The sequence below is a fragment of the Pseudomonas paralactis genome (assembly GCF_001439735.1).
GTDB classification, from domain to species: Bacteria; Pseudomonadota; Gammaproteobacteria; order Pseudomonadales; family Pseudomonadaceae; genus Aquipseudomonas; species Aquipseudomonas paralactis.
In genome coordinates this window covers 1-57,352 of sequence record NZ_JYLN01000011.1, presented here as the reverse complement: position 1 = coordinate 57,352, position 57,352 = coordinate 1, and the positions used below count along the sequence as shown (strand labels likewise).

The window sequence follows — 57,352 nt, the reverse complement described above, 5'->3', positions numbered from 1 at the left end:
GTATTCCGCCATCGGGGGCGCTGGACCAATACGCGCTGAGTGCGGCCAACCATTTGGTCGGCAACCCCGTGGATGCGGCTGGCCTGGAATGCACGCTGATCGGGCCTGAGTTGGAGTTTCAGCAAGACGCGCTGGTCGCGTTGAGCGGTGCCTTGATGTCACCGCGCCTGGACGGTGAAGTGGTGCATCAGGACACCGCCTTTAGCGTGCGTGCCGGGCAGGTGCTGCGCTTCGAGTTTCCTGTGGCTGGCGCGCGCACTTACCTCGCCGTCGCCGGGGGCATTGATGTGCCGTTGGTGCTCGGCAGCCGCTCCACCTACACCCTTGGCGCGCTTGGTGGGTTTGATGGGCGGCGTTTGCAGGAGGGCGATCTGTTGCCCGTCGGCGCCGCCAGTGGTGCGGGGCGCGCGGGCAACAGCTTGCCGATGGCGTTGCGTCGTTCGGTGGGCGGCGATGTCACGTTGCGGGTCGTACCGGGGCTGTATTACGAACGCTTGACTGACGGGGCGAAAAGCAGCTTTTTTGCCGAACCATGGACGGTGGGCTCCGAGGCCGATCGCATCGGCTATCGCTTCAAGGGCGGCAGCGCGTTGAGCTTCCAGCCACGTGAACAGCCGTTTGGCGCGGGCTCCGATCCCTCCAACATCGTCGACAGTTGCTACCCGATTGGCTCGATTCAAGTACCGGCGGGGCTGGAACCGATTGTGCTGCATCGCGATGCGGTGTCGGGCGGTGGCTACGCGATGATCGGCACGGTGATCAGCGCCGACCTGGACTTGATCGGGCAGATGCAGCCCAACCAGCGGGCGGGGTTTGTGGCGGTGACACTGGAGCAAGCGCTGGAGGCACGGCGGGTCTACAAGAAACGCCTGAAGGCCATGGTTGGGCTCTTCACACCCTGAAGAAACACAAAACCAAGGGTGGCACGCCCTAATACCTGTAGGAGCGAGCTTGCTCGCGAAAAACTCACAGGCGCCGCGTTCATTCAGAAAGCACGCGTTATCGTTGGCGTTTTTCGCGAGCAAGCTCGCTCCTACAGAGGGCAAGCCACCCACATTTTGATCTGCTGTATGTCAAAACAATTGGGTGAACAGCCAGTAGAGGCTACCCGACAGGATAATCGCCGCCGGCAAGGTCAGCACCCACGCCATCAACAAATTACGGATGGTCTTCATCTGCAACCCCCCGCCATTGGCAACCATGGTCCCGGCCACGCCCGAGGACAATACATGGGTAGTCGACACCGGCAGCCCGAACATATCCGCCGCGCCAATGGTCAGCATCGCCACCGTTTCGGCCGAAGCGCCTTGAGCGTAAGTCAGGTGAGTCTTGCCGATTTTTTCGCCCACCGTCACCACGATGCGCTTCCAGCCGACCATGGTGCCCAGGCCAAGGGCAATGGCCACGGCGATCTTCACCCACAGCGGGATAAAGCGTGTGGCGTTGTCGATCTGTTGCTTGAACAGTTGCAGCTTGCCCTGGGTGTCGGCGTCGAAGTGGCCGACCTTGCCTTTGTCCATCAGGCGAATGGTTTCGCTGGTCAGGTACATGTCGTTACGCACGTTGCCGACGGCTTCGGCCGGTACGGCGGCGAGGGAACCATAGCTTTTCACTTCTTCGCCGATATGCCCGGTGATGGCGGCGAGGGCGGGCACCAGTTCCGGCGTGGCTTCCTTGGTACGAACGTAGGTCGACAAGATGCCCCGAGAATCGCCCGGTGCCGGCTGCGGTGCTGCTTTAACCAATGCAGCCTGGGTCACTTCAGCGACAGCGGCAAATTGCAGCGACTGATCGGCGGGCATGGTGCGGTTCAGCGCGTAGGCCATCGGCAAGGTGCCCACCAGGATCAGCATGATCAGGCCCATGCCCTTTTGCCCATCGTTGGAACCGTGGGCGAACGACACACCGGTGCACGTGACAATCAGCATCCCGCGAATCCACCAGGGCGGCGGCGTGTCGCCTTTGGGTGCCTTGTACAGCGCACGGTTTTTGACAAAGGCGCGCAGGGCCAGCAACAGCATGGCGGCAAACGCAAAGCCGATCAGCGGTGACAACAGCAACGCATAACCGATCTTGATCGCCTGGCTCCAATCCACACCGCTGGTGCCGTCACGTCCGTGCATCAGGGCGTTGGCGACACCGACGCCGATGATCGAGCCGATCAGGGTATGGGACGACGAGGCCGGTAACCCCAGCCACCAGGTGCCCAGGTTCCACAGGATTGCGGCGATCAGCAGGGCGAAAATCATGGCGAACCCGGCCGATGAACCCACCTGCAAAATCAGCTCCACCGGCAGTAAGGCGATGATGCCGAATGCCACCGCGCCGCTGGACAGCAGCACGCCGAGGAAGTTGAAAAAGCCCGACCACACCACCGCGAAATGCGGCGGCAACGAGTTGGTGTAAATCACCGTCGCGACGGCGTTGGCGGTGTCATGAAAACCGTTGACGAACTCGAACCCCAGGGCGATCAACAGCGCCACGCCCAGCAGCAGGAACGGCGTCCAGGTGGTCAGTTGGGCGCCCATCTCGTGCATGTCGTGCATCAGGCTGTAGGCGGTGAACAACAGGCCCATGGCGAGCACGGCGAAAAAAATGATCACCGTCAACAGGCCGGGTTTCGTGTCCAGGCGGGGTGTGGTGGCGGAGGGTGACGCGTGGGGGGAGGCGGTCAAGGAAGGGGTGGCCATGCCGGAGCATCCAGAGTGAGGAGGATGGCCTTGATGATCATTGCAGAATGTTACAAAGGTGCTGCGGCAGATCAGTGTTTGGCGCAATCGAGTACACCGCTTGTCTGCAATTGAGCACGGTCAATTCCTCATGCCTGTAGGAGCGAGCTTGCTCGCGAAAAACTCATAGGCGCCGCGTTCATTCAGGAGGCACGCGTTATCGTTGACGTTTTTCGCGAGCAAGCTCGCTCCTACAGGTATGAGGCAAGCCCTCCCACATGTGTTAATAGTCTTTGCGTTTTCTGAAGGCCCAGCGCCCGGCAATCAGGGTAAAGGTCGCGACCAGCGCCACCAGTATCCAGAAGCCTTCCGGGTCCTGGGACAGCGGCACACCGCCCACATTCATGCCAAAAAAACCGGCAATGATATTGATCGGCAGCGCCAGCACCGTCACCACCGTGAGGGTGAACAGCGTGCGGTTGCTTTGCTCATTGAGGTTGGCGGCGATCTCTTCCTGGAGCAGCTTGATACGCTCGCCCAGGGCCGTCAGGTCGTTGATGATCAGCGCAAACTCCTCGGTAGACTTGCGCAACTCCTTCACGTCTTCCTTTTGCAGCCATTGCGGCGGGCGATTAAGCAGGCGCAACAGCGAGCCCGGTTCCAGCGCCAGCAGGCGTTGCAGGCGCACCAGTACGCGGCGCGCGGCGCCCAGTTCGGCGCGGTTGGTGGACAGGCGTGAGGACAACAACTGATCTTCGATATGGTCCACGCTGATACTGGTCTTGCGCACGATCTGGGTCAGCACTTCGCCTTGATCGCGCAGCAAATGCACCAGCAATTCCAGGGGCGAGCGAAAGTGTTCCCCGGCTTTCACCGACGAGCGCAATTTGTCTACCGAATGCAACGGTTGCAGGCGCGCACTGACCAGCAAACGGCTGCGGGCACATACCCACAAGGTGGAAATGTCTGACGACACCATGCTGCTGAAGTTGAACACCACATCGTTGACCACCGCCAGCAGGGCAGAGTCCACATGTTCGATGCGTGTGGAGCGCGAGCCCTCATGCAGCGCTTCGAAAAACTCCTGCGGCAGCGACAAATGCGCCTGCATCCAGCGCTCGCACGCGGCGTGGGCGAGGTTCAGGTGTAGCCACAGAAATTCTTCCGGGTCTTGTGGTTGCTGCAAGGCGGCGAGGGCGGTGGCTGAGTCAATCTGCTGACCTTTTTCGCCGGGGCGAAAACGGAAACCGTAAAGCAGGCCAAACAGGTCGGGGTCCTGATGGGCGTGGTCGATGCTGTGGTTCATGGCGGCTCGCAGGGAAAGGGCCTGTAGGAGGTTTCACAGGCACCCAGGCGCGAATCATTGCAAGGCGCGATGACGGTTATGTGACGGTTTGGTAGCGCGCATAAAAAAACGCGCCACCCGAAGGTGGCGCGTTTTTTGGAAGATTCTAATCAAGTGTCGAGCTTGTCTTCCAGCACAGCGCCGGTCTTGGCGTCGAGCTTCACTTCAAATTGCTTGTTGGCAGTGTCGGTCAGTTCAACTTCGTAGACCAGGACGCCGCTGTTGTTGTGGTCCAACTCGGTGTCATTGATAGTGGCGCCCGGGTGCTTGGCCAAGGCAGCCGCGTTGAGTTTGTCGAAAGACATCACGGCGCCGGACTTGAGCAGGCCTTCGATATGATCCGGACGAACATCAGCCTGGGCCAGGCCAGCGGTCAGGGTCAGGGCAGTGGCGGCGAACAAGGCGGTCAGAGTTTTCATGGTGGGTGTCCTTCTTGGGTTGAGCTGTTTAAGTGGCCTCAGGTTATCCCGTGCAACTTAACTCACCCTTAATTATTTCAAGCAGTTGCGCAGTTTGTTCAATCCACGATGGATGCAGGATTTCATGCTGGGGCTCACCAAAAAAGGGAGCACTGGGATGAAACGGTTAGTCAGTTGGATGTATGCGCCTGCCTTCCTGCTGGGGTTTGTGGGGTGGGGGCTGTGCCAGCCCCGCTGGTTGTTGCTGATATTTGCAACAGCGGTTGCAGTGTCGTTTTTGGCGGAGCAATGGCTGCCCTACGAGCGGCAGTGGAATCGCAGCCTGGGCGATCGCCGGCGCGATACGTTGCATGCGTTGGTCAATGAAAGCCTGAACGTCCTGGGCTTGCTGGTTTTGCCCGGGCTCACCGCGTTGCTGGCGTTAGAGGGCATATGGCCGCGAGGCTGGCCGCTGTGGCAGCAACTGTTGATGGCGATCTTCGTGGCCGATGCCGGTATTACCTTGATGCATTACGCCAGCCATCGCATCGCATTGCTGTGGCGTTTACACGCGGTGCATCACAGCGTGCAGCGGCTGTATGGTTTTAATGGCTTGATGAAGCATCCCTTGCACCAAATGCTGGAAGCGACGGCGGGCCTGCTGCCGTTAGTCTTGATGGGAATTTCGCTTGAGGTCGCGCAGTTGCTGGCGCTGGCCATCGCCATTCAATTGCTGCTGCAACACTCCAATGTGGATATGCGTCTGGGACCGCTGCGCTGGATATTCGCCTGGGCGCCGGTGCATCGATTTCATCATATGAAGTACGGCCGCGCCGGGGATGTGAACTTCGGCTTGTTCTTCAACCTGTGGGACTGGTTGCTGGGCACCGCGTTTTATCGCGATGGTTACCGCATGGGCTCGCAGGACCTGGGCATTGGTAGTCGCCCGGATTTCCCCGTGGCGTATGCAGCGCAGTTACGTGACCCGTTTATGTCGGTCCGTTCGACCAAGGAGCCGCCGCTGCCAGACGACCTACGTTAGGAACTGCACTTGCAGCTGGCGCAAGGAGGCGCCAGCCGTCACCCCGAACAACTGCTTCATGGTCCGCGAAAAATGCGCCGAATCGGCAAAGCCCGCACCATGGGCTGCTTCGGTCAGCGTGCTGCCGGCAAGGGCCAAGCGCAGCGCAATGCGCAACCTTCGCCATAACACCAGGCGGCGTACGGGCACACCCAACTGATCGTTGAACAGGCGCTCCAGTTGGCTCAAGGACACGTGTGCCGCCGCGGCCACCGCGTGGGCCGACACCTTGCCGCTCAGCTGCTCGTCGAGGGTGGCAAGCGCACGTTCAATACGTGGGTCTTCAAGGCGGCATCGGGGCAGTGCGTGCAGGGCCGTTGGAGATATATCACCGTCTGCCAGCAGTTGCTGCAACGCTTGGAGATCAAAGGCCATCGGCTCGGCATACAGCACCCATACCTCGCCTTCGGCCTCCAGGATGGCATGGCGGTGACGCGAGGGAATAAACAGGCGATGGGCAGTGGTGATACCACCTTCAAGGCTGACCGTGATCGGCGCGCCAGGGCAGAACATCAGTTGATGAGCATAATGCGCATGGGGCGCGGTGCACCCCACCTTGCCGAGGATCAGCCCGTGATCAGGCCCCAGCCACAGGTGGCCTGACCATTCGGGCTTCACTCAGTACTTATGGTCGTTGAGCAGGTCCTGCACGCTGGACGACGGCCAGCGCTTGTAGAACTTCAGCAGCTCGGCGGCGCGGTTGGTGAAGATGCCATCAACCCCGGCCTTCATGACTTTCTCGAAATCCATCGGCTCATCCACGGTGTACACATGCACCAGCAGGCCCTTGTCGTGGGTCAGCTTGTTCATTTCAGGCTTCACCAGGTCGGTGTAGCTCTGGTCGCCGTGGTCGGTCAGCTCCGCCGATGGGCCAGTGCCGATGGCGCCGAGGCTCTTGGCCTGGTCGACCCATTTTTCGAATTCGGCGGCGTCCTTTGGCTCTTGCTTGGCGTAGTAGGCGGCCTTGGTGGTTTCGCCGGACTCGGCGAAGGTCACCCTGGATTTGGGCTCGATGCTGCCTTCGCCCACCCACAACAGCAGGATCTTCGGGGTGTTGGGCATTTCTTTTTGCAGCTCTTGCAGGCTGGCCACTTCAAAGGTTTGCAGCACCACGCGGCCACGGCCTTGGCCGACGCCGGTGTTGCTCTTGCCCAGCTTGGAGCCGGCGGAGCTCAGCCAGCCTTTGTCCAACAGCTTGTTTTTCAGGTCGGCTTCGATACCCGGGAACTGCTTGGGCTCCTTGGTCTCGATGTACAGGCCGGGTTTGTGTGACGGGTTGCCTTCGGCGATCTTGATGATGTCGTCCAGGCTCAGGATCTTCAGGCCAACAAAGCCCGGACGTGCGCGATCCGGGTAGGCGGCGTTGAACCAGCTGCCGGCGTCGAGGGTTTGCAGTTCTTTCCAGGTGAACTCGTTGGCCGGCGCGTCTTTGCGCTCCGGGAACTTGGTGGCCACGTCGGTGGTGCGCTGCAGGTTATTGTCGTGCAGGGCGAACAGCACGCCGTCCTTGCTGCGTTGCAGGTCCAGTTCCAGGTAGTCGGCGCCCAGGTCGCGTGCCACCTTGTAGGCGGCAGCGGTGGATTCAGGTGCGTCATAGGAAGCGCCACGGTGAGCGATCACGGCAGGGTAGGGTATGCCTTCGTTTGTCGCCAATTCAGCCGGGCTGACCGGGTCGGCAGCCTGTGCCTGGCCCAGGCCGAGCATCAACGCCAGCAGCAAGGCGCTCTTGGTAAACGTGACAGGCATATGCGAAGTCCTTTCGTGGAGGTAGCTTTGAGAAGGTGTCCTTTTTAACAATTGATTGCCAAAGGCGCTATCACCAAACCGACATTAACGTGTGCAGGGGCCGATTTTGTCGGTTTTTTTGTGCTGCGTTGCAGTATTCTTGCGCATAGCTGCCCCGTCAGAGGGCAGTATCTTCTGCCACGCGTGTAAACCATCTTTCCAGCCCGAGCAGGGCTTTTCAGTGAGGTTTACCATGCGCATCACTTCAGAACTTATCTGCCAGGCCGCCGACCAACTCCAGGGTTTTGTCGGCCTCAATCGCAAAACCGGTCAGTACATCGTGCGTTTCAGCGAAGACTCATTCGGCATGGACGTGGCCGATGACGGCATCATTCCCACCGCAGAATTTGTCTGGCTACCCGCCGCCGACCACACCATGACCCTGTGCCGCGAACGCATCCAGTTGTTGCTGGACCAGAATATCGATGACCGCATCAACATCACCGAGCCATTGCGGGTGTACATGCGCCGGGTGGAGATCCCGCAGATCAGTGCGTTGCGCAGTTTGGTGAACTGACTGACCCTCGTGCCGGGGCGATCCCTGTAGGAGCGAGCAAGCTTGCTCCTACCGGTTGAAAACCTCTCAATGTGAGAAGGTGTACGCCCGCTCTACCTTGCATACCCGCGTGTGAAACGCGGTGTACCAGGTGGAGCGTCCTTGCTCACGCACCTGCCGGTGTTCGGCCTGCTGTTTCCAGGCCAGGATCGCCGCCTCGCTGGCCCAGTAGGACACCGTGATGCCCAATCCATCCTCCCGCGCCGACTCCACGCCGAGAAACCCGGGTTGTTGCGCCGCCAGGGCCAGCATTCGCGAAGCAGCCTCGCCATAACCCTGATCGCCGCTGGTACGCAGCGAGCTGAAGATCACCGCGTAATAAGGTGGGGCGGGCGTCTTGGCGATCATGCCGACAGCTCTTGGCAAGCCTTGAGCAGGGCCAGCGCCAAGGGCGGCGTGATGCCCTTGAGTGCGGCGCGTTCGGGCTGGAACAGCGTGGCGACGAAGAACGGGTGATCGCGTAACTCCAACGCGCGCAACTCGCCCGCAGCATCGTGACCGCTGGGAATCAGGTTGCCCGCCAGTAGTGCAGCGGCAAACGCAGGGTTGATGCCGTAGCGGCAGTGGTAGCCTTCGTGGATGTCCAGGTGGCCGTAGGCTTGGGCAATGCGCGTGTGCGCCGCCAGGCGCAGGGTGTCGCTCACTTCCACCAGCGAGCAGCTCAGTGGGGTGATGACGGCGCGTTCGGCGTGGGGGGCCAGTTCGCCATGCTCGGCATCGATCCAGCCCAGTACGTTGCGCGCATATTCGAGCACGGCATGTTGAAAACCACCGCAGGTACCAAGGAAAGGCCGGCCTTGTTCGCGTGCAAAACGGATTGCCCGCAACGCGCCGTCAGTGTCGCGATAGGGGCTGGCAGGTACACACCAGAAACCGTCAAAGCCTTGCAGTGCAGTAGTGGAGGTCAGTGTTTGGGTGTCCAGCCATTGCGCGTGAACCCTTACGCCCAGGGTGTCGGCGGCCTGTTGCAACGCCACTGGAATAGCCTGGTGGGCGATCACGTCAGGGTTGTAGTCGCCGATCAGGGCGAGGTGCAGAGCGGTGGGTGTCATCGGGTGCATCCCTTGGCTTGTGGTGGGCTCGTACGCACTATAGATTGGCGTTCGCGCAATCAATATTGGCGTTTACCCACATGCTTAATGCAGCCACGCACTATCAACTCGACTACTCCGATCTGTCATTGATCCTTGCCCTGGTGCGCGGCGGTACGTTGGCGCGGGCCGCAGCGTTACTGCGGTTGGACGTGTCCACGGTATTCCGTGCGGTAAGGCGCCTGGAGGCGGCCCTGGGCCAGACCTTGTTTGAAAAAAGCCGCGCCGGTTATTTGCCTACCAGCCTGTCGACCCATCTGGCCCAGCAGGCCGAGCGCGCAGAGCAGGCCCTTGAGGCGGCGCGCATAGGTGTGGAGCAGGGCGGTGAAGTGATCAGCGGCACCGTGCGCCTGACCTGCACCGACTCGGTGTTGCAAGGTTTGCTGTTGCCGGCCCTGGCGCAATTCATGCCAGCCTACCCGGCGCTGACCCTTGAACTGAGCACGTCCAACGACTTTGCCAACCTCAGCCGTCGAGATGCAGATATCGCCCTGCGCCTGACCAGGACGCCGCCGGAGCATCTGGTTGGGCGTTGTCTGGGGGCGGTGACGTATCAGGTGTGCGCCAGTGCCGAATATGCGCGCCAGCACGCAGGCCAGGCGTTGGCTGACCTGGCCTGGATCGCGCCGGACGACTTTTTGCCTGATCACCCCACCTTAGTCTGGCGCCGTGAACAGTTGCCGGGCGTGCGGCCCAGTTATCGTTGCAACAGCATGCAGTCGGTGACTGAACTGGTGCGCGTCGGGCTGGGCGTGGCGGCGTTGCCGGATTTTCTGATACGGGATGGCCTGCAACCGCTGGGCCCTGCATTGGCAGGGCACGACACGGCGCTGTGGTTGTTGACGCGGCCTGATTGCCGGGCGTTGCGCTCGGTGGTGACATTGTTTGATGAGCTGGGACAGCATGTGCGCGGGCTGCGAAGTTAGCTTCGATACAGCCCGGCGCATGGGCCAAGTCCCCCAGCCAGAGAGCCTGAAGAACCGGTCAGCGATTGCCCCGATCATTGGCAAACGCGCTTACCGCCTGGACGGCTTCGCCGGTGCCTTCGCGAATTTGCAGAATCACCGTGCCCGCCTGGTTGGCCAGTTCTACGCCCTGGGCGGCACGGTCGCGGGTGGCGTCCATGCTGTCGATGGCTTGGCGGGTTTCGTCCTGGATCATGGCGATCATGCCGGAAATTTCGGCAGTGGAGCCGCTGGTGCGCGCCGCCAGCTGCCGCACTTCATCGGCAACCACGGCAAAGCCACGGCCTTGCTCGCCGGCGCGGGCGGCTTCGATAGCGGCGTTGAGGGCCAGCAGGTTGGTCTGGTCGGCGATGCCGCGAATGGTGTTGACGATGGCGGTGATTTGTTGCGAGCGCTCGCCGAGTTTGGCGATCAGTTGCGAAGAAGCGTCGATATCAGAGGCAATTTCGCGCATACCGCTGGCGGTTTTCTGAATCACTTCGGCGCCTTTTTCCGCCATCTCCTGAGTGCTCAATGACAGGTGATAAGCCTGTGCTGCGCTCTGAGCCTCGGCGGCATGTTGTTGTACACGAGCGGTGACGTCGGAGGCGAACTTCACCACTTTGCACAGGCGCCCACTGGCGTCGTACACCGGGTTGTAGTTGGCTTCCAGCCATACGACCTGGCCGTTTTTGTCTACCCGTTCGAACTGGCCATTGAACAGCTCGCCCTGGTTCAAGCGTTTCCAGAACTCGCTGTAAGCGGCACTGTTGGCAAGCTCGGGTGTGCAAAACAGGCGGTGATGCTTGCCCTGGATTTGCGCCAGGCTGTACCCCATGCGCTGCAGGAAATTGGCGTTGGCGGTAATGATGGTGCCATCAAGGTTGAACTCGATCATCGCCATGGCGCGGTCGATGGCTGCCAGCTTGGCGTTGGCTTCACTCTCGGCTTGCAGGCGCGGGGTGACATCCATGGCGTACTTCACCACTTTGATCACGCTCCCGGCTTCATCGCGTACCGGGTTGTAGCTGGCTTCCAGCCACACCGAATCACCGCTGGCTCCCACACGCTCAAAGGTGCCCGACTGGAATTGGCCGTTGCGCAGCTGCGTCCACAGTTGGTTGTATTCGGCGCTGCGGGCGAAGGCGGGGGTGCAGAACATCCGGTGGGATTGGCCCAGGATCTGTTCGGCACGGTAACCCATGGTTTTGAAGAAGTTGTCATTGGCCCGCAGCACGGTGCCTTGCAGGTCGAATTCGATGACGGCCATGGAGCGCTCGATGGCATCGAGCAGGCTGGCCTGTTGGGCAATGCGGTGTTGCAGGGTGCTGATGGTTTTCTTGTGGGCGGTAAATAGCATGTTAGAGGGCTCGGGCATGCAAGCATATGCGGTATCCATGTATTTGCGCCTGACCCCGTAGGGCGCCTGGCCTTACGGTTGACTTGCTCATTGCCAGCTTCCGGGTGCTGACAGAGGGGGGGTGGAACAAGGGGTTCAGAGTGATCGACCGGCCCAGAAGTTCGCCGTATGGGCAGGGGCATTTTTGGATAGCCGACCAATGGCGGCATTATGCTATTGCGGCAGGCTGGCCGAGGAAGATTCGGACGAGGTGTTATCAGACAACTGCGGCCGAACAGGCGATCTCCCGTCGCTGGTCCTGACGCAGTTGCGGCCGGTGTTTTTGGCAGCGTACAGCGCGTTGTCCGCAGCGTTGAGCCACATAAGCGCATCCTTGAAGGTCGGCTGAAAATCCGCCAGGCCGATGCTCAGGCTCACGCGCAATTCAGGAGTTTGCGCATTACGGTAGTTACTGAATGTTTCGCGCACCTGTTCCATCACTTGCGCGGCCTCTTGCAAGGTCATCTTCGGAAGGATCACACAGAACTCGTCACCTCCGTAGCGGCCGGCGAGGTCTTCTTCGCGCAGGTGCCGACGCAAGTCCAGGCTCAACTGGCGCAGTACCGCATCGCCGACGGTATGGCCGTGCTTATCATTGATGCGTTTGAAGTGGTCGACATCGATCAAGGCAATGGTCGCCTGGCCTTGTAGCTGCTGGCACTTGTGGAACTTGAGGTTGAGCAGGTCTTTCCACGAGCCATGATTGAGCAGGCCGGTCAGGCTATCGATGCGGCTCAGGGCGCTGAGGGCGCGTTTATGTTGCGACAGTTTGATTGCCAACTGATAGCAGACCATGCCGATGGCCATCGGGTAGAGCGTCAGCATCGGCAGGCAGGTGTAGACCTCGACAAGGCTGACGCTGGAATCGAACGTGATCCCGAACAGGCCCCAGGCGATTGCGATGCCGACGGCTTGTGCGAGCAGCCCGTGCAGGAACAAGCGTGTGCCGCCGGCAGCGACGTTATTCATGGCCATCATCGACAAAATGGTCACGGCCGTCAGCGGCGAGAACTGGGTGGCTGCCGCCCAGAAACCGCCCGACAATGAGTCATACAGCAGGTTGCGCCGTTCGGCCTGATAGGGAAACGGCGAATGGGTCGATATCAGATAAGCCACGTGCGGCCAGGCAAGGCCATTGAACAGCAACAATGCCCATACCCAACCGGGCATCGACAAGGGATACAACGCGCCGATTACGCTGATGCTACCGATACCCAGGCCGATGATCCTTGGCTTGTAGATACGTCTGGCAAATGAAAGCCCTTTGCCTCGTCTGTTTTCCATAGTGTCCTGGGTGAGCTGTTTTTTACGGGTGCGACAGCAAGCGTCACCGGTCAAAAGCCGATGATCGGATAAAAGCGGCCGATATTGTCGATTATTCCCGCAGGAATAATCAGTGTCCTTTCAGGCCATTTGCGCAAACAGCGGGTGAATGCGCCAAAAGCGACCTTTAATGTCGCCCCGCCAAGAGGTCCTGAGGCAGGGGCGGGGTGCGCACTTCGTAGCCGGCGAGAAACAGGTCGATGGCAGATTCGATGACATCGGCCTGGGCGGCTGCATCGAGAGTGGGCTGGCCCAGCGTGATTTGCGGCCAGAAAGCAAAGGCCTTGAGCAAGCTCTGGATCTGGTGAGCCGCGAAAGCCGGGTCGGTACAGTTCAGGCGGCCGTCTTCCTGGGCGGCGCGTACCCATTGGGTAAACCCTTCTTCCCGTGCGCTGAGGCGATTGACCATGTCTTGCGCACGTTCAGGCGAGTGGATGGTGGCGGCAATGGCCACACGCGCCAGGTCGAGGAAGTTGGCGTCCGACATCATCTTCATCTTCGCCTCCAGCAACGTGCGCAGTTGATCGCGCAGGGGGCGGTCGCTGGCGTAGTTCACGTCCAGTTGGGCAACGCTGCTGGCCCACAGCTGGCTCAGTATCTCGGCGAACAGCTCTTCCTTGCTGGGGAAGTGGTTGTACACCGTACGCTTGGAAACGCCGGCGGTGGCGGCAACTTTGTCCATGCTGGTGACCTCGAAACCGTTCTCGCGAAATTCGGCAATCGCCGCCGCCACAATGGCGTCGCGTTTACGTTCGGTGAGGCGCTTGGGGGCAGTCATGGATAGCGTTCGACTCAATCAGGAAATTACACTCGGCAGTTTACTTGCTCGGGCTTTTGTTGCAATCTAGAAACTACACTGTGCAGTGTAATTATTCCGTGTACTGTAGGAGTCACTCGGTAATGGCCACGATTTCAACCCGTGTCGACCCTGCGCCTGCAGCGCTCCAGCCTGCCGGGCAGGACCAGGGGCACTTCACCAATGACGCCCCGGTGCAACACGGCGGGCTTGGCAAAACCTTGCGCATTTTCTGGAACATGCTGTTCAACAAACCACGCACTACGCGGCCTGCGGGGCAGATCCCGGTGCAGCCGCTGACCCGTGAGCAGTTGTTGGCGGCACCCGATCACACGGTATACCGCCTTGGGCACTCGACGGTGCTGCTGAAGATGCGCGGTAAATTCTGGGTCACCGACCCGGTGTTCGCCGAGCGCGCCTCGCCGTTCAGTTGGGCAGGCCCCAAGCGTTTCCACGCCCCACCTATCAGCCTTGAAGCGCTGCCACCGCTGGAAGCGGTGATTCTTTCCCACAACCACTACGACCATCTCGACCGCCAGGCTGTAGTGCAACTGGCTGACAAGACGCGCTTCTTTTTGGCGCCATTGGGTGTGGGCGACACGCTGATCAAATGGGGCGTCGACGCCAGTAAAGTCCGTCAGCTGGATTGGTGGCAGGGCACAGAGGTCGATGGCATCCGTTTTATCGCTACCCCGGCACAGCACTTTTCCGGGCGCGGCCTGTTTGATAGCAACCAGACCCTGTGGTGTTCCTGGGTGATGATCGACGATGCGCGACGCATCTTTTTCAGTGGCGACACTGGGTATTTCGATGGTTTCAAGCGCATTGGCGAGCAGTACGGTCCGTTTGATCTGACCCTGATGGAAACCGGTGCATACAACGTCGATTGGCCCCATGTGCACATGCAGCCTGAGCAAACGTTGCAGGCGCATATTGATCTCAAAGGGCGCTGGTTGTTGCCGATTCACAATGGCACCTTCGATCTGGCGTTCCATGCCTGGCACGAACCCTTCGACCGCATCATGGCCCTGGCCTGGGAACGCAATGTATCGATCACCACCCCGGCGATGGGGCAGGCGTTTCGCTTAAACCAGCCTGAACGCGGTCATGCATGGTGGTTGGAGGTGGAAAGCCTGGGCACCCAAGAGCGCCTCATCGATTGAAACTCATTTTTACGAGAAATGAGTTTTCAAGCTGTTTCAAGGCTGCGACAGGCATCAGCCATGGGTGCGATGATCCCCGCAAATTTATATTTCGGGGGTGGTTTCGATGGAAAATAAATGCAGCAAGTATTGGCGAGTCGGTATGGCTTGCCCACCCAAGCAGCCAGCGCCCGAGCTTGAGGAACGCTTTGCCAGTGTCCCCCCGTCTACTGATTGCGCAGGCTCACGCGGCATCGCGTTTGATGCCGGTGCGATCCCGGCCAGTCGCATCCCCATCCCCGGCTATAACGCGCCGGCTCTGCCCCTGAAACCTGCACGCGATCCCTCGTTGTCATTGATTGCCTTGAGCGGCCTGGAGCCTTCAGGCCCGGTGATGGTTCAGGTGCCGCTGGTACAGAACAACAGCGCTTTCAGCGCAGCCCCGACGTTGAGCGGCAGGCGGGTGGGGTTCGCCCAGCGGTGGGGGCATGATCAAGCACCGATCGAACACGGGGCGGCATTTTTGCACGCGTTGGATGTACTGCGCCGGGCCGGAACCAACGTGGTGGCGGTGCCTGCGCGCCGCGCCGATGACCCGCACCCTGGCGGCAATGAAATTGATGAGCTTGTGCACGCGTATCAACTGGACGCTCTGGTAGCCGATAGCCAGAACGCCGCCTTCCATGACGCATGCTGGAGTGGTTACCCAAGGCTTAACGAACCGCTTGAGGACGGTGCGCTGTTGTGGTTCTACGGTGCGCGGTGGTCGAAGGATTCGCTTGCGGCACTGGTACTGGGGTACCGCAATTTTCAACGTCTGGTTTGAGTACAGACGGTGCTGAACAATCCCACGGGATGAACCAGCGGTGTCGCGCTTCTTGGCGGGAGCAGAGTTTTTAGACTGGCGCCTGGATCAACGAGGATCCTTCGTCATTTCTTACTCTCTCAGGAGATGTTTCATGTTTGGTATCGGCGCTGGTGTGAGTTTCTTTGTTAACTACTCACATAAAAATTTGCCTGTTCAATCGTCGCCAGCGATTTCAACACCGGTTCCCGCCGGCACGGAATATGCCAGTGTGCGCGAACTGGCTGAGCAGATGTCACGACCGGGGGGCTTCACCTCCGAAGGGCTGGTCACGTATTTGCAAGAGCGCATTCGCACGCTGGATCCGCAACTAAGGTCTGTTATTGAGCTCAACCCGCAAGCGCTCGAAACCGCCCGCGCGCTGGACCAGGAACGAGCCAATGGTCAGGTGCGCGGGCCGCTGCACGGCATCCCTATCTTGCTTAAAGACACTATTGAAACGCAGGGTATGCAAACCAGTGCAGGTGCGTTTGCGCTGGTAGGGGCGCCAGCAGGCAAGAACGCTCCGTTGGTGGACTACCTGATCAGCCAGGGCGCGATAGTCCTCGCTAAAACCAACATGACGGAGCTGGCGGGTTTTCGCGGCACCCCCGATGGTTGGAGCAGCCGCGGCGGGCAAACCCGCAACCCTCATCATCCGGACGCGGACGTTGGCGGCTCCAGTTCCGGTTCGGCCGCCGCCGTCGCCGCAGGGTTGGCACCCTTGGCGGTGGGGGCCGAAACCAACGGTTCGATCATCGTACCCGCAGCACTCAATGGCGTGGTGGGGCTCAAGCCTAGCGTCGGTTTGCTGGATCGCGATGGCATTATCCCGGCTAGTCAGCACCAGGACACACCGGGCCCGATGGCTCGGTCGGTGTTCGACGTGGCGCTGATGCTCAACGCCATGTCTGCCCGCAAATCTCATGATTCGGCGAGCGTGGAGGTTGATTACACGAAGTTATTGGTACCCGATGCGTTGAAGGGCAAGCGTATTGGTTACCCCGTGACGTTTACTGCAAACGGTGAAGTTCAGGCCCTGGAAAACAGCGCACAGTTCAGCAAAACACTGGAAGTGCTTGAGGCACAAGGGGCGGTTTTAGTGCCGATTAACCTGCGTATAGCCGATGCCTCAGGCTATGAGAAACTGTTGTTATCGGATGTAAAGGAGGAGTTGAATGGCTATTTGGCCAAGCGCACGGGATTACCCGTCAAGTCACTGACAGAGCTGATCAAGTTCAACGAAGACCGCGATGGCAAGGACACCGATCATCAACCCGACCTCAAAAAAATTAATGACTCCACACTGGACCCAGCGTCGCGCGAAACGGCGTGGAACGAACTTATTCAGGATTTTCGCAGCACCGTGGATGAGCCGATCAAGACGCACACACTGGACGCCATAGTGTCGGATTTTGATACCAACAGTTACTTCGGCGTAGCAGTGGCCGGCTACCCAGGTATCACCGTACCCTCCGGCACCACCGAAGACGGTTTACCCACGGCGGCCCACTTCTTCGGCACTCGTTTGAGCGAGCCCACGTTGTTGGCGGTGGCCCATGGGTATGAGCAGGCCGCACAAGCGGCGACCAAGCCTGAGCTTTGACCGCTCAGGTCATCTCACATCGCAAAAGGAGTGCCAGGCACTGAGCCTGCCGGCCTGAAGCTTCACGGTTTACACTCAATGCCATGGAGGGACGCCATGGCATACAGAACTCATACGTAGCCTGCGTCGGCATGAAACCTGGTTGAAGCCGTTGAGCTGCCCGGTGATCCGGCTGGACGCTACGCACCATTCGGTTGAGGCGCTGATGGGTCAATTGTTGCCGCTGTTGAACCCATCAACCGAGCGATAATGCCTTGTGCAGGCGGTTGCGCCGCTGCGGTATCAAACCTGCGCGCACTCATGCCCCACCCCGGCGCAAAACCCGGGAAAAACACCAGCCCTTGTGCCTCCAGGCAAAACGCCAGGATCAAACGGGTCTCATCATCCACGTCGCCGTGGGACTCAAATTGTTGAATCGCCTCTACCGCCACGCCAGTCTGGCGAGCCAGTTGTTCACGGCTCCAGCCCAGCATGACGCGGGCCTGCGCGCTGTGTTTGGGGGTGAATTGGTGCAGGACGATCTGCTGTTCTACAAAAGAGCTCATTGCCAGAGAGGACATGGGGGTTCTCCAGGTTCGACAGGGGAGGCACAACTATACTGTGTTTTTGTACAGTTGTTTGTACCGCTCATCCACTCGATTATTTTTCGGCGTCTGAGCTCCCCGATCACTCAATCCCTGGCGCTTCCCGAATGATCAGGTGATCCAGGTTCTCGATATTTGCGCTGAATACGCTGAACATTTGCTCGGGGTTTTGTTTGCTGGGCACTTGCTTGAGCTCTGGTGTCACCCCGTAGAAGAAGCAATACAGCGGCCGTTGGCTGCCGGCTGCGGCCTTGATTTGTTCCAGGAAAGCCGTGCGCTTGCGGTAGCTGTCGATGATCTTTTTGCTCAGGTAGACATTGACTGAATAAGGCTTTTTATCGAACCACACCTTCTTTTCGAAATCGATGCGAAAGCTGCTGGTGTAGTCTTTGATTACCTTGATCCTGCCCCAGTAGATCAAGCCCTTGTTGTCTTGCAGGTATTCGATTTTCTTGAAGAAAGCCCAGTAGGTCGCGGTGTGCTCACCGATCTTCAAGGGCATGGCCTTGAGCTTGTCCTTGTCATCAATGTTCGACACGTAACATTCCACCGGGTGGGCAAACACACTGGTTTTGTCCGGGGCGGTGTCGTTGTTGGGGTGGGATGTCTGCGTGCGGTTTTCAGCAACGCTTGCCGGCTCTGGTGAGGGGCTTGCATCGGTATTGATAGCCGGCGATTTACGCAAATACTGACGCCGTGTCAGTACAAACTCCGAAGGGAAATTGTCCTCGCGCTCGTCGTCACTTTCACCGGTCGCGGTCTTATGGTCGCTGGCATAGCGACAGCCCTTGATATGCCGGGTACCGGGTTTGTTCTTGAAGTGCGGGGTGCGCAGGTAATTGACGTTTTTGGCGTTGAAGGTGCTCAACACATTACCGGCATCGAACGCTGCGCGGCACGCGTCGTTGGGGCAGAGGAAAGGCTCCCCGTCGGAATCGAAGTCAGCGGTTTCGTCGAAATTCAGCTCTCGCACGTCGTAGATCGACAATTTTTCATCGAGAGTCAGGCTGTAGGCCGTGTCGAATTTCATGGGGCTCGGGTCCGTGGGCGGTTTGGCTATTAATAGCCGGATCCTGTGTAAATATCAGCAAGAACCTGCAACGCGTGGTCCGCTCAAGAAGCCTGACGGTAAAAGCGTCTGCAACGGCTCTCGGCGTGGACCCCAAAACCACAACGTAAACACCATTCCACTGAGATGCACGGATCAAATGTGGGAGCTGTCGAGCCCCAGCGAGGCTGCGAAGGGATCACCTCGGTTCACCCGCCAACCCCACTCACCCGCATCACCGCTGCAACCGAGCTCGCTTTTTCTTCTTCGCATGAAAATGCCGAAAATGCGCATCCTGCGCCGCCGCCAACAACTCCCGATCCCCACGCGTATCGCCCCAGGCCCTGAGCCGATACTCCCCCAGGTCGCCATACACGGCCTCAAGCCGCAGCACCTTATTCTCACAACGGCAGTTATTCCCAGTGAGCTTGCCGGTCAACACCCCGTCGACCACCTCAAGCTCAGTCCCAATCAACTTGATCCCAAGCCGATCGGCAAACGGCTGCAACACCAACGCCGGCGACGCCGAGCACAACGTCACCACCGCCCCCGAGCCCAACTCCTGCTCCACCGACAACACCCCCGCCGGGCGCATCAACCGCGCCCAATTGCGCTGGCAATACTCCTCGGCTTTCTGCTGCACCCACGTCTTCTCCACCCCAGTCATAAAGGTGCGAATCAACTGCGCCTTCAACTCATCCCGGCTGATCTGCCGCACCAAAAACCGCAGCCCCGGCACCGCCAGCTTGACCATCCGGCCATAAAACTCACCGGTGCCAAAGGCAAACTTGAGGAAGGGCACGAAACTATCGTGGTGGGTGAGGGTGCCGTCGAAGTCAAAGACGGAAAGTACTTTGGCGTCTGCGGGGCCGGCTTCGAGCATGTCTGGGTTCACGGGTGGTCCTTATCAGGTAGGGCGGTTTCATAGCGTTGTGACTGGCGCGTGCCTGTCGGGGTTCAGGTTGACGGTTCAGCCTGGCCGCTGCGGGTCAGCCTCTGCGCTCTTCTGTGTGCGTGCGACGGGCCATGCGTTTATGGCGATACGAGTTTACTACCCCTGAGCCAGGAGTGGGGCTTCCGAGGTTCCGGCACGCTCACTCAAGAGCGAGCGCGGGCAGTTCGTACAAGTGTTTTGGCTGACTGATCGAACTGTGCGTTAAATTTCCTACATACCGCTCGTACCACTTAAAGCGAACTTTCCGATATTTCCTATTTGCAATTTTTCGTATGGTAAATGCCAAAAACAACAAGGCGTTAACCCTATGGCAAACCACGGCTACATGACCATCAACGGCAAATCCCAAGGCCTCATTTCTGCAAAATGTTCGACTCACGACTCTATAGGCAACAAGTGGCAAGAAGGGCACTGCGACGAGATAATGGTGCTGTCCTTCCACCATAATATGGCCAACAGGGGCAACGTCAGGGCGTCAAGTCATGGGCCGATTGCCATTACCAAAAATATCGACAAATCGTCACCCTTGCTGGCGGTAGCGCTTTCCAACAGGGAAGAGCTCAACTGCGTCATCAATTTTTACCGTATCGCCCAATCGGGCTGGCATGAAAAATACTACAGCGTCGATATTCGAGGCTGCATCATCACCGACCTCACTGTCGACGTACCGCATTCTGTTTTGCATATTGATGCAGAGGCACAAGAGCATGTTGCGCTTAAATATCGCGAGATAATCTGGACTCACCATAAGGCGGGTACAAGTGGCTTCAGTACTTGGGAGACAGGCCGGTGAATAAAAAAGATAGGAAACAGCAGCCCACATTTCACAACATCTGGGTGGTTAGCCAGGCTGCGGCGTATCTGACTAACCAAGCTTGTACCATCAGTGCTCGTAATATTAATGATGGGATTGTTCGGCTGCAATTCAATCGGGAGGTGGCTTATTACGCGCGGAGTATTGTTAGGGATGTTGAGGAAGGCAGGAAAACTATTGATCAGGGGTTGAAAGAAATAAAGCAAGAACAAGAAAGCCTCATAAACCAATCTCTGGAGGTGGGGAGGAAAGGCATCGGGGTTATCGCGGGCGCGCTCCAATTTGCGACGGGAGCAGGAATTTGCTACGCCTCAGTCGGTACGCTGTGTTTGCTGGCGGGTATCCCGATTATGGCGCACGGCGCTAATAATATTTATGAGAACGGTCGCAATTTAATGAATGATGTCTCAGATACAGCGGGACCAGTCAGGAGCGCATATCGCGCCGCAGCAACGTCATTTGGATATGGTGAGCGTGAAGGCGACCTAGCCTACGGTGGTACGGATATAGGATTGTCAATGTACAGTCTTGGTAGGCGTGTGATTAAACCTGACGCATGGCGATTGTTTAGATACATAAGATCAGATAAAGAGCGGGCTTATAAAACTATGGGTGCCGCGCCGTTAGGGTTGGAAGCTTATACCGACTACGAAACTGGTAGGCAAATATATAAAAGGCTTAATGAATGATTGTGCTTTGGTCGATATTGTTTGTGATGGGTGGTGTATGGTCCGCTTATGCTCTGAAAAGGAGGTTTTCTGGGTGTAATTTGAATTATATAAAGCTGTATTCTTGTGTGGTCTATAACGGCTATTTTGTGGTGTCCTATATTGAGGTGATTAAGTATGGCGAGTTTCCTTTTTTTGGGGTTAGGACTGATTTTATTATTCAATATCCAATCATCGAGTGGATTGCCTTTTTCGGCATATTGGCTCACGGATTTGCACTTCCTATGAAGTGGAAGGTCAAGCGCTGGTTCTGAACGAAAAAAGAGAGTGTAGGCTTGTCGGAGGCAGAGAGTACTTAGGCCTTAGGTTCGGCTTCGAGCATGTCTGGGTACACGGGTTGGCCTCGGTCCTACCTAATAGTTTTTAAGCGTGCATCAAGTGTGACAGTTGGAGTCTACTCCGGTGTCAATCTTCCGATCCTCGCGTAAAGCCCTTCGGTGAAAGCCACCCGATCACTCGACCGATGACAACGCTGATGGCAATTGGGGCACAAGGCTACAGCATTGGTGATGCGATCCGAACCCTTCTGGGCCAGGTGCTTGACGTGATGTACTTCAAGAAATGGCTGACCATTGTCCAGATTAAAGGGCGCGTGCAGGCCGCAGCCCTCGCAAATTCCCCCTGCTTGCTGACGCACCCAGGCCCGTACTACCGGATCGCGTACATAGGATGTGCTGGTTGTAGTGACCTGTTGCGGCGCAGTGATGCCCTCGGGTTGGACCTTGATAGGTTTGCTTTGAAGCTTTGCTGCGCGCTGCTCAAGTAACTCTTCATCAAACGTTGGGGCGTTGTCTTTAAACTCGACGATACCCCGTTGTGCCAACATTCGGCTGATGCGAGAAACGACCCCCGATCCGACATTTTTTGCGGGGGTGTAACCAGTAATTGGCTTTAGATTCAGTATTTCAAACACAGCAGAAATATTGCGCATACGGTAATCGACCGATGCCAAAGATCGAGCGCTTAGAGCGCCTTCGCGCAGAAGCTCGTGTTCGGATTTTTTGTTCAGCGGCTGGCCTAAATTTACCAGCTGCAACATTTTCAGATAGCCGTCCACGGAAGCTTCAAGCTCCTCATCGCTCCATCCGGTATTACTTTTTTGCGTATCCATACAGCCGCCGAGGGTGGAACACCCTCGGACGATACTGTTTAGCCATTATTGCGTCTACGAAATTTCCTACAGATTGGTCGGAGTTGATGGTCGCCTTGGTCAGTAAAGTCTCGGCTTCATTCTGAAAGGTTGCATGAGCTTTCGCCACCAAGGCACTTTTGCTCGCGGCCAAGTCTTCAGTGAGCGGTAACTTGGGCAGGTGTTGATTGGACATTCCATATGACCTCTACGCGATTTGCTGAAGGGCTAAGACCCCAACGTAGAGAGGACGGTCTAAGAAACCCCAACCGGCGAAGCCCATAGCAGCGTCTAACTCACTTGATGAGGCCAAGCGAGATTTTGCCGTGTGATTAAAGGCTTGCTTCTACGTCGGGCGTTTCTTAGGCACCGGCGAATGAGCCTAGATAGCATCGAAATTTGAATCAATCGCTACGTGGATGATTCGTCCTGTAGGAAGTGTTGTTCAGTTCAATGAGCATAAAAAAGCCCTGAACAAGTCAGGGCTCTTGAGTATTACTTAGCTTGGAAATCAATCCCAGCTCAACGCACCGCCCGTTTGATACTCAATCACGCGGGTCTCAAAGAAATTCTTCTCTTTCTTCAAATCCATGATCTCGCTCATCCACGGGAACGGGTTAGTCGTGCCTGGGTATTCTTCTTTCAAGCCGATCTGCGACAGACGACGGTTAGCAATGAACTTGAGGTAATCCTCCATCATCGCCGCATTCATGCCCAACACCCCACGAGGCATGGTGTCACGCGCGTATTCAATCTCCAGCTGCGTACCCTGAAGAATCATCTGGGTCGCTTCTTCCTTCATCTCGGCATCCCACAGGTGCGGGTTTTCGATTTTGATCTGGTTGATCACGTCGATACCGAAGTTCAGGTGCATCGACTCATCGCGCAGGATGTACTGGAACTGCTCGGCCACGCCGGTCATTTTGTTGCGACGGCCCATGGACAGGATCTGGGTGAAGCCGCAGTAGAAGAAGATGCCTTCCAGTACGCAGTAGTAAGCGACCAGGTTGCGCAGCAGTTCCTTGTCGGTTTCAACGGTGCCGGTTTCGAACTTCGGATCGGAGATCGAGCGGGTGTACTTCAGGCCCCAGGCGGCCTTTTTGGCGACCGATGGAATCTCGTGGTACATGTTGAAGATCTCGCCTTCATCCATGGCCAACGATTCGATGCAGTACTGGTAGGCGTGGGTGTGGATCGCCTCTTCGAAGGCCTGGCGCAGGATGTACTGGCGGCACTCCGGGTTGGTGATCAGGCGGTACACGGCCAGCACCAGGTTGTTGGCAACCAGGGAGTCGGCGGTGGAGAAGAAGCCCAGGTTGCGCATGACGATGCGACGTTCGTCGTCGGTCAGGCCTTCAGGGTTGCGCCACAGGGCGATGTCGGCGGTCATGTTGACCTCTTGCGGCATCCAGTGGTTGGCGCAGCCGTCGAGGTATTTTTGCCAGGCCCAGTCGTACTTGAAGGGCACGAGTTGGTTGAGGTCGGCGCGGCAGTTGATCATGCGTTTTTCGTCAACGGCGACGCGGGCGGAGGCGCCTTCGAGTTCGGCGAGGCCTTCGGCGACGTCGAGTTTGTCCAGGGCGGCCTTGGCGCGCACGATGGCGGCCGAATCATTGGCGGTGACGGCGCGGGCTTCGATGGCGGCGGCAGCGCCGGCACCGTCGAGGCGGTCCATGTTGGCTTCGGTGGCGTGGCCAGCGTTGGCGCCTTTGGTGGCTACTTCGCCTTCATCTTCTTTGTCGAATTCGTCCCAGCTCAGCATGACGTGTCGTCTCCTGCGTGAGGGCTCAAAGGTGCCCGTGTGAAACCGGATGGTTGGGTGTTCACACGGCCCTAGGGCCGCGGTGGATCTTAAGGAATCGTTTGTTGCAGCTAGCGCACGCATTAAACGGAATAGGGCTACGGGTGCTCTGCGTGAGGCTTGAGGTGCGCAGCGGTAGGTGCAAGCTCGCGCGGGATGCCTCAGGTCTGGCTCTTCGTCCCAGTGTAAAGGGATATTGCAGGCCCGATTTACCCGCGCATTATAGGGAAAAATTTGGGTTTGTGTTGCGGCGGATGGTCACTTGAGCGCGCCAAAATGACGTGGTTTTCGGCCAGAGCGAGTGTTTGCAAGGCTTTGCTGGGGATGGAAATTTCTGACGGGTGTTGGGAGAAATTTTATGGGGAGGGGAGGGAGCAGGTGAGAAGGGCTGTATGGGACGTCGTGGCTGAAACCGCCATCGCAGGCAAGCCAGCTCCCACATTTGATTTGCGGTGTATTCGAGGTGGGTTCTTGGCCGCAAGATTGATTTCTTGCGGCGACCAAGATCCGGGTTGAATCTAAATAACCAAGTTGTTATCCGTTAGAGCAACCATTGCCCATCACTTGATAGTTGAGGATGTGTCGTTGACCTTGGGAGTCTTCATATTCCATCTTTACCGGAACAACTTCACAGACTTCCGGAATACTGCTCATGGACACTACTTTAGCCACATCCAAGTGAGTGCTGTAGGTGTAATCCTCAACAATCGGGGCGTTGCGGCCAGCCAGTTCAGTCGGGGCCTCGTCGGCCAGGGCGGCGGTGGCGCACAAGCTGCTCAGGGCCATAACTAATAACGCTTTCATTTCTTCATTACCTTCTTCAGGGCGAAAGGGGGCACGGGGCCCTTGTGAGGCCGCGTGTGTCACTTAAAAGTTGGGAAGTTCGGATTAACGTTGCCTTCGTGGGGGCTGTTGCGTTGTTAATCAGAGTGCCTTGTTGGCGGAGTTGATTTTAGGCGCCTCGGTTATATTCATATACCCGTGGTTTTGATAAACACTTTTGGCGGTTTTTGTAACAATCGCCCTATCAAGGTTTTTTTAAGCTACCGGCAAGGCGCCACGGGCCCGGGCCAGAGCAGTAGCCGGCATAGCAGGGCAATTTGTAGGGTCTTGTTACTACCATCGTCGAATGGTTCTATAGGCTCACCCCGGCTACAACAGGGGCCATACAACAACAACTATTGTCACCGAGGTAAGAAAGATGAGTGCGGCTTCCCTGTACCCCGTTCGCCCCGAAGTAGCAGCCAACACGCTGACCGACGAGGCGACCTACAAGGCCATGTACCAGCAGTCGGTGGTCAACCCCGATGGCTTCTGGCGTGAGCAAGCCAAGCGCCTTGACTGGGTCAAGCCTTTCACCGCGGTGAAGCAGACCTCTTTCGACGACCACCATGTCGACATCAAATGGTTTGCCGATGGCACCCTGAACGTTTCCTACAATTGCCTGGACCGTCACCTTGCCGAGCGTGGCGACCAGATCGCAATCATCTGGGAGGGCGATGACCCTGCCGAGAGCCGCAATATCACCTACCGCGAGTTGCATGAAGAAGTCTGCAAGTTCGCCAACGCCTTGCGCGGCCAGGACGTGCACCGCGGCGATGTGGTGACTATCTATATGCCGATGATTCCCGAAGCCGTGGTCGCCATGCTGGCCTGTACCCGCATCGGTGCGATTCATTCGGTGGTGTTCGGCGGTTTTTCTCCCGAAGCCCTGGCCGGTCGCATCATCGACTGTAAGTCGAAAGTGGTGATTACCGCTGACGAAGGCATCCGCGCCGGTAAGAAGATTCCGCTGAAGGCCAACGTCGACGATGCGCTGACCAACCCGGAAACCAGCAGCATCCAGAAGGTGATCGTGTGCAAGCGCACCAATGGCGCGATCAAGTGGAACCAGCACCGCGACATCTGGTACGAAGACTTGATGAAAGTGGCGGGCACCGTCTGCGCGCCAAAAGAGATGGGCGCCGAAGAAGCGCTGTTCATCCTCTATACCTCCGGCTCTACCGGCAAGCCTAAGGGTGTGCAGCACACCACCGGTGGCTACCTGCTCTATGCGGCCCTGACCCACGAGCGTGTATTCGACTATCGTCCAGGCGAAATCTACTGGTGCACCGCCGACGTGGGCTGGGTCACCGGCCACACCTATATCGTCTACGGCCCGCTGGCCAATGGCGCGACCACAGTGTTGTTCGAAGGCGTGCCGAACTACCCGGACATCACCCGGGTGGCGAAGATCGTCGACAAGCACAAGGTCAATATCCTCTACACCGCACCGACTGCGATCCGCGCGATGATGGCTTCCGGCACCGCCGCCTGCGAAGGCGCCGACGGCAGCAGCCTGCGCCTGTTGGGCTCGGTGGGTGAGCCGATCAACCCGGAAGCCTGGGACTGGTACTACAAGAACGTCGGCCAATCCCGTTGCCCGATCGTCGATACCTGGTGGCAGACCGAAACCGGCGCCACCTTGATGAGCCCATTACCAGGCGCCCACGCGCTCAAGCCAGGCTCGGCCGCACGACCGTTCTTTGGTGTGGTGCCGGCACTGGTGGACAACCTCGGTAACATCATCGAAGGCGCTGCCGAAGGCAACCTGGTGATCCTCGATTCGTGGCCAGGCCAGGCCCGTACTCTCTACGGCGACCATGATCGTTTCGTCGACACTTATTTCAAGACGTTCCGCGGCATGTACTTCACCGGTGACGGCGCCCGTCGCGATGAAGATGGTTACTGGTGGATCACCGGTCGCGTGGATGACGTGTTGAACGTGTCCGGCCACCGTATGGGCACCGCCGAGATCGAGAGCGCCATGGTTGCTCACCCCAAAGTCGCCGAGGCGGCGGTGGTGGGCGTGCCCCACGACATCAAGGGGCAGGGCATCTATGTGTATGTCACCTTGAAGAATGGTGAAGAGCCCAACGAAGCACTGCGCCTGGAGCTGAAGAACTGGGTGCGCAAGGAAATTGGCCCGATTGCCTCGCCGGATGTGATCCAGTGGGCGCCGGGGCTGCCGAAGACACGGTCGGGGAAAATCATGCGGCGCATTTTGCGCAAGATCGCCACGGCTGAATACGATGGGTTGGGGGATATCTCTACCTTGGCAGATCCAAGCGTGGTGGCGCATTTGATTGAAACGCACAAGACCATGAACGTCGCGTAAGCGGGGTAGGTGGGCCAAAGCCCCATTCGGTGTAAGCCGGGTGGGGCTTTTTTTGGGGGCTCAGAAGCACCGAGGTTCAATGTGGGAGCTGGCTTGCCTGCGATAGCTATTTATCAGTTAGCCCATCTTTGGCTGATACACCGTTATCGCAGGCAAGCCAGCTCCCACAAAGGGGTGTGGGTGGCGGTCTGACAGAGCCGCATCACAACCAAACCAATAAATATCGGTTTTCCCCGTAGGACGTTTCTGGATGTTACCGGCCCGCTCAAATGTGTAACCGCCCGCACAAACCTGGGGCAATGGACCCCGGGCACGCCCCGAAAAACCGCGTTCTAGACGCCCAAAAAAATAAGATTAAACGCCACACTTGCCGTGCTAGAAGGGTTTGCGAATAATAGGCCCGTAATTTGCAGCATCATCAGGTTTAATATCTTTTGTCTCTGCATAAAATTCAGAGGCTGTCAATGAGCTGGAACCGCTTTCTCGGTGCTTCTGTAAATTGTTGTCGCATTGAGGAAATATCGGCTTCCGGCCTGTCGTTAGAATGCCGATCACTCGCTCGTCGTCGCAGGTGTCGCCCGCGCAGGACGCAGCCCCGCTATTCGGTTACACCTTCGCGCATCGTGGGCCATGGCTCATACTGCTGTTTTTGCCCTATACCGATGGAGTCCCAAAGATGAAGAAACTCGTGCTGTTGGGCGCCCTGGCGCTGTCCGTGCTGTCCATGCAGGCTTTCGCCGAAGGCAAGCCACTGAAAATTGGTATCGAAGCGGCTTACCCTCCGTTTGCCTCCAAGGCACCGGATGGCAGCATCGTCGGTTTTGACTACGACATCGGCAACGCGCTGTGCAAGCAGATGGACGTGAAATGCACTTGGGTTGAGCAAGAGTTCGACGGCCTGATCCCTGCGCTGAAAGTGCGCAAGATCGACGCGATCCTGTCGTCCATGTCCATCACTGACGACCGCAAGAAATCGGTGGACTTCACCACTCGCTACTACCTGTCCCCAGCGCGTCTGGTGATGAAGGAAGGCACCACCGTCAGCGACAGCCTGGATGAGTTGAAGGGCAAGAAGATCGGTGTGCAGCGCGGTTCGATCCACGACCGTTTCGCCCGTGAAGTCCTGGCGCCAAAAGGTGCGGATATCAAGGGTTACAGCACCCAGAACGAAATCTACCTGGACGTGGCCGCCGGGCGTCTCGACGGTACCGTGGCTGACGCTACCCTGCTGCAGGATGGCTTCCTGAAAACCGACGCCGGCAAAGGCTACGCGTTTGTAGGCCCGTCGTTCACCGAAGCCAAATACTTTGGCGACGGTATTGGTATCGCCGTGCGTAAAGGCGACAAGGAAAACCTTGAGCGTATCAACGCAGCGATTGCCGCGATCCGTGCCAACGGCGAATACAAGAAAATCCAGGACAAGTACTTCGACTTTGATATTTACGGCGCTGATGCCAAGTAAGTAGTCGCAGCTGTCTGTCCGAAATGGCGCAAGCAACAGTCATCCTGAAGTTTGCGCCATTTTTTCATCCCCCTTTTCGAGGACCTGAATCATGTTGAAAGGCTACGGGGCCGTTATCCTCGATGGCGCATGGTTGACGCTTCAGCTCGCCTTGTCGTCCATGGCCTTGGCCATTGTTCTGGGTCTGATCGGGGTCGCGTTACGCCTGTCGCCGGTGCGCTGGTTGGCTTGGCTGGGTGACTTGTACTCCACGGTGATCCGCGGGATCCCCGACCTGGTGCTGATCCTGCTGATTTTCTATGGCGGCCAGGACTTGCTTAACCGCGTCGCGCCCCTATTGGGCTTTGACGACTATATCGACTTGAACCCCCTGGCCGCCGGTATCGGCACCCTGGGTTTCATCTTTGGCGCCTACCTGTCGGAAACCTTCCGTGGCGCCTTCATGGCTATTCCCAAGGGGCAGGCTGAAGCCGGCCTGGCGTATGGCATGAGCAGCTTCCAGGTGTTTTTCCGGGTGATGGTGCCGCAGATGATTCGGCTGGCGATCCCCGGGTTTACCAACAACTGGTTGGTATTGACCAAGGCCACCGCGCTGATTTCGGTGGTGGGTCTGCAAGACATGATGTTCAAGGCCAAGCAGGCGGCAGACGCCACCCGCGAGCCTTTTACCTTCTTCCTCGCAGTGGCGGCGATGTACCTGGTGATCACCAGCGTGTCGTTGCTGGCCTTGCGTTACCTTGAGAAGCGCTACTCGGTAGGCGTAAGGGCGGCTGATCTATGATCTTCGACTACAACGTCATCTGGGAGGCCATGCCGCTGTACCTTGGCGGCTTGCTGACTACCCTGAAATTGCTCGCCATCTCGCTGTTCTTCGGCCTGCTCGCGGCCTTGCCCCTGGGCTTGATGCGGGTGTCCAAGCAGCCGATCGTCAACGGCGTGGCCTGGCTTTACACCTACGTGATCCGCGGCACGCCGATGCTGGTGCAGTTGTTTTTGATCTACTACGGCCTGGCGCAGTTCGAAGTGGTGCGCGAGAGCTTCCTGTGGCCGCTGCTGTCCAGTGCCACGTTCTGTGCGTGCCTGGCGTTTGCGATCAACACCAGCGCCTACACCGCCGAAATTATCGCCGGCAGCCTCAAGGCCACGCCTAACGGTGAGATCGAAGCGGCCAAGGCCATGGGCATGTCGCGCTACAAGCTGTACCGCCGCATTCTGTTGCCGTCGGCCCTGCGCCGTGCGCTGCCGCAGTACAGCAACGAAGTGATCATGATGCTGCAGACCACCAGTCTGGCGTCCATCGTTACCCTGATCGACATCACCGGTGCCGCGCGTACGGTCAATGCTCAGTATTACCTGCCGTTCGAAGCCTATATCACCGCCGGCGTGTTCTACCTGTGCCTGACCTTCATCCTGGTGCGCCTGTTCAAGTTGGCCGAGCGCCGCTGGCTGAGCTACCTGGCTCCACGGAAGCACTGATATGGAACGTATCGATCATCTGCTGCCCTGGGGGCATTTGGGCTGCGAGCGCCAACTGAGCGTGTTCCGCTTCGGCAGCGGCGAGCGCAAGGCCTATATCCAGGCCAGCCTGCACGCCGATGAGTTGCCGGGTATGCGTGCCGCGTGGGAACTGAAAAAGCGCCTCACCAAGCTGGAACAGCAGGGCGCCCTCAACGGCGTGATCGAGCTGGTGCCGGTGGCCAACCCGATGGGCCTTGGCCAGCTGTTGCAAGGCAGCCACCAGGGGCGTTTCGAAGTGGGCAGCGGCAAGAACTTCAATCGCGACTTCGTTGAGTTGAGCGAGCCGGTCGGCGCATTGTTACAAGGCAAGCTGGGCGATGACCCGCACGCCAATGTGCGCCTGATTCGCCAGGCCATGAGCGATACGCTCACCGCCTTGCCCGAGCCGAGCAGCCAGTTGCAAGGCATGCAACGCATCCTGCTGAGCCATGCCTGCACCGCCGATGTGGTGCTGGACCTGCATTGCGACGCCGAAGCCGCACTGCACATGTACGCGCTGCCCCAACACTGGCCGCAGTGGCGGTCGCTGTCGGCACACCTGAATGTGAAGGTCGGCCTGCTGGCGGAAGATTCCGGCGGCAGTTCGTTTGACGAGGCGTGCTCGTTGCCGTGGCTGCGTTTGTCGCGCCTGTTCCCCGAGGCGCAGATTCCGCTGGCCTGTCTCGCGACGACGTTGGAATTGGGCGGCCAGGCCGACACCGGCCGTGATGAAGCCATCTTCCACGCCGAAGGCATCCTTGCGTTCCTCGCCGAACAAGGCTTGATCAAGGGCGAGTGGCCCGCGCCGCAACACGAACCTTGCGAAGGTGTGCCTTTTGAGGGCACCGAGCTGCTGTTCGCGCCCCATGCCGGGGTGATCAGTTACCTGCGTAAAGCGGGCGACTGGGTAGAAACCGGCGATGAGATTTTTGAAGTGATTGACCCCCTGACCGACCGCGTAAGCACTATTTGCGCGGGTACCTCGGGGGTGTTGTTTGCCGTTGAACGGCTACGTTATGCCCAAGCGGGTTTCTGGCTGGCCAAGGTGGCGGGGCGCGAAGCGCTGCGTCACGGGCGCTTGCTCAACGACTGACCACCTGTTTTTGTGAGAACCGACCGCATGTACAAGCTTGAAGTCCAAGACCTGCATAAACGCTATGGCAGTCATGAAGTGCTCAAAGGTGTGTCCCTGGCCGCCGCCGCCGGTGATGTGATCAGCATCATCGGTTCCAGCGGTTCGGGCAAAAGTACCTTTTTGCGCTGCATCAACCTGCTGGAGCAGCCTCACGCCGGCAAGATTCTGCTCAATAACGAAGAGCTGAAACTGGTGGCCAACAAGGACGGCGCCATGAAGGCCGCCGACCCCAAGCAACTGCAACGTATGCGTTCACGCCTGTCCATGGTGTTCCAGCATTTCAATCTGTGGTCGCACATGACCGCGATTGAGAACGTGATGGAAGCCCCGGTGCACGTGTTGGGCATATCCAAGAAAGAAGCCCGTGAGAAGGCCGAGCATTACCTGGCCAAAGTCGGCGTGGGCCATCGTAAGGATGCGTTCCCGGGCCATATGTCCGGTGGCGAGCAACAGCGCGTAGCGATTGCCCGTGCGCTGGCGATGGAGCCTGAGGTGATGCTGTTCGACGAACCTACTTCGGCGCTGGATCCGGAGCTGGTGGGCGAAGTGCTCAAGGTCATGCAGGACCTGGCCCAGGAAGGCCGCACCATGGTGGTGGTGACCCACGAAATGGGCTTTGCCCGCGAAGTGTCGAACCAATTGGTGTTTTTGCATAAAGGCATTGTTGAAGAACGGGGCAATCCTCGCGAAGTGCTGGTGAACCCGCAGTCCGAGCGCCTTCAGCAATTCCTGTCCGGCAGCTTGAAATAGTCAAGGTTGCCACCCATCCCCTGTAGGAGCGAGCTTGCTCGCGAAGATCGTCAACGATAACGCGGGAAGCCTGATACCCCGTGGCGTTCTCAGGTTTTTCGCGAGCAAGCTCGCTCCTACAGGAGGGCAGGGCTTCATTGTTTTTGAGATTTGTGTTGGTTTACGGGCTAGCATTGGCCCACAGCTTCTTTCACCGTTTTCGCTCCGGATAGCACTCCATGACCGCCCACAAAATTGGTTTCCTGATTTGGCCCAGCACAAAAGCACTCACGCTTGCGCTGGCTGAGGAGGCCTTGCGCGTCGCTCAGCGGGTGCATCCGGATGTGGTCTACGAATTGTCGTTTCTGCAGGCCGAGCCGCAAACCGAGGGCGCCTGGCAACTGCCGGGCGAGCCGTGGGCCGGCAAGCTGGAAGGTTTTCAGAAACTGTTCCTGCTGGCGGATGAGCCGCCTGCCGCTATCGCCTCCCAGCTCAGCACAGCGCTCAAGCAGCTGGTTCGGGCTGGTTGCGTGATCGGCGGGTTATCGGCGGGCGTGTACCCATTGGCCCAGCTTGGTTTGCTGGATGGTTATCGTGCTGCCGTGCATTGGCGCTGGCAGGACGACTTCGCCGAACGCTTCCCCAAAGTCATCGCCACCAGCCATCTGTTTGACTGGGACCGTGATCGCCTGACCGCTTGCGGCGGCATGTCGGTACTTGACCTGCTGTTGGCGGTATTGGCCCGTGACCATGGTGCTGAGTTAGCCGGTGCTGTGTCTGAAGAACTGGTGGTGGAGCGCATCCGTGAAGGTGGCGAGCGCCAGCGCATTCCGCTGCAAAACCGCCTGGGTTCCAGCCATCCGAAGCTGACCCAGGCGGTGTTGCTGATGGAAGCCAATATCGAAGAACCGCTGACCACCGACGAAATCGCCCAGCACGTGTGCGTTTCGCGACGACAACTGGAACGCATCTTCAAGCAGTACCTTAACCGCGTTCCCAGCCAGTATTACCTGGAACTGCGCCTGAACAAGGCGCGCCAGATGTTGATGCAAACCAGCAAGTCGATCATCCAGATCGGCCTGTCGTGCGGCTTCTCCTCGGGGCCGCATTTCTCCAGCGCCTACCGTAACTTCTTCGGCGCTACGCCCCGTGAAGACCGCAACCAACGGCGCAGCAGCAGCCCGTTCGAGTTGTCGTCGGTGCCCTCCGAGCGCGGTTGAGCGGCGCGCTATTCATCGCCCTCTGTGTCGGATCCGCCGCTGACGGAGTCCCGGTTGGGATTGATTGGCGGGGGTTGTAAAGCTTCCGGTACATCGAAATTTACCGTCGTGCGGTTGTAGTAACTGCGCAGCATGGCGATCGCCGCGGGCGAGAACGGGTTGCCGCTGAGGTCGAAGCCCTGGGCTCTGTCTGCATCCATTTCAAGCAGGTCGCTGGGTAGCTCGCTAATCTGGTTGTTGCGCAAGCTCACTTGATCAAGCGATGGCAGGTTGAATATTCCGTTCGGCACTTGCGTGAGGCCGGCTTCTTCGATCATCAAACCTGTCAGTCCCGACATTTTGCTGATGTCGGGCGCGACGCCCAGCGGGTTATGACTCAGGTCCAGGTACTCAAGGTTTTGCAGGTCGCTCAGGGCGTCGGCGCTGGTGGTGGTCAAGCGAATATGGTTGTTTGAAAGGCTCAGTGACTTGAGTTTGGGTAGTTTGAACACGGCGCCAGGAATGTCGTTCAAGGCATAGCGGTAGATCAGCAGGCTTTCCAGGTTGGGAAAGTGCTCGAGAAATCCCTGGGGAATCGACGTAGTTTCCTCTGCTCTCAATTCCAGCTTCGAAATGTGCTCGAAATCGATATTCAATGACGGTAGATCGCCTAGCGGCGCCAGCGTCACTTCCATTTCGTGGGAGGCGGCGGACGGCTCTTGATCGAAGTCCAGAGCGGTTTCCCGTCGCCAGGCTGCTTCCAGCACTGTTTTGAGTTCGTCTCGCACCAACTGCTGCTGAGCCTGGGCTTGCTCGTCCAGTGGTGCCCTCGTACGCGGATGCTGCGCCGGCACACTCACTATCCATTCCTGCAAATCGGCTTGAAGACGCTCGTAGTCCGCTTTCAAGCGCACCAAGTGTGCCATTGAGTCGTCCAGGCCGCCGGGCAGCCTGAAGAGGAAGTTATTCGCCTGATCGACGCTGTACTTGGGGTAAAGCGCTTGCACCAAAAGCCTCTGCGCGGGGTTGGCATCAGCACCAAAATGTTCGCCGGTTACCTGGCAATAGGCTTTGATCCTCTGCAGCGTGGCGCGTGAGAACCCGTTGCCTGACAGGTTAAAGGCTTTGGCGGCATTGCCTGGCAGCTGGAAGATCAAATCAGGCAGCCGACTCAAATAGTTGTTGCTCAGATCGGCGCTGACTAGTTGGGGGCGATTGAGCAAGTTCTCGGGAAACAGGGAGATATGGGTTCCGCTCAGGTTCAGCGTCTGTAGTTCGGGCATGTGCCCAAGGTTGGGAGACCGTGACAGCTGATTGTTGTTGGACAGGTCCAGGCTTTTGAGTCCTGTGAAGGGATCAAGGTCTGCGCGGTTTTGCAGAGTCAGGTTGCAGTTGCGCAGCGTCAGTCTGTCAAGGTGAGAAAGTGCGATGACCTCGGGAGGAATTGTGTTGAGGGCAACGTCGCTCAGATGCAACGTACGTAGGTTGGGGAAGTGGGTGAGGAAACCTGGGGCTCCCCGGGTAGTGGAGTAACCCTTTAGCGTCAAACTGGAAATGTGATCGAAGTTTGCATTGAGTACAGGCAGTTCGCCGTGTATGGGGTAGCCAAGGTTCAGTGTGCGTCCGATTGCGTGGTCAGTATCGATCGGCGTTTCATGGCGCCAGCCGCGGAGCAGTTCTTGTGTCCATATCCAGCGGTGCAGTTCCGCTTCGGCGACCGTGGAAGGGGGCAGCGGGGCATCGGTGTTGAGAGAGGCCTGCAAGAGGGTCGAGCGCCAGGCCATCAGATCGGTTTTGAGTCGTAAAAGCTCGTTTTTCAGGTAGCGGAGCGTCTGTAAGGGAGTGCTGGGATAGCTGTTCAAAATGTCCAGTGTCTGAACCAGCTCTTGCGGGCTCAGGCCAGGGTACAGCTCGTGTAACAACGCCAACTCGGGGGTGCTGCCGGCCTCTGGCGGTGTGGCGGGGTAGCCTTCCATGCCGCCGGGCAGGCGCATCAGCCTGGGGTCGTAGGCAGGTTTGCGCACTGGATCCTGGGCCAACAACGCGCCGAGCGCTTCACGTGTCACGGGGCGCTGGCTCAAGGTTTGCCGCAGCAACGGACCCTGGCCGATATGAATGCCCAGCGCATCGCGCTGAGTGTCAGGCAGGGCCTGCAGGACGGCAGTGTAAAAATCCGTTTCGGCAAGCACCATGCCTTTTTCGTCTTCGGGGATGTACTCGCCTTCGATGGTACGCACCAGGGTGCGTTTGATCGGTGCTTCAGGAGCGCCGATTGCATCGTGCAGCTTGCCGGTTTGCTTGAAATCGCGCACTTCCAGGCGCACAGACGGCGACCAGCCCGGCAGGTTTTCCAGCGAGTGCAGGGCGAGGCGGTGGGTGTCGCTGTTTTCCAGAGCGGTCATGTACAGCCCTTCATGCGCCCTGCTGATTCGAACGTGATGAGCGGCCCAGCGTGCTCGCTCAAGTACCGGTGCGGGTACCTTGCCTTGGTCGATGTCCAGCAACTGCTGGCCGGTGGAGCAGCGTAATACGTCTTCGGCGGCGCTCGTTGGCAGGCCGGGCGCGGCGTCGATGATGGTTTGCAGGCGTGCGTCAGCGGTTATCTCCAGCCCGCGATAACGCGAGTCGAACAGCGAGGCGCGGCTTTTCTGAGCGGCGCGTGCCAGTTGTTTGCGCAGTTTGGCGGTGCGCGCAGGCAGGGTGGGCGTGGGGCCGAATGGCTCTTCAAGCAAGGTTTTGCGTTCCGACTCGTTCAAGGTTTCCAGCACGATCGTCAGCAAATCGCCGTTGTTCATCTGGGCTTCGTGTATCTGTGCCACGGCGGCGTTTTTATGGCCTTTGTGCTCCCAGACGGTTTCACCTTTGGCGTTGAGAAACCGCAGGGTCTTGGATTCGGGCCATAGGCCCGTCTGGCTCAGCAGCCACAGTTGGGTTTGGGGATCAGCCTTCTGATACATCGCAGGGTCATCGCTGTTCATCTGGTCGATGAAAGTTTGCAACTGCTCATCGATCCGGATGCGCTTGAGTGTGTCGGCCAACAGTGGCGGCGGCGGTTGGTGGTCCATGTACAGTTTGCGCAGGACGTCATCATTGGTCTCGCTGATGCGACTGGCTCTTTCAAGACCGGCTTCGCTGATACCTTCGGCAGATGGGCCGAGCCGGCGCAGCAAGGTGGTGCGATTCCAGGTCAACGGGCGATCCACAGGCGTCAACCAGGCGCCCTTGCCATTGCTCAATACCCGTGGGCGGTAGGCGTGGGGGCGCGTCGGATGTTCAAGGCTAGCGTTGCCCGAGGGTTGCTTGATGGAAAAATATTGCCCGTCCAGCGCCAGGATCTGCTTGTGTTGATGGGCATGTAATCCCTGCGGGCTGGGGCGCGACCCCGGCACCAATTGAATGTCATGGGCGTAGGGCGCGAGATCAGGGTTCCACAGACGGGTTTTACGGTCGGTGGTCACCGCAGTGAGTCTGTCAAAGAAGTCCCATAGCGCCTTCGGTAGCGTCTGTCGCAACAGGTTTTCGGCTATCGGTGCGCCGACCGCGAACATGCCCAGTTGGACCATTTGCTCAAGGATCGACATCAGGTGCCCGAATGCCTGGCGCTTGAGCCCTTCGGCCCAGTCGAGGACGCCTTCGAACACATCGTCGAGCAGTTGATAGGCGGTATAGCCGAGCATCAGTAAGCCCAGCGGCGGGACAAAGGGTGTTGCGATGAAGGCGGCGATTTCGAGAATGGCTTCTCCGATTTTCTGCACAACCTCCCAGCGCCGCCAGCGGGCATTTCTGTCAGCGTCGGCGGTGGGAATGGCCGTTACGCGAGCATCGTTGAGCAACTTATCAAGCTTGTTCTCATACAGGTGTTCGTACAGGTCGTTGGTGATTTTCGTCGCATAGAATTGCAGGTTGGTTTTGGCCGCGGGTTCGTCACGCCAGACAGGGCGGGGGTCGCCTGAAACATGCTCGTGCCAGACGACCTGTGATAAGCGGCTGTTGAGATCGGCAAAGAAGTAGCCACGCTGTTCATGCCTGACGAAACGGCTGAAAAACGCCTGATAGTCGGCGCTGCGCAGTTTGTTCGCCAGGTCCTGCATGAAGGCCTGACCGTTGGCGTAATACTTGAGCGGCGATTGCGGGTCGCCCGGAATATAGGCCACCATCGGGACTGCGCTGCGATTGGACTCCAGGTCGGCGGCGAACAGCACGATGCCGGTCAAGGGGGCGTTCATCAGGCTAAGGTCATGGCACAGCAACGGCCTGCCGTTCAGGTCGCCGATCAGGTTTTTGAGAACGTTGCGCAGTGCATTGAACGCTTGGGGCGATACATCCTTTTTCAGCTGCGCCATATGCAAGCTGGCTTGGGCGTCGGCTTTCAGGCTATTGATGACCTTTTGGCGCAGTTGAGCCTTGATCGCCGCGTCATTGAAGCCCAAAAGGTTCTTGAGGTAGCGCTGGTATTGCTTGCCGACATCCAGCGTGCGGCATAACCCAATGAATTGCGCGATGCTGATCTTCTCGCGTAATTGGGGCAGCGTGGTGAACTGCCCGGTGGCGGAGGGCTGAGTAATGAATGTCGACTCTTTGGCATAGGCCGTTGGCTTGCCTTCGCCCGCATCAAAGTTGTGCAATGCCGCCTCCACCAGTGAAACCGTCCAGGTTTTGGCGCCAGTTTCTATGGGAAGCAGCGGTGTGGTCTGTGGGATATACAAGCGCAGGTAAACAGCGCTGACGTCGCAGTCGGCGTCAAACTGCTGCTTGAGTGCCTGTTGCAGCAAGGGTGCGGCAAATGCTTGCGGGGATTGGAGCGTGGACAGGGCGCTGTCGACTTGGTTTTGCGCCTTCCAACTGTTCTCCAGTGCCTTCTTGGCGGGAGCTTGCTGGGTGCGGTTGGCATCGCCATACCAATCGGCGAATTCAGTTGGGCTGTTTTTCAGGGCCTGGCGCCGGGCACTTGAGGCGTTCCCTAGCCATTTCGGCAGGCGGGGAGTGACCCCGGCAGGCGCTACGGCTGCGACCTGTGCGAGGTGTTGGGAGAGCGAGGTTTGAGTTGGGGTGGGCATGGGCTGGATCTTCATTGAGTTGAGGCAGCGACATCACACCAACTTTGATGCAGCGCTGGAGCATATATAGTGATGCCCGCAACGAAACCCGCAGACCTCGCCCCTGTCTGCCTTGCGTATTGAGGCCGTGCTGCATGGAACGCAGGTAGGCGAGGCTGGATCGTTAGGGCGTGCCAACCCTTTCGCCGCATGATCCTGACGTAAACCTGCCGCAGCGTTTAAACTGCGCCATTGCGACGCTATTTGTCGCATTGGCGTAAACCCGCGAAAAACGCGGGTTGGCGCTATAAGAAGTTGTCGCTTGGCGACAAGGCCCCACTGAAAACTGTCCTTACAATCCCTGCATCGCCCGCCAGTTCCAGGCAGGCGTTCCTCTTCAGGAGACTCCGATGTCCGTTGAGCAAGCCCCGGTGCAACGTGCCGATTTCGACCAGGTGATGGTGCCCAACTACGCACCTGCTGCCTTCATTCCTGTGCGTGGCCAAGGTTCGCGCGTTTGGGACCAGGCCGGTCGCGAGCTGATCGACTTTGCCGGCGGCATCGCGGTTAACGTTCTGGGCCACGCCCATCCGGCACTGGTCGGTGCCTTGACCGAACAGGCCAACAAACTCTGGCATGTCTCCAACGTGTTCACCAATGAGCCGGCGCTGCGCCTGGCCCACAAGCTGATCGACGCCACCTTTGCCGAGCGCGTGTTCTTCTGCAACTCCGGCGCCGAAGCCAACGAGGCCGCCTTCAAGCTGGCCCGTCGCGTGGCATTCGACCGTTTTGGCAGCGAGAAGTACGAGATCATCGCCGCGCTGAACAGCTTCCACGGCCGTACCCTGTTCACCGTCAACGTCGGTGGCCAGTCGAAGTACTCCGATGGTTTCGGGCCTAAAATCACCGGCATCACCCACGTTCCTTATAACGACCTGGCTGCGCTGAAAGCGGCGGTGACCGATAAGACCTGCGCCGTGGTTCTGGAACCGATCCAGGGCGAAGGCGGCGTACTGCCAGCCGAACTGGCTTACCTGCAAGGCGCCCGCGAACTGTGCGACACCCACGATGCGCTGCTGGTATTCGACGAAGTGCAAACCGGCATGGGCCGCAGCGGCCACCTGTTTGCCTACCAGCATTACGGCGTGACGCCGGACATCCTCACCAGCGCCAAGAGCCTGGGCGGCGGCTTCCCGATTGCGGCGATGCTCACCCGTGAAGACTTGGCCAAGCACTTGGTGGTCGGCACCCACGGCACCACCTACGGCGGCAACCCGCTGGCGTGCGCGGTAGCGGAAGCGGTGATCGACGTGATCAACACCCCAGAAGTGCTGGCGGGGGTGAATGCCAAGCACGACCTGTTCAAGGCGCGCCTGGAGCAGATCGGCAAGCAGTACGGCATCTTCACCCAAGTGCGTGGCATGGGCTTGTTGATCGGTTGCGTACTCAGCGATGCCTTCAAAGGTAAGGCCAAGGACGTGTTCAACGCGGCCGAAAAAGAAAATTTGATGATCCTGCAAGCCGGTCCGGACGTGGTGCGTTTTGCGCCGAGCCTGGTGGTGGAAGAGGCGGACATCAACGAAGGTTTGGATCGTTTTGAGCGTGCTGTGAAGACGTTGACGCAAGCCTGATAGCGACACATTTTATTGGCCGGACCTGACAAATGTGGGAGCTGGCTTGCCTGCGATAGCATCACCTCGGTGCCGTTGATATACCGAGTTGCCTGTATCGCCGGCAAGCCAGCTCCCACATGGATCTGCTTACACATTGAGACCGATGTGTATCCGGGGCCTGTGTCCGGCATTTTTTCCTCTGTGAGTTTTCGAGTTAAGGAGTGACACCATGCTGGTGATGCGCCCCGCGCAAATGGCTGATCTGGGCGAGGTACAGCGTCTGGCTGCGGACAGCCCGATTGGTGTTACTTCCTTGCCGGATGATGTGGAACGCCTGAGCGACAAGATCGCCGCCAGCGAAGCTTCTTTCGCGGCCGAGGTGAGTTTCAACGGTGAAGAGAGCTATTTCTTCGTGCTGGAAGACACCGAGACCGGCAAACTCGCCGGCTGCTCGGCTATCGTAGCCTCGGCGGGTTACTCCGAGCCGTTCTATAGCTTTCGTAACGAAACCTTCGTGCACGCCTCCCGCGAGCTGAAGATCCACAACAAGATCCACGTGCTTTCCCAGTGCCACGACCTTACCGGCAACAGCCTGCTCACCAGCTTTTATGTGGTGCCTGAGCTGGTCGGTTCGCCGTGGTCGGAACTCAATTCCCGTGGCCGACTGCTGTTTGTCGCCAGCCATCCCGAGCGCTTTGCCGACTCGGTGGTGACCGAGATTGTCGGCTACAGCGACGAAAACGGTGATTCACCCTTCTGGGACGCCATTGGCCGCAACTTCTTCGACCTCAACTATGCCGCCGCCGAGCGCCTGTGCGGGCTGAAAAGCCGTACCTTCCTCGCCGAGTTGATGCCGCACTATCCGATCTACGTGCCGCTGCTGCCGGACGAAGCCCAAGAGGCCATGGGCCAAGTGCACCCGCGTGCGCAGATCACCTTCGACATCCTGATGCGCGAAGGCTTCGAGACCGATCACTACATCGACATCTTTGACGGTGGCCCGACGCTGCACGCACGGGTGTCGGGCATTCGCTCGATCGCCCAGAGCCGCGTGGTGCCGGTGAAGATCGGCGAGATGGTCAAGGGCGTCGGTCGCCAATACCTGGTGAGCAACGCGCAGTTGCAGGATTACCGCGCGGTGATGCTGGAGCTGGACTACGCGCCCGGCAAGCCAGTGACCCTGGACCTGGCGGCCGCCGAAGCCCTGGGCGTTGGCGAAGGCGCGAGCGTGCGTTTGGTTGCGGTATAAAAACAGAGTTTCGCGGGTGGCTGACAACAGCGGCCCGTTCGAGGAGATAGCATGATCGTTCGTCCCGTACGCAGCAGCGATTTACCGGCCCTGATTGATCTGGCGCGCAGCACCGGCACCGGCCTCACCACCTTGCCGGCCAACGAAGAGCGCCTGACCCACCGGGTTGGCTGGGCGGAAAAAACCTTTCGCGGTGAAGCCGGGCGCGGCGATGCCGATTACCTGTTCGTGCTGGAAAACGACGAAGGCCGCGTGGTGGGTATTTCTGCCATTGCCGGTGCCGTGGGCCTGCGTGAGCCCTGGTACAACTTCCGGGTCGGGCTGACCGTCAGCGCCTCCCAGGAGCTGAATATCTACCGCGAGATTCCGACGCTGTTTTTGGCCAACGACCTCACCGGCAATTCCGAATTGTGCTCGTTGTTTTTGCACGCCGATTACCGCAACGGGCTTAACGGGCGCATGTTGGCCAAGGCGCGCATGTTGTTTATCGCCGAATTCCCGCAGTTGTTCGGCAACAAAATCATTGCCGAGATGCGCGGTGTATCCAACGACGCCGGGCGTTCGCCGTTCTGGGAAAGCCTGGGCCGCCACTTCTTCAAGATGGAGTTCAGCCAGGCCGACTACCTGACCGGTGTGGGCAACAAGGCGTTTATCGCCGAGCTGATGCCGAAGTTCCCGCTGTACAGCTGCTTCCTGTCCGAGGATGCGCGCAATGTGATCGGCAAGGTCCATCCGGACACCGAGCCGGCCTTGAGCATGCTCAAGAGCGAAGGCTTCAGCTACCAGGGCTACGTGGATATTTTCGACGCCGGCCCGGCTGTGGAATGTGAAACCAGCAAAATCCGTGCGGTGCGCGACAGCCAGTCGCTGGTGTTGGCCATCGGCACGCCGGGGGACGACGCCACGCCGTTCCTGATCCATAACCGCAAACGTGAAGACTGCCGCATTACTGCTGCACCGGCCCGCCTGGCGGCAGGTACTCTGGTGGTCGATCCTCAGACTGCCAAGCGCTTGCAGCTGGTGGTGGGTGATCAAGTGCGCGCCGTACCGTTGTCTGCTGCTCGGGAGTCCAAGTAATGAATTCGCTGTATATCGCAGGTAGCTGGCTGGCTGGCCAGGGTGAACTGTTCGAATCGCGCAACCCGGTGACCCAGCAGGTGCTGTGGGCCGGTAACGGCGCTACCGCCGAGCAGGTTGAGTCTGCCGTGCAGGCGGCGCGCCAGGCATTCCCCGCGTGGGCTCGTCTGCCGTTGGAAGATCGCATCAGCGTGCTGGAAACCTTTGCCAACACCCTCAAAAGCCGTGCCGATGAAATCGCTCGCTGCATTGGTGAGGAAACCGGTAAACCCTTGTGGGAATCGGCTACTGAAGTCACCAGCATGGCCAACAAGATCGCGATCTCAGTGCAGAGCTATCGTGAACGCACCGGCGAAAAGAGCGGCCCATTGGGCGACGCCACCGCGGTATTACGTCACAAGCCTCACGGTGTGGTGGCGGTGTTCGGCCCTTACAACTTCCCTGGGCATTTGCCCAACGGCCATATCGTCCCGGCCTTGCTGGCCGGTAATACCGTGTTGTTCAAACCCAGCGAGCTGACCCCGAAAGTGGCCGAGCTCACCGTGCAATGCTGGATCGAAGCCGGCCTGCCGGCGGGTGTGTTGAACCTGTTGCAAGGCGCGCGGGAAACCGGCATCGCCCTGGCCGCCAACCCTGGCATAGACGGCTTGTTCTTCACCGGCTCCAGCCGCACCGGCAACCATCTGCATCAGCAGTTCTCGGGGCGCCCGGACAAAATCCTCGCCCTGGAGATGGGCGGCAATAACCCGCTGGTTGTGGACGAAGTGGCCGACGTGGATGCGGCCGTTTACACCATTATCCAGTCGGCGTTTATTTCCGCTGGCCAGCGTTGCACCTGCGCCCGTCGCCTGTTGGTGCCTCAAGGCGCCTGGGGCGATGCGTTGCTGGCGCGTCTGGTAGCGGTCAGCGCGACCATTGACGTGGGGGCCTTCGACCAGCAACCGGCGCCGTTTATGGGCTCGGTGATTTCCCTGGCGGCGGCCAAGACGTTGATGGACGCCCAGGCGCTTATGTTGGCCAATGGGGCTGTGGCGCTGTTGGAGATGACTCAACCCCAGGATCAGGCGGCGTTGCTCACCCCAGGCATTATCGACGTGACGGGCGTGGCCGAGCGCGAAGACGAAGAACTCTTCGGCCCACTGTTGCAAGTGATTCGCTACGCGGATTTTGCCGCCGCAATCGCTGAGGCCAACAACACCCAATACGGCCTGGCCGCTGGCCTGCTGTCGGACAGCCAAGCGCGTTACCAGCAGTTCTGGCTGGAAAGCCGTGCCGGTATCGTCAACTGGAACAAGCAGTTGACCGGCGCCGCCAGTACCGCACCGTTCGGCGGTGTCGGAGCCTCAGGTAACCACCGCGCCAGTGCTTATTACGCGGCCGATTATTGCGCGTACCCGGTGGCGTCGCTGGAGACGCCAAGCCTGATAGTCCCGGCAACGCTCACGCCAGGTATAACGCTGATCTAAATGTGGGAGCGGGCTTGCTCGCGAAAGCGGTGGTTCAGTCACTTCAAATGTTGAATGACATACCGCATTCGCGAGCAAGCCCGCTCCCACAATGGATCTGTGGTGTATTCAAGTGATTTGATGCCTATAAAAACAGATGTTCGTGGAGCCTCGCCGATGAAATCCTGTGAAGTCAATTTTGACGGTCTAGTGGGGCCGACCCATAACTACGGCGGTTTGTCCTTCGGCAACGTCGCGTCCCAAAGTAACAGCCAGCAGTCTTCCAACCCCAAGGAAGCGGCGCTGCAGGGCTTGCAGAAAATGAAGGCCCTGATGGACATGGGTTTTGTGCAAGGTGTGTTGGCCCCTCAGGAACGCCCGGATGTGGCCGCGTTGCGCAACCTCGGTTTCAGTGGCACTGACGCTCAGGTGATCCAGCAGGCGGCCAAGCAGGCCATGCCGTTGCTGGTCGCCAGTTGCTCGGCATCCAGCATGTGGGTCGCCAACGCGGCGACTGTCAGCCCAAGCGCCGACACCGCAGATGGCCGCGTGCATTTCACCGCCGCCAATCTCAATTGCAAATATCACCGCAGCATCGAACACCCCACCACCAGCCGCGTACTGGGTGCGATGTTTGCCGACGCCAAGCACTTCGCCCACCACGCCGCGTTGCCGGCGGTGGCGCAGTTTGGCGATGAAGGCGCGGCCAACCACACGCGCTTTTGCCGTGAATACGGTGAGGCTGGTGTTGAGTTCTTCGTGTTTGGCCGCAGTGCCTTCGACAGCCGTTATCCAGCGCCGCAGAAGTACCCGGCACGCCAGACCCTTGAAGCCTCGCAAGCCGTTGCACGCCTGCACGGTCTGAAAGATGACGGCGTGGTCTATGCCCAGCAGAACCCGGCGGTGATCGACGCAGGCGTGTTCCACAACGATGTGATCGCAGTGGGTAACGGTGAAGTGCTGTTCTATCACGAGGATGCATTCCTCAACACCGAACAGATGCTCGCCGAACTGCACGGCAAGCTGGGCAAGCTGGGCGGCAACTTCCAGTCCATCTGTGTGCCCCGTGCCCAGGTCAGTGTTGAAGACGCTGTGCGTTCCTACCTGTTCAACAGCCAGTTACTGACCCGCGCTGACGGCTCGATGCTGCTGATCGTGCCGGAAGAATGCCGCGCCAATGAGCGCGTATGGCATTACCTCAAGGGCTTGACCAACTCCGGTGGCCTGATCCGCGAAGTCAAAGTGTTCGACCTCAAGCAAAGTATGCAAAACGGCGGCGGCCCGGCGTGCCTGCGCTTGCGCGTTGCCTTGAACAAAACCGAACTGGCGGCGGTGAATCCAGGCGTTATCATGACCGCGCCGCTGTACGACACCCTGACCCAATGGGTCAACAAGCACTACCGCGACAGCCTGCGCGAAACCGACCTGGCTGACCCGCAGTTGCTGCTTGAGTGCCGGACGGCACTGGATGAACTGACGCAAATCCTTAAACTGGGCTCGGTTTATCCTTTCCAGATCAATTAACGCCATACGGCTGAGATATTTTATTTATGACCGACACCCTGAAGCTGATCCTTGAAGACACCGACGGCACCCAGCTGGAAACCTCATGCACCCGCGTCGCCGTGGTCTGGCAGGGCAAGGAGATCTGGATCCAGCACGATGGCCGTGGCCAGTTGCTGATCGGTGTGGACGTGGAGGAGGGCGACGCCGAGTACGCCAACCTGCTGATGCGCCCGTTGGCGACCAACCTGATGAGCCTGCAACTGGAAATGGAACCGGCCGACGTTGAAGGTGATGACGACGATCACGTCCATGGTCCTGGCTGCAACCACTAAGGAAGCTGCTTATGCTCGCCCTCGGCAAACTGCTTGAACTGACCCTCGCCGGTCGCGAACCGGCGCAAAAAATTCAACTGACTGTCGACGGCGTGCAGATGCGCTGGCTCAGCGAGGGCGCGCTTGAAGTGCGCCCTCCTGAAGCCCGGGACAATGGCAGCGACCTGCTGCTGTCGTCCGGCATCCATGGCAACGAAACCGCGCCGATCGAGTTGCTCGACCGCCTGTTGCATGGCATTGCCCGCGGGGAAATCAAACCCCGCACCCGTATTCTGTTCCTGTTCGGCAATACCGAGGCCATGCGCCGCGGTGAGCGTTACCTCGAACTGGACGTCAACCGGCTGTTCAACGGCCGTCATGAACAAAACATCGGCCCCGAAGCGATGCGCGCCGCTGAGCTTGAGCAATTGGCCCGCAGCTTTTTCAGCCAGCCTGGCCGCTCGCGCCTGCATTACGACCTGCATACCGCGATTCGTGGTTCGAAGATCGAGCAGTTTGCCCTCTACCCGTGGAAGGAAGGGCGTCAACATTCGCGCCGTGAACTGGCGCGTCTGAACGCCGCCGGTATGCAAGCGGTGTTGCTGCAGAACAAAACCTCGATTACCTTCACCGCGTTTACCTACGAGCAACTCGGCGCCGAGGCGTTCACCCTGGAGTTGGGCAAGGCGCGCCCGTTCGGGCAGAACGACGGTGTGGACGTGTCGCGCCTGGAAGCGCGTCTGAAGCAGATCATCGAGGGTAACGAGCCTGAGACCGGTAGCCTCGACGGCCTGCAACTCTTCGCCGTTGCGCGAGAAGTGATCAAGCACAGCGACGCCTTCCTGATGCACCTGCCCGCAGATGTGGAAAACTTTTCGGAATTGGAAAAGGGCTACCTGCTGGCCGAAGACGTGGCCAAGACCCGCTGGGTGATCGAGGAGGAGGGCGCCCGCATCATCTTCCCCAACCCAAAGGTGAAGAACGGCTTGCGCGCCGGGATATTGATCGTGCCAACCACGGATGCTGGCCTGGTGTAGATCTCAAGGCCTGACTCGATGTAAATGTGGGAGCTGGCTTGCCTGCGATAGCATCACCTGGGTATCACTGATACACCCAGGTGTCTGCATCGCAGGCAAGCCAGCTCCCACACTGGGTTTAGACCGCTACAGCACGCGGCTCGCTACGGCGGATCGCCCTCACCTTGTGCAGGGTATCGGCGCAGGTGCGCGCAGCTTCCTGACCCTTGTGCACGAAGTGCTCATAGAAGAACGTGGTGTGTTCGCTGCCGGCGTGGAAATGATGCGGCGTCAGGGACACCGAGAACACCGGCACTTCGGTCTCCAGTTGAACCTGCATCAAACCGCTGACCACCGATTGGGCGACGAATTCGTGACGGTAGATACCACCGTCCACCACCAGTGCGGCGGCGACGATGCCCGCATAGCGACCGGTCTTGGCCAGCAGCTTGGCGTGCAGGGGCAGTTCAAAGGCACCGCCGACTTCAAAAAAGTCGATGTCCGATTCCTGGTAGCCCTGGGCGATCATTTCGGCGAGGAAGCCTTTGCGCGATTGGTCGACGATATCCTTGTGCCAGCAGGCCTGGATAAACGCGACACGCTCGCCGTGGTGGTTTTTGCTTTTGCTGTCGATTGCGGTGGGTTGCATGTTCTGACTCCTGTTTAAGAAAAAAACAGGGCGTTATGAATCGAATGGGATTTAAGGGTACGCGTGCGCAAACAGGCGCGCGGCCCTTAGGTGCCAATCCCGTTCTCTCTTCATCCGGACTATGACCGTCGGCCCCGGGATCACACCGGGTCTGCTGACCTTGTCGCCGTCCTGCCGAAGCAGTTCAAGACGCCAAGCGCTCGCGGGCTATGCACATTGCGTGCAATTACCGCCGGTGGGGAATTGCACCCCGCCCTGAGAACGTTGCCGCCAGAACCCTGGCGGCGGAGAGTTTTTAACACGGTTTTTCAAAAACTGCACGGTTGCCGTATCGATAAGCTATATCGGTTTGTTTGGTTGGTATTCGATTGAATGCATGGGGGGCTTGATATTGCGTGGCTTTGCCCGCAGTAATCACACACAAAAGGACTTATCCATTCTGTTAGAGGCCCCCTTCATGACCGTGATTGACCTGCGCAGCGACACCGTGACCCAACCCACCCCCGGTATGCTCGACGCGATGGCCTGTGCCGTCAGCGGTGATGACGTCTATGGCGAAGACCCCAGCGTCAACATGCTGGAGGCTGAACTGGCCAAGCGCCTGGGTTTCGCTGCGGCGTTGTTCGTACCCACCGGCACCATGAGCAACCTGCTGGCATTGATGGCTCATTGTGAACGCGGCGAGGAATATATCGTCGGCCAGCAGGCCCATACCTACAAGTACGAAGGCGGCGGGGCGGCGGTGCTGGGTTCGATCCAGCCGCAGCCGCTGGAAGTGCAGGCGGACGGTTCTCTGGACCTTGACCACGTGCTGGCGGCGATCAAGCCTGATGATTTCCACTTTGCCCGCACGCGCTTGCTGGCGCTGGAAAACACCATGCAGGGCAAGGTCCTGCCGATGGAGTACCTGGCCAGTGCGCGAGCGTTTACCCGTGAACATGGCCTCGCGCTGCATCTGGACGGCGCGCGGATCTACAACGCGGCGGTCAAACTGGGGGTGGACGCGCGTGACATCGCCAAGCATTTCGATTCGGTATCGGTGTGCCTGTCCAAGTGCCTTGGGGCGCCAGTCGGCTCGGTGCTGTGCGGTTCCACGGCGTTGATCGCCAAGGCCCGGCGCCTGCGCAAGATGGTCGGTGGCGGTATGCGCCAGGCGGGTTCGCTGGCGGCGGCGGGGCTGTATGCCCTCGATCATCAGGTACAACGCCTGGCCGAGGACCACGCCAACGCGCAGTGGCTGGGGGATGAGCTGCGCAAGGCCGGTTATACGGTGGAGCCGGTGCAGACCAACATGGTCTATGTGCAAATCGGCGACCAGGCGCAAGCGTTGAAAGCCTTTGCCGCAGAGCGTGGGATCAAGTTGAGCGCCGCGCCGCGCCTGCGTATGGTCACGCATCTGGATGTCAGCCGGGCACAGATCGAGCAAGTCGTGCAGGCATTTGTCGCATTTTCGCAGAAATGACAGTGCAGGCCGTCTAATTGACTGTTTCTATCACATAAACACGCTGTACCACCGGCAAAGGGCCGATATAATGCGGCCCTTTGCCGTCGCTCCGTCTGATGATGTTGCGCACTGGCCTTTGGCCGCAGCCTCCGTGGAAGAACCTAATGAAAAGCGCAGAAATCCGTGAAGCCTTCCTTCGCTTCTTCGAAGAGCAAGGTCACACCCGTGTAGCCTCCAGCTCCTTGATCCCAGGCAATGACCCCACCCTGCTGTTCACTAACGCGGGGATGAACCAGTTCAAGGACTGTTTCCTGGGTCAGGAAAAGCGCGCCTATACCCGCGCCACCAGCAGCCAGAAGTGCGTACGCGCCGGCGGCAAGAACAGCGATCTGGAAAACGTCGGTTACACCGCGCGTCACCACACATTCTTCGAAATGCTGGGTAACTTCAGCTTCGGCGACTATTTCAAGAAGGACGCGATCACCTTCGCCTGGACCTTCCTGACCGATGTGCTGAAGCTGCCCAAGGAAAAACTCTGGGTTACCGTTTACGCGACGGACGACGAAGCCTATGACATCTGGACCCAGCAAATCGGTGTGCCTGCCGAGCGCATGATTCGTATCGGCGACAACAAGGGCGCGCCTTATGCGTCCGATAACTTCTGGACCATGGGCGATACCGGCCCGTGCGGTCCTTGCACCGAGATTTTCTACGATCACGGCGCGGACATCTGGGGTGGCCCACCGGGCTCGCCGGATGAAGACGGTGACCGTTACATCGAAATCTGGAACAACGTGTTCATGCAGTTCAACCGCACCGCCGATGGCGTGTTGCATCCGCTGCCGGCGCCGTCGGTAGACACCGGCATGGGTCTGGAGCGGATCAGTGCGGTCATGCAGCACGTTCATTCCAACTACGAAATCGACCTGTTCACCAACCTGCTGAGCGCTTCGGCTGCGGCCATTGGTTGCGCCAATGAAGGCCAGTCGTCGCTCAAGGTGGTATCGGACCACATCCGTTCCTGCGGCTTTCTGATTGCCGATGGTGTGTTGCCGTCCAACGAAGGGCGTGGCTACGTGCTGCGTCGCATTATCCGCCGCGCCTGCCGTCACGGTAACAAGCTGGGTGCCACCGGCAGCTTCTTCTACAAAATCGTGGCTGCACTGGTTGCCGAGATGGGCGATGCCTTCCCGGAACTCAAGCAGCAGCAAAGCAATATCGAGCGCGTGCTCAAGGCCGAGGAAGAGCAGTTCTCCAAGACGCTGGAGCATGGCCTGAAGATTCTTGAGCAGGACCTGGCTGAGCTCAAAGGCACCGTGGTGCCGGGTGACGTGGTGTTCAAGCTTTACGACACCTACGGTTTCCCGATGGACCTGACGGCCGACATCGCCCGTGAGCGTGAGCTGACCATCGATGAGGCGGGTTTCGAGCGTGAAATGGAAGCCCAGCGTGTGCGTGCGCGTTCCGCCAGCTCCTTTGGCCTGGACTACAACACCCTGGTCAAGGTTGACGTACCCACCGAGTTCATCGGCTACAAGGCTACCGCCGGCTCGGCCAAGATCGTCGCCATCTATAAAGACGGCAAGTCGGTCGATGTATTGAACGAAGGCGAAGAAGCGGTGGTGGTGCTGGATCAGACCCCGTTTTACGCCGAATCGGGTGGACAGATCGGCGATTGTGGTTTCCTCAGCTCGACCTCCGGCCGTTTCGAGGTGCGCGACACCACCAAGACTGGCGGTGCTTTCCTGCATCACGGTGTGTTGGTGTTGGGCAGCCTGACCGTCGGTGCGCCTGTGGATACCCAGGTTGATGCCGAGGTACGCCACGCCACTGCATTGAACCACTCGGCCACTCACTTGCTGCACGCGGCCTTGCGCCAAGTGCTGGGTGAGCACGTTCAGCAAAAGGGCTCGTTGGTCGACAGCCAGCGCCTGCGCTTTGACTTCAGCCACTTTGAAGCAATCAAGCCTGAGCAGATCAAGGCGCTGGAAGATATTGTCAACGCCGAGGTGCGCAAGAATACGCCGGTAGAGACTGAAGAAACCGACATCGAAACCGCCAAGGCCAAGGGTGCCATGGCGCTGTTTGGCGAGAAGTACGGCGATGAAGTGCGCGTACTGAGCATGGGCGGTAGCTTCTCGGTGGAACTGTGTGGTGGTATCCACGCCAACCGTACCGGCGATATCGGCCTGCTGAAAATCATCAGCGAAGGCGGTGTGGCGTCCGGTGTGCGTCGTATCGAGGCGGTGACCGGTGCTGCGGCCCTGGCTTACCTCAATGCCGCCGAAGAACAACTCAAGGAAGCGGCCAGCCTGGTCAAGGGCAGCCGTGACAATCTGATCGACAAACTGTCTGCCGTGCTGGAGCGCAACCGTGCGCTGGAGAAACAGCTGGAGCAGTTGCAGGCCAAGGCGGCCAGCGCTGCGGGCGATGATCTGTCAGCCTCGGCGGTTGACGTCAAGGATGTAAAAGTTCTGGCGGCGCGCCTGGATGGTCAGGACGGCAAGGCGTTGTTGGCCTTGGTCGATCAGTTGAAGAACAAGCTCGGCCGCGCAGTGATCCTGCTCGGCAGTGTCCATGAGGATAAGGTCGTTCTGGTTGCCGGTGTAACCAAGGACCTGACTGGCCAACTCAAAGCCGGTGATTTGATGAAGCAAGCCGCAGCGGCAGTGGGCGGCAAGGGCGGTGGTCGTCCGGACATGGCGCAAGGCGGTGGTGTAGACGCCGGTGCCCTGGACGCGGCCCTGGCCTTGACCGTGCCGTTTGTCGAGGCAGGTATTTAAGGCACTGTTAATCGGCCCGTGGTTTAGTCACGGGCTTGTTCAGTGCCGGTGGATTGGATATTAGGCGCCCCTTTACGGGCTGAGGCGGCTTGGAAATGGCTTTGATCGTACAGAAATTTGGAGGCACCTCGGTCGGCTCTGTAGAAAGAATCGAGCAGGTCGCCGACAAGGTTAAGAAATTCCGCGATGCCGGCGATGACCTGGTAGTGGTGCTGTCCGCCATGAGTGGCGAGACCAATCGCCTGATCGACCTGGCCAAGGCCATCAGTGGGGATCAACAGCCGCTGCCACGTGAGCTGGATGTGATTGTGTCCACGGGCGAGCAGGTGACCATTGCGCTGTTGGCCATGGCCCTGAACAAGCGTGGCGTGCCAGCGGTGTCCTACACGGGCAGCCAGGTGCGCATTCTTACCGACAGCGCACATACCAAGGCGCGCATCCTGCAAATTGATGATCAGAAAATTCGTACTGATCTGAAGGCTGGGCGCGTGGTAGTTGTAGCGGGCTTCCAGGGTGTGGATGAGCAAGGCAACATCACTACCCTGGGGCGTGGCGGTTCCGACACCACTGGCGTGGCATTGGCGGCAGCCCTCAAGGCTGACGAATGCCAGATCTACACCGATGTGGATGGCGTCTACACCACTGACCCGCGCGTCGTGCCAGTGGCCCAGCGCCTCGACAAGATCACCTTTGAAGAAATGCTGGAAATGGCCAGCCTTGGTTCCAAGGTGTTGCAGATTCGTGCGGTGGAGTTTGCCGGCAAGTACAACGTTCCGCTGCGCGTATTGCACAGCTTCAAGGAGGGTCCGGGCACCCTCATTACTATTGATGAAGAGGAATCCATGGAACAGCCGATCATTTCCGGCATCGCTTTCAATCGCGATGAAGCCAAGCTGACGATCCGTGGCGTGCCAGACACCCCGGGCGTGGCTTTCAAGATTCTGGGTCCTGTCAGCGATGCGAATGTTGAAGTCGACATGATCGTGCAGAACGTTTCGCACGATAACACCACCGATTTCACCTTCACCGTGCACCGCAACGAATACGATGCAGCATTGAAAATCCTGCAGAACACGGCGAACGAAATTGGCGCCCGTGAAGTGGTCGGCGATACCAAGATTGCCAAGGTGTCGATTGTAGGCGTGGGGATGCGTTCCCATGCTGGCGTTGCCAGCCGTATGTTCGGTGCCCTTGCCAAAGAAGGCATCAACATCCAGATGATTTCCACCTCGGAAATCAAAGTCTCGGTAGTGCTCGAAGAGAAGTACCTGGAGCTGGCTGTACGCGCGCTGCATACCGCTTTTGAGCTTGATGCTCCGGCCCGACAGGGCGAGTGATGTGTTGCCAGGAAGGCGCGGTTTACCGCGCCTTTCATTTTTTTGTGGGGCGCATGTTCTTTTGCGTGGGCTCGACAATACTTAGGCATGTAGGGCTACGGCTTTTGGGTTGTAGGTCGAATGCCTTTTTTTTGCAGACTGTTGTTCCTGAACTGAAATGCGTGAGGAGAAAGGCATGCTGATTCTGACTCGTCGTTGCGCAGAAAGCCTGATTATCGGTGATGGCGAAATCACCGTGACCGTGCTCGGCGTCAAAGGCAATCAAGTGCGTATTGGGGTTAACGCCCCGAAAGAGGTAGCGGTTCACCGCGAGGAAATCTACCTGCGGATCAAGAAAGAGAAGGACGAAGAACCAAGCCTTTAATTTTTATCGTTTTTTATGTTTGCAAACGGGGATGAACGTGGTTAATATACGCCCCGTGTTGCGGAGAGCTGGCCGAGTGGCCGAAGGCGCTCCCCTGCTAAGGGAGTACACCTCAAAAGGGTGTCGGGGGTTCGAATCCCCCGTTCTCCGCCATTATTTGCTTAGTACGTTGCAATCTGGTTTTTTCGGTAAGTTGTTGAAAATACTCGAAAAAATAGCTTTACATAGAGATTGAACGGCCTATAATGCGCGGCAACAAATGCACTCGTAGCTCAGCTGGATAGAGTACTCGGCTACGAACCGAGCGGTCACAGGTTCGAATCCTGTCGAGTGCACCATTTAAGAGTTAGTTGCAGTGATGCAGGTAGCTCGGCTTCAACCAGTTGTGATCTGGTCTAAAAACACAATCTGCACTCGTAGCTCAGCTGGATAGAGTACTCGGCTACGAACCGAGCGGTCACAGGTTCGAATCCTGTCGAGTGCACCATACAAACAAAAAGCCCGCCTAGTGCGGGCTTTTTGCCGTCTGGGGTTTGTGTAGGTTTTATCCTGGCGTGCGTCTTTTTATCTTTCTCATGTGTTTTCCCTCTCGTGCGCGTCGTCGCAGTTCTATAAGTGCAGCCAATACTCAACATTGGCTCGCAAGCGCTTGTTCTTTCCAGTTTTTTAACGTTTAAAACGACCGGGCGGTGTATCATGCGCCCGTCAGCCCCGTCGGGGCTTGTGGAATACCTCCATGGACTTACCCAGTAGTTACTCAGTACCCCGTTTTACCAATCATGAATTGACTGATTGATCCTTCCGGCGTGCCCCGCTGCTGGGAGTGGAGTTCGCCTATGACCGAAGTAGAAGTAAAGAAAACACAAGAAAGCCTGCAGGATCGCCTGGCTCAAGTCATCGAGCTGCTGCAGCGCCAGCGTGTGGTCGAAGACCTCACGCACCGCCAGGAAGGTCCGAACCACGACCGCGTTGAGAACCTGGTCCATCGGCAAAACCTCGTCGAGCTACAACGCAAGCTCGATGACCTGCACTCCGCCGACGTTGCCTACATCCTTGAAGCGTTGCCGCTCGATGATCGACTGACCCTGTGGCAGTTGGTCAAGGCTGATCGCGACGGTGACATTCTCCTGGAGGTGTCTGACTCGGTCCGTGAAACGCTGATCGCCGACATGGATGATCACGAGCTCCTGGCTGCCGCCAAGGAGATGGATGCGGACGAACTGGCCGACCTGGCGCCTGAGCTGCCTCGGGATGTTGTTCATGAGTTGATGGAGGCGCTCGATACGCAGCAACGTGAGCGCGTGCGATCGGCTCTGTCCTACGACGAGGATCAGGTCGGTGCGCTGATGGACTTCGAGATGGTCACCATCCGCGAAGACGTCAGCCTGGAAGTGGTACTGCGTTACCTGCGTCGCCTCAAAGAGCTGCCGGGCCATACCGACAAGCTGTTCGTGGTCGACTATGAGGGCATTCTCAAGGGTGTGTTGCCGATCAAGCGCCTGTTGGTCAATGATCCCGAGAAGAAAGTAGCTGACCTGATGGCCAGCGACACCGTGAGCTTCCATCCCGACGAAGATGCCTACGACGCGGCCCAGGCTTTTGAGCGTTACGACTTGATCTCGGCTCCGGTGGTCGACAAGAACGGTAAATTGATCGGTCGTCTGACCATCGATGAAATCGTTGACTTGATCCGTGAAGAGAGTGAAACCGAAGTCCTCAATATGGCGGGTTTGCGTGAAGAGGAAGATATTTTCGCGTCAGTCTGGCGTTCTCTGCATAACCGTTGGGCTTGGTTGGCGGTTAACCTGATCACAGCGTTTATCGCCTCTCGAGTCATCGGGTTGTTTGAAGGCTCAATTGAAAAGCTGGTGGCGTTGGCGGCGTTGATGCCGATTGTGGCGGGTATCGGCGGTAACTCCGGTAACCAGACTATCACCATGATCGTGCGGGCCATGGCGCTGGATCAGGTGAGTACGGCCAACTCCTCACGCCTGCTGCGCAAGGAGTTGGCTGTAGGCCTTATCAACGGCCTGGTCTGGGGGGGAGTGATTGGTGTGGTGGCCTATCTCCTTTATGGCAGTTGGTCCTTGGGGGTGGTGATGACGGCTGCCATGACCTTGAACCTGCTGCTGGCTGCCTTGATGGGGGTATTGATCCCTATGACCTTGGCGCGCCTTGGACGCGATCCGGCCATGGGGGCCAGTGTGATGATTACTGCCATGACTGACAGTGGTGGCTTCTTCATCTTCCTGGGCCTGGCAACGATCTTCCTGCTCTGATCCCTTCTACGGGGGCACGTCTGCCCCCGCTTTGCGTCCTATCCCCAAAATTCAGGCAAAAAAAAGCCAGCACATGGCTGGCTTCGGCTTTCAGTGTCAATCAATTGGCTTCTGCGGCCGCCTCAACATCGTGAGCGATAAGCGAGACAAGGGCGTTTTGCTGACGGTGGGAGAGCTGACGAAAACGCTGCAGCAGTTCGCGTTCGTGCAGTGACAGCTCCGGGCTATCCAGGCGCATGCTCAGCTCTTCACCCAAGGCACCTTCCTGAATAAGGCTTTGTTCCAGGCGTGCGATGATTTCAGAGTTCATGCTGCGGTGATGATTGCGAGCCACCTCGGCAATGCGTTCCCGCATTCCGTCTGGCAGACGTACGACGAATTTGTCAGCCGTACGGCTGGAATAAATTGCCTGTTTCAATGGGCGCATATATTTAACCGGTTAGTTCAGGGGAGCGGTTTCTGGAATTGGCCGCAAGATGAGTGTTAAGACAAGGCTCACGACCAAAGTTCAACCCGAATTGCAAAGAGGCCGCATCATGCCTCAGATTTGCCATTTCATTGGCGTCAATTCTGTGACAAATATTGAACCGCCTAAAGGCTTTGTGCCAGTACTGATTTGCATTTTTGCGGACTGGTTGGAAAACTTTTGCGCTGATGCAGGGCGGGTCCCAGCACTCAAGGCTACGGTGTGTCAGGGTTGAAGGGCGCAGAGCAATATGGCCTTTTGCCCTCAGTCTTAAGCCTAGTGGCAGTTTGCCGATTTGCTAGGGTGAGTCGACATAAGGTAAGGAGAGAGGAGGGCGTTAGCGCAGCAATGGATCGAATTTGATTCGACGGCCAACAATGAGGGCCAGCGTCAGTAGGCTGGCAAACACAGCGCTGACGATGAAGGCTGTGGCTTGAACTCCAGGCGACTCAGTGGCGAAGCCCAGAAAGCCCGTTATGAGGGTCAAGCATAGAAAAAACCACGCAGGTTTGGACATCGGTAGTTCTCTCAGAAAACCCAGTGCTCGGATGTAGGTGCAGCTTGCGTTTCCCGGGTCAGGAGAACGGGCGACTGCTGGGTGGCAGTTACTACCGCCAGTTGCGGGCGTTGTTGCAAATGATGGGGAACCGCTTGGCTGATCAATGCGGCATCTTGAGTGTTGACTGGCTGAAAATGAAATATCACCAGTGCGGCCAGAGCCACGGCATTCAGAGCTAATAGTAGTGCGCTGTTCATGGTCATGTTCTCCGTGGTTCTTGGTTCGCTTGGCTTTATGCAAAGAACATTGCAGATGTCGTGCCAACGTAATTTTCCTTTAAAATCAGTTGTTTGCTGTATTTGTGTGTGTGCTCCGGGTTGCAGTTTGCAATGATGGCATTTTGAGGTAGTGCAATTTGCATGATCTCTGTAAGCCTCTGCGTTTGCTGGGTGAGGCTATACAGGTATGCGCAAGGTTTGCCCTACAAGCAAAATGCCTAAGGACGACATGACAAAACCTGCCTCCGCCGTTAAGATGCACGCCGTCTGTCGCTGCTCTCGTCGGCGACGCACTTGTCATTTGTCCCAGTAGCTCAATTGGATAGAGCATCCCCCTCCTAAGGGGAAGGTTGGCCGTTCGAACCGGCCCTGGGACACCATCTATATATGCTGAACGCCGGCCATGTCGTTTAGTGCTATCTACAAGCCATTCACGTTTGCCTCTGCTGCATTTCCTTCGGTCTGAATCCTGCTTCTGTTGATAGCCTGGCATTTGTTGCGGGTTGCTTTTTTGCGTGAGGAATATCGCAGTCAGCAATGTGCTGGCTCCTTTCTCTATATAGAGAGGTTTACAGAGAGCTTCAGGGCAGGTGCAAAGGATTCCAAAAGGGCGTTTTGAGTTTTTTTATTTAGGGGCTTGACGCAGGTGCCAATCCCTGTAGAATTCGCCTCCCGCTTCGGAGAGATCTTAAGCGCAAGTGGTTGAAGTTGTTGAAGAAATCTTCGAAAACTTCTGAAAATAATCACTTGACAGCAAATGAGGCTGCTGTAGAATGCGCGCCT

The 57,352-nt window shown here is 58.3% G+C and carries 49 protein-coding genes, 4 tRNA genes, 1 pseudogene and 1 riboswitch (1 of these 55 cut by a window edge); of the genes and pseudogenes, 33 read left to right on the top strand and 21 right to left on the bottom strand.

All coding sequences use genetic code 11. The annotated features are described in order from the left end of the window. Nucleotides 1-902 carry the 3' portion of a 5-oxoprolinase subunit C family protein gene (locus TX23_RS23175; RefSeq protein WP_057704203.1) on the top strand. The gene continues 73 nt to the left of window position 1, outside the view, so 902 of the gene's 975 nt are visible here — the last part of the coding sequence; its start codon lies off the left edge, out of view; it ends in the stop codon at nt 900-902. 171 nt (nt 903-1,073) lie between these two features. Here TX23_RS23175 and TX23_RS23170 read toward each other — a convergent pair whose 3' ends face one another. From TX23_RS23170 to TX23_RS23160, 3 genes are all read right to left on the bottom strand, one after another. After that, complete coding sequence (locus TX23_RS23170) at nt 1,074-2,690, bottom strand: inorganic phosphate transporter (protein WP_057704202.1); 1,617 nt, start codon at nt 2,688-2,690, stop codon at nt 1,074-1,076. Between the two features lie 262 nt (nt 2,691-2,952). Continuing rightward, nucleotides 2,953-3,975 (bottom strand): transporter, encoded by a 1,023-nt coding sequence (locus TX23_RS23165; RefSeq protein ID WP_057704201.1) that lies wholly within the window; start codon nt 3,973-3,975, stop codon nt 2,953-2,955. 149 nt (nt 3,976-4,124) lie between these two features. Next, a complete protein-coding gene (locus TX23_RS23160; protein ID WP_057704200.1) occupies nt 4,125-4,433 on the bottom strand; it encodes a PepSY domain-containing protein in 309 nt (102 codons plus the stop codon). Nucleotides 4,434-4,590: 157 nt separating this feature from the next. Between TX23_RS23160 and TX23_RS23155 the strand changes: the two genes are divergently transcribed. Beyond that, on the top strand, nt 4,591-5,454 hold the full coding sequence (locus tag TX23_RS23155) for a sterol desaturase family protein (RefSeq protein WP_057704199.1): 864 nt from the start codon (nt 4,591-4,593) through the stop codon (nt 5,452-5,454). Here TX23_RS23155 and TX23_RS23150 read toward each other — a convergent pair. Beyond that, on the bottom strand, nt 5,446-6,111 hold the full coding sequence (locus TX23_RS23150; protein WP_057704198.1) for an AraC family transcriptional regulator: 666 nt from the start codon (nt 6,109-6,111) through the stop codon (nt 5,446-5,448). The genes TX23_RS23155 and TX23_RS23150 overlap by 9 nt on opposite strands. Continuing rightward, on the bottom strand, nt 6,112-7,239 hold the full coding sequence (locus tag TX23_RS23145; RefSeq protein WP_057704197.1) for a glycerophosphodiester phosphodiesterase: 1,128 nt from the start codon (nt 7,237-7,239) through the stop codon (nt 6,112-6,114). A gap of 232 nt (nt 7,240-7,471) precedes the next feature. On the opposite strand from TX23_RS23145, the gene TX23_RS23140 reads away from it, so the two are divergent. After that, nucleotides 7,472-7,795 (top strand): DUF2025 family protein, encoded by a 324-nt coding sequence (locus TX23_RS23140; RefSeq protein WP_057704196.1) that lies wholly within the window; start codon nt 7,472-7,474, stop codon nt 7,793-7,795. A 66-nt stretch (nt 7,796-7,861) separates the two neighbouring features. Here TX23_RS23140 and TX23_RS23135 read toward each other — a convergent pair whose 3' ends face one another. Both TX23_RS23135 and TX23_RS23130 read right to left on the bottom strand, forming a co-directional pair. Then, nucleotides 7,862-8,182: an antibiotic biosynthesis monooxygenase family protein gene (locus TX23_RS23135; protein ID WP_057704195.1), complete on the bottom strand. Its 321-nt coding sequence runs from the start codon at nt 8,180-8,182 to the stop codon at nt 7,862-7,864. Next, nucleotides 8,179-8,886 (bottom strand): CTP synthase C-terminal region-related (seleno)protein, encoded by a 708-nt coding sequence (locus tag TX23_RS23130; RefSeq protein ID WP_057704194.1) that lies wholly within the window; start codon nt 8,884-8,886, stop codon nt 8,179-8,181. The genes TX23_RS23135 and TX23_RS23130 overlap by 4 nt, the downstream gene beginning before the upstream one ends. Before the next feature lie 80 nt (nt 8,887-8,966). Here TX23_RS23130 and TX23_RS23125 point away from each other — a divergent pair, with 80 nt between their 5' ends. Next, the gene (locus TX23_RS23125) at nt 8,967-9,851 is read left to right on the top strand and encodes a LysR family transcriptional regulator (protein ID WP_057704193.1); all 885 of its coding nucleotides are present in this window, start codon (nt 8,967-8,969) and stop codon (nt 9,849-9,851) included. Nucleotides 9,852-9,909: 58 nt separating this feature from the next. Here the strand turns inward: TX23_RS23125 and TX23_RS23120 are convergent, their stop codons facing one another. The 3 genes from TX23_RS23120 to TX23_RS23110 form a co-directional block, all read right to left on the bottom strand. After that, a complete protein-coding gene (locus tag TX23_RS23120; protein ID WP_057704192.1) occupies nt 9,910-11,229 on the bottom strand; it encodes a methyl-accepting chemotaxis protein in 1,320 nt (439 codons plus the stop codon). Nucleotides 11,230-11,442: 213 nt separating this feature from the next. Continuing rightward, complete coding sequence (locus tag TX23_RS23115) at nt 11,443-12,552, bottom strand: diguanylate cyclase (protein ID WP_057704191.1); 1,110 nt, start codon at nt 12,550-12,552, stop codon at nt 11,443-11,445. A 166-nt stretch (nt 12,553-12,718) separates the two neighbouring features. After that, nucleotides 12,719-13,369 (bottom strand): TetR/AcrR family transcriptional regulator, encoded by a 651-nt coding sequence (locus tag TX23_RS23110; protein WP_057704190.1) that lies wholly within the window; start codon nt 13,367-13,369, stop codon nt 12,719-12,721. A 122-nt stretch (nt 13,370-13,491) separates the two neighbouring features. On the opposite strand from TX23_RS23110, the gene TX23_RS23105 reads away from it, so the two are divergent. The 3 genes from TX23_RS23105 (at nt 13,492) to TX23_RS23095 (ending at nt 16,979) form a co-directional block, all read left to right on the top strand. Beyond that, nucleotides 13,492-14,550 carry an MBL fold metallo-hydrolase gene (locus TX23_RS23105; RefSeq protein ID WP_057704189.1) on the top strand — a complete coding sequence of 353 codons (1,059 nt, stop codon included), beginning with the start codon at nt 13,492-13,494 and terminating at the stop codon, nt 14,548-14,550. Nucleotides 14,551-14,656: 106 nt separating this feature from the next. After that, on the top strand, nt 14,657-15,355 hold the full coding sequence (locus TX23_RS23100; protein ID WP_082629698.1) for a hypothetical protein: 699 nt from the start codon (nt 14,657-14,659) through the stop codon (nt 15,353-15,355). 133 nt (nt 15,356-15,488) lie between these two features. Continuing rightward, nucleotides 15,489-16,979: an amidase family protein gene (locus tag TX23_RS23095; protein ID WP_057704187.1), complete on the top strand. Its 1,491-nt coding sequence runs from the start codon at nt 15,489-15,491 to the stop codon at nt 16,977-16,979. Between the two features lie 179 nt (nt 16,980-17,158). Here TX23_RS23095 and TX23_RS23090 read toward each other — a convergent pair whose 3' ends face one another. The 3 genes from TX23_RS23090 to TX23_RS23080 all read right to left on the bottom strand — a co-directional run bounded on the left by TX23_RS23090 (nt 17,159) and on the right by TX23_RS23080 (nt 19,494). Beyond that, entirely contained in the window at nt 17,159-17,539 is a 381-nt protein-coding gene (locus TX23_RS23090) for a helix-turn-helix domain-containing protein (RefSeq protein ID WP_057704186.1), read from the bottom strand. Between the two features lie 106 nt (nt 17,540-17,645). After that, nucleotides 17,646-18,593, bottom strand: a complete 948-nt coding sequence (locus TX23_RS23085) for a hypothetical protein (RefSeq protein ID WP_057704185.1) — start codon at nt 18,591-18,593, stop codon at nt 17,646-17,648. A 253-nt stretch (nt 18,594-18,846) separates the two neighbouring features. After that, a complete protein-coding gene (locus TX23_RS23080; RefSeq protein ID WP_057704184.1) occupies nt 18,847-19,494 on the bottom strand; it encodes an HAD-IB family hydrolase in 648 nt (215 codons plus the stop codon). Between the two features lie 379 nt (nt 19,495-19,873). Here TX23_RS23080 and TX23_RS23075 point away from each other — a divergent pair, with 379 nt between their 5' ends. Both TX23_RS23075 and TX23_RS23070 read left to right on the top strand, forming a co-directional pair. Then, the gene (locus TX23_RS23075; protein ID WP_057704183.1) at nt 19,874-20,359 is read left to right on the top strand and encodes an Hcp family type VI secretion system effector; all 486 of its coding nucleotides are present in this window, start codon (nt 19,874-19,876) and stop codon (nt 20,357-20,359) included. After that, entirely contained in the window at nt 20,356-21,069 is a 714-nt protein-coding gene (locus TX23_RS23070; protein WP_057704182.1) for a DUF4225 domain-containing protein, read from the top strand. The genes TX23_RS23075 and TX23_RS23070 overlap by 4 nt, the downstream gene beginning before the upstream one ends. Before the next feature lie 433 nt (nt 21,070-21,502). Here the strand turns inward: TX23_RS23070 and TX23_RS27565 are convergent, their stop codons facing one another. The 3 genes from TX23_RS27565 to TX23_RS23040 all read right to left on the bottom strand — a co-directional run bounded on the left by TX23_RS27565 (nt 21,503) and on the right by TX23_RS23040 (nt 24,842). Next, on the bottom strand, nt 21,503-22,219 hold the full coding sequence (locus TX23_RS27565) for an HNH endonuclease (RefSeq protein ID WP_082629697.1): 717 nt from the start codon (nt 22,217-22,219) through the stop codon (nt 21,503-21,505). Between the two features lie 529 nt (nt 22,220-22,748). After that, complete coding sequence (locus tag TX23_RS23050; protein WP_057704178.1) at nt 22,749-23,999, bottom strand: ribonucleotide-diphosphate reductase subunit beta; 1,251 nt, start codon at nt 23,997-23,999, stop codon at nt 22,749-22,751. 573 nt (nt 24,000-24,572) lie between these two features. Continuing rightward, nucleotides 24,573-24,842, bottom strand: coding sequence for a DUF2790 domain-containing protein (locus tag TX23_RS23040; protein ID WP_057704176.1), 270 nt, complete (start codon nt 24,840-24,842; stop codon nt 24,573-24,575). 397 nt (nt 24,843-25,239) lie between these two features. Here TX23_RS23040 and acs point away from each other — a divergent pair, with 397 nt between their 5' ends. The 8 genes and pseudogenes from acs to argR all read left to right on the top strand — a co-directional run bounded on the left by acs (nt 25,240) and on the right by argR (nt 33,238). Beyond that, complete coding sequence (gene acs / locus TX23_RS23035; RefSeq protein WP_003193632.1) at nt 25,240-27,195, top strand: acetate--CoA ligase; 1,956 nt, start codon at nt 25,240-25,242, stop codon at nt 27,193-27,195. A 676-nt stretch (nt 27,196-27,871) separates the two neighbouring features. Beyond that, complete coding sequence (locus TX23_RS23030) at nt 27,872-28,657, top strand: ABC transporter substrate-binding protein (RefSeq protein WP_043050341.1); 786 nt, start codon at nt 27,872-27,874, stop codon at nt 28,655-28,657. 91 nt (nt 28,658-28,748) lie between these two features. Beyond that, nucleotides 28,749-29,438 (top strand): ABC transporter permease, encoded by a 690-nt coding sequence (locus tag TX23_RS23025; protein WP_003193627.1) that lies wholly within the window; start codon nt 28,749-28,751, stop codon nt 29,436-29,438. Next, entirely contained in the window at nt 29,435-30,133 is a 699-nt protein-coding gene (locus tag TX23_RS23020) for an ABC transporter permease (protein ID WP_003193625.1), read from the top strand. The genes TX23_RS23025 and TX23_RS23020 overlap by 4 nt, the downstream gene beginning before the upstream one ends. A 1-nt stretch (nt 30,134) precedes the next feature. Beyond that, entirely contained in the window at nt 30,135-31,247 is a 1,113-nt protein-coding gene (locus tag TX23_RS23015; RefSeq protein ID WP_057704175.1) for a succinylglutamate desuccinylase/aspartoacylase family protein, read from the top strand. A 27-nt stretch (nt 31,248-31,274) separates the two neighbouring features. Next, nucleotides 31,275-32,039, top strand: coding sequence for an ABC transporter ATP-binding protein (locus TX23_RS23010; RefSeq protein WP_014719598.1), 765 nt, complete (start codon nt 31,275-31,277; stop codon nt 32,037-32,039). A gap of 34 nt (nt 32,040-32,073) precedes the next feature. Continuing rightward, nucleotides 32,074-32,160, top strand: a pseudogene (locus tag TX23_RS28540) (outer membrane lipoprotein carrier protein LolA); the annotation flags it as partial. A gap of 97 nt (nt 32,161-32,257) precedes the next feature. Next, complete coding sequence (argR, locus tag TX23_RS23005) at nt 32,258-33,238, top strand: transcriptional regulator ArgR (protein WP_034128470.1); 981 nt, start codon at nt 32,258-32,260, stop codon at nt 33,236-33,238. A gap of 8 nt (nt 33,239-33,246) precedes the next feature. On the opposite strand, the gene TX23_RS23000 is transcribed toward argR, so the two are convergent. Beyond that, nucleotides 33,247-38,274 carry a leucine-rich repeat domain-containing protein gene (locus TX23_RS23000; protein WP_057704174.1) on the bottom strand — a complete coding sequence of 1,676 codons (5,028 nt, stop codon included), beginning with the start codon at nt 38,272-38,274 and terminating at the stop codon, nt 33,247-33,249. Between the two features lie 389 nt (nt 38,275-38,663). Between TX23_RS23000 and TX23_RS22995 the strand changes: the two genes are divergently transcribed. From TX23_RS22995 to astE, 7 genes are all read left to right on the top strand, one after another. Beyond that, on the top strand, nt 38,664-39,884 hold the full coding sequence (locus TX23_RS22995; RefSeq protein ID WP_054922319.1) for an aspartate aminotransferase family protein: 1,221 nt from the start codon (nt 38,664-38,666) through the stop codon (nt 39,882-39,884). Nucleotides 39,885-40,095: 211 nt separating this feature from the next. Continuing rightward, nucleotides 40,096-41,115, top strand: coding sequence for an arginine/ornithine succinyltransferase subunit alpha (gene aruF, locus TX23_RS22990; protein WP_003175655.1), 1,020 nt, complete (start codon nt 40,096-40,098; stop codon nt 41,113-41,115). 51 nt (nt 41,116-41,166) lie between these two features. Further along, nucleotides 41,167-42,192 (top strand): arginine N-succinyltransferase, encoded by a 1,026-nt coding sequence (gene astA / locus TX23_RS22985; RefSeq protein ID WP_057704173.1) that lies wholly within the window; start codon nt 41,167-41,169, stop codon nt 42,190-42,192. Next, the gene (gene astD / locus TX23_RS22980; RefSeq protein ID WP_057704172.1) at nt 42,192-43,658 is read left to right on the top strand and encodes a succinylglutamate-semialdehyde dehydrogenase; all 1,467 of its coding nucleotides are present in this window, start codon (nt 42,192-42,194) and stop codon (nt 43,656-43,658) included. The genes astA and astD overlap by 1 nt, the downstream gene beginning before the upstream one ends. A gap of 156 nt (nt 43,659-43,814) precedes the next feature. Then, nucleotides 43,815-45,161, top strand: a complete 1,347-nt coding sequence (astB, locus tag TX23_RS22975; RefSeq protein ID WP_057704171.1) for an N-succinylarginine dihydrolase — start codon at nt 43,815-43,817, stop codon at nt 45,159-45,161. Nucleotides 45,162-45,187: 26 nt separating this feature from the next. Continuing rightward, on the top strand, nt 45,188-45,475 hold the full coding sequence (locus TX23_RS22970) for a hypothetical protein (protein WP_003175651.1): 288 nt from the start codon (nt 45,188-45,190) through the stop codon (nt 45,473-45,475). Nucleotides 45,476-45,486: 11 nt separating this feature from the next. Further along, complete coding sequence (gene astE, locus TX23_RS22965; protein ID WP_057704170.1) at nt 45,487-46,491, top strand: succinylglutamate desuccinylase; 1,005 nt, start codon at nt 45,487-45,489, stop codon at nt 46,489-46,491. A gap of 118 nt (nt 46,492-46,609) precedes the next feature. Here the strand turns inward: astE and TX23_RS22960 are convergent, their stop codons facing one another. Then, nucleotides 46,610-47,119, bottom strand: a complete 510-nt coding sequence (locus tag TX23_RS22960; protein WP_032879834.1) for a 6,7-dimethyl-8-ribityllumazine synthase — start codon at nt 47,117-47,119, stop codon at nt 46,610-46,612. 97 nt (nt 47,120-47,216) lie between these two features. Continuing rightward, nucleotides 47,217-47,386, bottom strand: a riboswitch (FMN riboswitch). A gap of 190 nt (nt 47,387-47,576) precedes the next feature. Here TX23_RS22960 and ltaE point away from each other — a divergent pair. From ltaE to mgtE, 8 genes are all read left to right on the top strand, one after another. Continuing rightward, nucleotides 47,577-48,581: a low-specificity L-threonine aldolase gene (gene ltaE, locus TX23_RS22955; RefSeq protein WP_057704169.1), complete on the top strand. Its 1,005-nt coding sequence runs from the start codon at nt 47,577-47,579 to the stop codon at nt 48,579-48,581. A gap of 146 nt (nt 48,582-48,727) precedes the next feature. Then, nucleotides 48,728-51,346: an alanine--tRNA ligase gene (gene alaS, locus TX23_RS22950; protein ID WP_057704168.1), complete on the top strand. Its 2,619-nt coding sequence runs from the start codon at nt 48,728-48,730 to the stop codon at nt 51,344-51,346. 95 nt (nt 51,347-51,441) lie between these two features. Next, nucleotides 51,442-52,683, top strand: coding sequence for an aspartate kinase (locus TX23_RS22945; RefSeq protein WP_057704167.1), 1,242 nt, complete (start codon nt 51,442-51,444; stop codon nt 52,681-52,683). Between the two features lie 175 nt (nt 52,684-52,858). Further along, nucleotides 52,859-53,047, top strand: a complete 189-nt coding sequence (gene csrA / locus TX23_RS22940) for a carbon storage regulator CsrA (RefSeq protein WP_003175645.1) — start codon at nt 52,859-52,861, stop codon at nt 53,045-53,047. Nucleotides 53,048-53,109: 62 nt separating this feature from the next. Continuing rightward, a tRNA-Ser gene (locus TX23_RS22935) sits at nt 53,110-53,200 on the top strand. Nucleotides 53,201-53,308: 108 nt separating this feature from the next. Next, nucleotides 53,309-53,385: transfer RNA gene (locus TX23_RS22930), tRNA-Arg, on the top strand. A 72-nt stretch (nt 53,386-53,457) separates the two neighbouring features. Beyond that, nucleotides 53,458-53,534: transfer RNA gene (locus TX23_RS22925), tRNA-Arg, on the top strand. Nucleotides 53,535-53,883: 349 nt separating this feature from the next. Beyond that, nucleotides 53,884-55,326 (top strand): magnesium transporter, encoded by a 1,443-nt coding sequence (gene mgtE / locus TX23_RS22920; RefSeq protein ID WP_005790606.1) that lies wholly within the window; start codon nt 53,884-53,886, stop codon nt 55,324-55,326. 100 nt (nt 55,327-55,426) lie between these two features. Here the strand turns inward: mgtE and TX23_RS22915 are convergent, their stop codons facing one another. The 3 genes from TX23_RS22915 to TX23_RS27550 all read right to left on the bottom strand — a co-directional run bounded on the left by TX23_RS22915 (nt 55,427) and on the right by TX23_RS27550 (nt 56,548). Then, complete coding sequence (locus TX23_RS22915; protein ID WP_003193592.1) at nt 55,427-55,753, bottom strand: Arc family DNA-binding protein; 327 nt, start codon at nt 55,751-55,753, stop codon at nt 55,427-55,429. Between the two features lie 376 nt (nt 55,754-56,129). Next, on the bottom strand, nt 56,130-56,309 hold the full coding sequence (locus tag TX23_RS28535) for a PA3371 family protein (protein WP_057704166.1): 180 nt from the start codon (nt 56,307-56,309) through the stop codon (nt 56,130-56,132). 11 nt (nt 56,310-56,320) lie between these two features. Then, nucleotides 56,321-56,548 (bottom strand): hypothetical protein, encoded by a 228-nt coding sequence (locus tag TX23_RS27550; RefSeq protein WP_082629696.1) that lies wholly within the window; start codon nt 56,546-56,548, stop codon nt 56,321-56,323. Nucleotides 56,549-56,872: 324 nt separating this feature from the next. Here TX23_RS27550 and TX23_RS22905 point away from each other — a divergent pair. Continuing rightward, nucleotides 56,873-56,949 (top strand) — tRNA-Arg (locus TX23_RS22905). Nucleotides 56,950-57,352 lie beyond the last annotated feature (403 nt).

Coding starts and splice junctions, on each gene's coding strand:
- TX23_RS23130 (WP_057704194.1), bottom strand. CDS start 8,886: ATGACACCCACCGCTCTGCACCTCGCCCTGATCGGCGACTACAACCCT.
- TX23_RS23000 (WP_057704174.1), bottom strand. CDS start 38,274: ATGCCCACCCCAACTCAAACCTCGCTCTCCCAACACCTCGCACAGGTC.
- TX23_RS23075 (WP_057704183.1), top strand. CDS start 19,874: ATGGCAAACCACGGCTACATGACCATCAACGGCAAATCCCAAGGCCTC.
- TX23_RS23100 (WP_082629698.1), top strand. CDS start 14,657: ATGGAAAATAAATGCAGCAAGTATTGGCGAGTCGGTATGGCTTGCCCA.
- TX23_RS23110 (WP_057704190.1), bottom strand. CDS start 13,369: ATGACTGCCCCCAAGCGCCTCACCGAACGTAAACGCGACGCCATTGTG.
- TX23_RS23105 (WP_057704189.1), top strand. CDS start 13,492: ATGGCCACGATTTCAACCCGTGTCGACCCTGCGCCTGCAGCGCTCCAG.
- TX23_RS22960 (WP_032879834.1), bottom strand. CDS start 47,119: ATGCAACCCACCGCAATCGACAGCAAAAGCAAAAACCACCACGGCGAG.
- TX23_RS23080 (WP_057704184.1), bottom strand. CDS start 19,494: ATGCTCGAAGCCGGCCCCGCAGACGCCAAAGTACTTTCCGTCTTTGAC.
- TX23_RS23085 (WP_057704185.1), bottom strand. CDS start 18,593: ATGAAATTCGACACGGCCTACAGCCTGACTCTCGATGAAAAATTGTCG.
- TX23_RS23015 (WP_057704175.1), top strand. CDS start 30,135: ATGGAACGTATCGATCATCTGCTGCCCTGGGGGCATTTGGGCTGCGAG.
- TX23_RS27565 (WP_082629697.1), bottom strand. CDS start 22,219: ATGGATACGCAAAAAAGTAATACCGGATGGAGCGATGAGGAGCTTGAA.
- TX23_RS23155 (WP_057704199.1), top strand. CDS start 4,591: ATGAAACGGTTAGTCAGTTGGATGTATGCGCCTGCCTTCCTGCTGGGG.
- TX23_RS23020 (WP_003193625.1), top strand. CDS start 29,435: ATGATCTTCGACTACAACGTCATCTGGGAGGCCATGCCGCTGTACCTT.
- argR (WP_034128470.1), top strand. CDS start 32,258: ATGACCGCCCACAAAATTGGTTTCCTGATTTGGCCCAGCACAAAAGCA.
- TX23_RS23040 (WP_057704176.1), bottom strand. CDS start 24,842: ATGAAAGCGTTATTAGTTATGGCCCTGAGCAGCTTGTGCGCCACCGCC.
- astA (WP_057704173.1), top strand. CDS start 41,167: ATGATCGTTCGTCCCGTACGCAGCAGCGATTTACCGGCCCTGATTGAT.
- alaS (WP_057704168.1), top strand. CDS start 48,728: ATGAAAAGCGCAGAAATCCGTGAAGCCTTCCTTCGCTTCTTCGAAGAG.
- TX23_RS23165 (WP_057704201.1), bottom strand. CDS start 3,975: ATGAACCACAGCATCGACCACGCCCATCAGGACCCCGACCTGTTTGGC.
- TX23_RS23115 (WP_057704191.1), bottom strand. CDS start 12,552: ATGGAAAACAGACGAGGCAAAGGGCTTTCATTTGCCAGACGTATCTAC.
- astD (WP_057704172.1), top strand. CDS start 42,192: ATGAATTCGCTGTATATCGCAGGTAGCTGGCTGGCTGGCCAGGGTGAA.
- aruF (WP_003175655.1), top strand. CDS start 40,096: ATGCTGGTGATGCGCCCCGCGCAAATGGCTGATCTGGGCGAGGTACAG.
- TX23_RS22915 (WP_003193592.1), bottom strand. CDS start 55,753: ATGCGCCCATTGAAACAGGCAATTTATTCCAGCCGTACGGCTGACAAA.
- astB (WP_057704171.1), top strand. CDS start 43,815: ATGAAATCCTGTGAAGTCAATTTTGACGGTCTAGTGGGGCCGACCCAT.
- TX23_RS22995 (WP_054922319.1), top strand. CDS start 38,664: ATGTCCGTTGAGCAAGCCCCGGTGCAACGTGCCGATTTCGACCAGGTG.
- TX23_RS23160 (WP_057704200.1), bottom strand. CDS start 4,433: ATGAAAACTCTGACCGCCTTGTTCGCCGCCACTGCCCTGACCCTGACC.
- TX23_RS23050 (WP_057704178.1), bottom strand. CDS start 23,999: ATGCTGAGCTGGGACGAATTCGACAAAGAAGATGAAGGCGAAGTAGCC.
- TX23_RS22970 (WP_003175651.1), top strand. CDS start 45,188: ATGACCGACACCCTGAAGCTGATCCTTGAAGACACCGACGGCACCCAG.
- TX23_RS22945 (WP_057704167.1), top strand. CDS start 51,442: ATGGCTTTGATCGTACAGAAATTTGGAGGCACCTCGGTCGGCTCTGTA.
- TX23_RS27550 (WP_082629696.1), bottom strand. CDS start 56,548: ATGAACAGCGCACTACTATTAGCTCTGAATGCCGTGGCTCTGGCCGCA.
- TX23_RS23120 (WP_057704192.1), bottom strand. CDS start 11,229: ATGCTATTTACCGCCCACAAGAAAACCATCAGCACCCTGCAACACCGC.
- TX23_RS23090 (WP_057704186.1), bottom strand. CDS start 17,539: ATGTCCTCTCTGGCAATGAGCTCTTTTGTAGAACAGCAGATCGTCCTG.
- TX23_RS23140 (WP_057704196.1), top strand. CDS start 7,472: ATGCGCATCACTTCAGAACTTATCTGCCAGGCCGCCGACCAACTCCAG.
- acs (WP_003193632.1), top strand. CDS start 25,240: ATGAGTGCGGCTTCCCTGTACCCCGTTCGCCCCGAAGTAGCAGCCAAC.
- TX23_RS23135 (WP_057704195.1), bottom strand. CDS start 8,182: ATGATCGCCAAGACGCCCGCCCCACCTTATTACGCGGTGATCTTCAGC.
- TX23_RS23010 (WP_014719598.1), top strand. CDS start 31,275: ATGTACAAGCTTGAAGTCCAAGACCTGCATAAACGCTATGGCAGTCAT.
- TX23_RS23025 (WP_003193627.1), top strand. CDS start 28,749: ATGTTGAAAGGCTACGGGGCCGTTATCCTCGATGGCGCATGGTTGACG.
- mgtE (WP_005790606.1), top strand. CDS start 53,884: ATGACCGAAGTAGAAGTAAAGAAAACACAAGAAAGCCTGCAGGATCGC.
- astE (WP_057704170.1), top strand. CDS start 45,487: ATGCTCGCCCTCGGCAAACTGCTTGAACTGACCCTCGCCGGTCGCGAA.
- TX23_RS23095 (WP_057704187.1), top strand. CDS start 15,489: ATGTTTGGTATCGGCGCTGGTGTGAGTTTCTTTGTTAACTACTCACAT.
- ltaE (WP_057704169.1), top strand. CDS start 47,577: ATGACCGTGATTGACCTGCGCAGCGACACCGTGACCCAACCCACCCCC.
- TX23_RS23170 (WP_057704202.1), bottom strand. CDS start 2,690: ATGGCCACCCCTTCCTTGACCGCCTCCCCCCACGCGTCACCCTCCGCC.
- TX23_RS28535 (WP_057704166.1), bottom strand. CDS start 56,309: ATGTCCAAACCTGCGTGGTTTTTTCTATGCTTGACCCTCATAACGGGC.
- TX23_RS23125 (WP_057704193.1), top strand. CDS start 8,967: ATGCTTAATGCAGCCACGCACTATCAACTCGACTACTCCGATCTGTCA.
- TX23_RS23145 (WP_057704197.1), bottom strand. CDS start 7,239: ATGCCTGTCACGTTTACCAAGAGCGCCTTGCTGCTGGCGTTGATGCTC.
- csrA (WP_003175645.1), top strand. CDS start 52,859: ATGCTGATTCTGACTCGTCGTTGCGCAGAAAGCCTGATTATCGGTGAT.
- TX23_RS23030 (WP_043050341.1), top strand. CDS start 27,872: ATGAAGAAACTCGTGCTGTTGGGCGCCCTGGCGCTGTCCGTGCTGTCC.